Annotated in this window: 44 protein-coding genes and 7 pseudogenes (1 of these 51 running past the window's edge); 28 read left to right on the plus strand and 23 right to left on the minus strand. The window is 70.7% G+C overall.

The genetic code is table 11. The features are described 5' to 3' along the window. Positions 1-169: 169 nt before the first annotated feature. Positions 170-580 carry an organic hydroperoxide resistance protein gene (locus tag ACFXPL_RS11215; protein ID WP_384916095.1) on the minus strand — a complete coding sequence of 137 codons (411 nt, stop codon included), beginning with the start codon at positions 578-580 and terminating at the stop codon, positions 170-172. Between the two features lie 105 nt (positions 581-685). On the opposite strand from ACFXPL_RS11215, the gene ACFXPL_RS11220 reads away from it, so the two are divergent. Further along, the gene (locus ACFXPL_RS11220; protein ID WP_384916098.1) at positions 686-1,213 is read left to right on the plus strand and encodes a MarR family winged helix-turn-helix transcriptional regulator; all 528 of its coding nucleotides are present in this window, start codon (positions 686-688) and stop codon (positions 1,211-1,213) included. A gap of 24 nt (positions 1,214-1,237) precedes the next feature. Here the strand turns inward: ACFXPL_RS11220 and ACFXPL_RS11225 are convergent, their stop codons facing one another. Continuing rightward, positions 1,238-1,885 (minus strand): TetR/AcrR family transcriptional regulator, encoded by a 648-nt coding sequence (locus ACFXPL_RS11225; protein WP_384916102.1) that lies wholly within the window; start codon positions 1,883-1,885, stop codon positions 1,238-1,240. Between the two features lie 120 nt (positions 1,886-2,005). Between ACFXPL_RS11225 and ACFXPL_RS11230 the strand changes: the two genes are divergently transcribed. Both ACFXPL_RS11230 and ACFXPL_RS11235 read left to right on the plus strand, forming a co-directional pair. Then, the gene (locus ACFXPL_RS11230) at positions 2,006-2,563 is read left to right on the plus strand and encodes an NAD(P)H-dependent oxidoreductase (protein WP_384916105.1); all 558 of its coding nucleotides are present in this window, start codon (positions 2,006-2,008) and stop codon (positions 2,561-2,563) included. Positions 2,564-2,735: 172 nt separating this feature from the next. Beyond that, a complete protein-coding gene (locus ACFXPL_RS11235; protein WP_384916109.1) occupies positions 2,736-4,190 on the plus strand; it encodes a glyceraldehyde-3-phosphate dehydrogenase in 1,455 nt (484 codons plus the stop codon). A 109-nt stretch (positions 4,191-4,299) separates the two neighbouring features. Here the strand turns inward: ACFXPL_RS11235 and ACFXPL_RS11240 are convergent, their stop codons facing one another. Beyond that, entirely contained in the window at positions 4,300-4,968 is a 669-nt protein-coding gene (locus ACFXPL_RS11240) for a response regulator (RefSeq protein WP_384916112.1), read from the minus strand. Continuing rightward, positions 4,932-6,230: a sensor histidine kinase gene (locus tag ACFXPL_RS11245; protein ID WP_384916114.1), complete on the minus strand. Its 1,299-nt coding sequence runs from the start codon at positions 6,228-6,230 to the stop codon at positions 4,932-4,934. Before ACFXPL_RS11245 ends, ACFXPL_RS11240 begins: the two co-directional genes overlap by 37 nt. 353 nt (positions 6,231-6,583) lie before the next feature. Here ACFXPL_RS11245 and ACFXPL_RS11250 point away from each other — a divergent pair, with 353 nt between their 5' ends. The 12 genes from ACFXPL_RS11250 to ACFXPL_RS11305 all read left to right on the plus strand — a co-directional run bounded on the left by ACFXPL_RS11250 (position 6,584) and on the right by ACFXPL_RS11305 (position 23,007). Further along, positions 6,584-7,321, plus strand: a complete 738-nt coding sequence (locus tag ACFXPL_RS11250; RefSeq protein ID WP_384916117.1) for an ABC transporter ATP-binding protein — start codon at positions 6,584-6,586, stop codon at positions 7,319-7,321. Beyond that, on the plus strand, positions 7,315-9,771 hold the full coding sequence (locus ACFXPL_RS11255) for an ABC transporter permease (RefSeq protein ID WP_384916120.1): 2,457 nt from the start codon (positions 7,315-7,317) through the stop codon (positions 9,769-9,771). The genes ACFXPL_RS11250 and ACFXPL_RS11255 overlap by 7 nt, the downstream gene beginning before the upstream one ends. Positions 9,772-10,123: 352 nt before the next feature. Next, complete coding sequence (locus ACFXPL_RS11260; protein ID WP_384916375.1) at positions 10,124-12,067, plus strand: ABC transporter ATP-binding protein; 1,944 nt, start codon at positions 10,124-10,126, stop codon at positions 12,065-12,067. Positions 12,068-12,581: 514 nt separating this feature from the next. Then, positions 12,582-12,707, plus strand: a complete 126-nt coding sequence (locus ACFXPL_RS11265) for a hypothetical protein (protein WP_384916123.1) — start codon at positions 12,582-12,584, stop codon at positions 12,705-12,707. Between the two features lie 365 nt (positions 12,708-13,072). After that, complete coding sequence (locus ACFXPL_RS11270; protein WP_384916126.1) at positions 13,073-13,681, plus strand: TetR/AcrR family transcriptional regulator; 609 nt, start codon at positions 13,073-13,075, stop codon at positions 13,679-13,681. Beyond that, positions 13,678-14,664, plus strand: coding sequence for a DMT family transporter (locus ACFXPL_RS11275; protein ID WP_384916128.1), 987 nt, complete (start codon positions 13,678-13,680; stop codon positions 14,662-14,664). The genes ACFXPL_RS11270 and ACFXPL_RS11275 overlap by 4 nt, the downstream gene beginning before the upstream one ends. 279 nt (positions 14,665-14,943) lie before the next feature. Then, entirely contained in the window at positions 14,944-16,044 is a 1,101-nt protein-coding gene (locus tag ACFXPL_RS11280; RefSeq protein ID WP_384916131.1) for a LacI family DNA-binding transcriptional regulator, read from the plus strand. 123 nt (positions 16,045-16,167) lie between these two features. Then, the gene (locus ACFXPL_RS11285) at positions 16,168-17,778 is read left to right on the plus strand and encodes an FAD-dependent oxidoreductase (RefSeq protein ID WP_384916134.1); all 1,611 of its coding nucleotides are present in this window, start codon (positions 16,168-16,170) and stop codon (positions 17,776-17,778) included. A gap of 139 nt (positions 17,779-17,917) precedes the next feature. Beyond that, positions 17,918-20,047, plus strand: coding sequence for a hydantoinase/oxoprolinase family protein (locus tag ACFXPL_RS11290; protein ID WP_384916137.1), 2,130 nt, complete (start codon positions 17,918-17,920; stop codon positions 20,045-20,047). Next, complete coding sequence (locus ACFXPL_RS11295; RefSeq protein WP_384916140.1) at positions 20,044-20,637, plus strand: hypothetical protein; 594 nt, start codon at positions 20,044-20,046, stop codon at positions 20,635-20,637. The genes ACFXPL_RS11290 and ACFXPL_RS11295 overlap by 4 nt, the downstream gene beginning before the upstream one ends. 3 nt (positions 20,638-20,640) lie before the next feature. After that, positions 20,641-21,927, plus strand: a complete 1,287-nt coding sequence (locus ACFXPL_RS11300) for a TRAP transporter large permease subunit (RefSeq protein WP_384916143.1) — start codon at positions 20,641-20,643, stop codon at positions 21,925-21,927. 51 nt (positions 21,928-21,978) lie between these two features. Further along, positions 21,979-23,007, plus strand: a complete 1,029-nt coding sequence (locus ACFXPL_RS11305; protein ID WP_384916146.1) for a hypothetical protein — start codon at positions 21,979-21,981, stop codon at positions 23,005-23,007. Between the two features lie 107 nt (positions 23,008-23,114). Here ACFXPL_RS11305 and ACFXPL_RS11310 read toward each other — a convergent pair whose 3' ends face one another. Beyond that, positions 23,115-23,306, minus strand: coding sequence for a hypothetical protein (locus tag ACFXPL_RS11310; RefSeq protein WP_384916149.1), 192 nt, complete (start codon positions 23,304-23,306; stop codon positions 23,115-23,117). Between the two features lie 133 nt (positions 23,307-23,439). On the opposite strand from ACFXPL_RS11310, the gene ACFXPL_RS11315 reads away from it, so the two are divergent. Continuing rightward, the gene (locus ACFXPL_RS11315) at positions 23,440-25,377 is read left to right on the plus strand and encodes a serine/threonine-protein kinase (protein ID WP_384916151.1); all 1,938 of its coding nucleotides are present in this window, start codon (positions 23,440-23,442) and stop codon (positions 25,375-25,377) included. A gap of 297 nt (positions 25,378-25,674) precedes the next feature. Here ACFXPL_RS11315 and ACFXPL_RS11320 read toward each other — a convergent pair whose 3' ends face one another. Continuing rightward, positions 25,675-27,582 (minus strand): glycoside hydrolase family 5 protein, encoded by a 1,908-nt coding sequence (locus tag ACFXPL_RS11320; RefSeq protein WP_384916154.1) that lies wholly within the window; start codon positions 27,580-27,582, stop codon positions 25,675-25,677. 440 nt (positions 27,583-28,022) lie between these two features. Continuing rightward, positions 28,023-29,624 carry a glycine betaine/L-proline transporter ProP gene (gene proP / locus ACFXPL_RS11325; protein ID WP_384916157.1) on the minus strand — a complete coding sequence of 534 codons (1,602 nt, stop codon included), beginning with the start codon at positions 29,622-29,624 and terminating at the stop codon, positions 28,023-28,025. A 209-nt stretch (positions 29,625-29,833) separates the two neighbouring features. Between proP and ACFXPL_RS11330 the strand changes: the two genes are divergently transcribed. Next, positions 29,834-30,400, plus strand: coding sequence for a GNAT family N-acetyltransferase (locus ACFXPL_RS11330; RefSeq protein WP_384916160.1), 567 nt, complete (start codon positions 29,834-29,836; stop codon positions 30,398-30,400). Between the two features lie 484 nt (positions 30,401-30,884). On the opposite strand, the gene ACFXPL_RS11335 is transcribed toward ACFXPL_RS11330, so the two are convergent. Continuing rightward, the gene (locus tag ACFXPL_RS11335) at positions 30,885-31,475 is read right to left on the minus strand and encodes a TetR/AcrR family transcriptional regulator (protein WP_384916163.1); all 591 of its coding nucleotides are present in this window, start codon (positions 31,473-31,475) and stop codon (positions 30,885-30,887) included. A 112-nt stretch (positions 31,476-31,587) separates the two neighbouring features. Between ACFXPL_RS11335 and ACFXPL_RS11340 the strand changes: the two genes are divergently transcribed. Continuing rightward, on the plus strand, positions 31,588-32,598 hold the full coding sequence (locus ACFXPL_RS11340) for an NADP-dependent oxidoreductase (protein WP_384916167.1): 1,011 nt from the start codon (positions 31,588-31,590) through the stop codon (positions 32,596-32,598). A 232-nt stretch (positions 32,599-32,830) separates the two neighbouring features. Here ACFXPL_RS11340 and ACFXPL_RS11345 read toward each other — a convergent pair. From ACFXPL_RS11345 to ACFXPL_RS11360, 4 genes and pseudogenes are all read right to left on the minus strand, one after another. After that, positions 32,831-32,962, minus strand: a pseudogene (locus ACFXPL_RS11345) (carboxymuconolactone decarboxylase family protein); the annotation flags it as partial. Between the two features lie 217 nt (positions 32,963-33,179). Then, entirely contained in the window at positions 33,180-33,323 is a 144-nt protein-coding gene (locus tag ACFXPL_RS11350) for an alpha/beta hydrolase (protein ID WP_384916170.1), read from the minus strand. A gap of 123 nt (positions 33,324-33,446) precedes the next feature. Next, positions 33,447-33,696: pseudogene (locus ACFXPL_RS11355) on the minus strand (heavy metal translocating P-type ATPase); the annotation flags it as partial. A gap of 56 nt (positions 33,697-33,752) precedes the next feature. Next, a complete protein-coding gene (locus tag ACFXPL_RS11360) occupies positions 33,753-34,415 on the minus strand; it encodes a hypothetical protein (RefSeq protein ID WP_384916173.1) in 663 nt (220 codons plus the stop codon). A gap of 1,018 nt (positions 34,416-35,433) precedes the next feature. On the opposite strand from ACFXPL_RS11360, the gene ACFXPL_RS11365 reads away from it, so the two are divergent. Then, positions 35,434-36,339: an aminoglycoside phosphotransferase family protein gene (locus ACFXPL_RS11365; RefSeq protein WP_384916176.1), complete on the plus strand. Its 906-nt coding sequence runs from the start codon at positions 35,434-35,436 to the stop codon at positions 36,337-36,339. Positions 36,340-36,418: 79 nt separating this feature from the next. On the opposite strand, the pseudogene ACFXPL_RS11370 reads toward ACFXPL_RS11365, so the two are convergent. Continuing rightward, positions 36,419-36,781, minus strand: a pseudogene (locus tag ACFXPL_RS11370) (transposase); the annotation flags it as partial. A gap of 158 nt (positions 36,782-36,939) precedes the next feature. Here ACFXPL_RS11370 and ACFXPL_RS11375 point away from each other — a divergent pair. Then, on the plus strand, positions 36,940-37,518 hold the full coding sequence (locus tag ACFXPL_RS11375; protein ID WP_384916179.1) for a dihydrofolate reductase family protein: 579 nt from the start codon (positions 36,940-36,942) through the stop codon (positions 37,516-37,518). Between the two features lie 217 nt (positions 37,519-37,735). On the opposite strand, the gene ACFXPL_RS11380 is transcribed toward ACFXPL_RS11375, so the two are convergent. The 5 genes and pseudogenes from ACFXPL_RS11380 to ACFXPL_RS11400 form a co-directional block, all read right to left on the minus strand. Beyond that, positions 37,736-38,293 (minus strand): hypothetical protein, encoded by a 558-nt coding sequence (locus ACFXPL_RS11380; protein ID WP_384916182.1) that lies wholly within the window; start codon positions 38,291-38,293, stop codon positions 37,736-37,738. 294 nt (positions 38,294-38,587) lie between these two features. Continuing rightward, positions 38,588-39,001, minus strand: a pseudogene (locus ACFXPL_RS11385) (alpha/beta hydrolase-fold protein); the annotation flags it as partial. A 35-nt stretch (positions 39,002-39,036) separates the two neighbouring features. Next, positions 39,037-39,522 (minus strand): RICIN domain-containing protein, encoded by a 486-nt coding sequence (locus tag ACFXPL_RS11390; RefSeq protein ID WP_384916185.1) that lies wholly within the window; start codon positions 39,520-39,522, stop codon positions 39,037-39,039. Between the two features lie 115 nt (positions 39,523-39,637). Beyond that, the gene (locus ACFXPL_RS11395; RefSeq protein WP_384916188.1) at positions 39,638-41,038 is read right to left on the minus strand and encodes a serine/threonine-protein kinase; all 1,401 of its coding nucleotides are present in this window, start codon (positions 41,036-41,038) and stop codon (positions 39,638-39,640) included. 102 nt (positions 41,039-41,140) lie between these two features. Beyond that, on the minus strand, positions 41,141-41,944 hold the full coding sequence (locus ACFXPL_RS11400; RefSeq protein WP_384916378.1) for a serine/threonine protein kinase: 804 nt from the start codon (positions 41,942-41,944) through the stop codon (positions 41,141-41,143). A gap of 472 nt (positions 41,945-42,416) precedes the next feature. Here ACFXPL_RS11400 and ACFXPL_RS11405 point away from each other — a divergent pair, with 472 nt between their 5' ends. The 6 genes and pseudogenes from ACFXPL_RS11405 to ACFXPL_RS11430 form a co-directional block, all read left to right on the plus strand. Next, positions 42,417-42,905 (plus strand): VOC family protein, encoded by a 489-nt coding sequence (locus ACFXPL_RS11405; RefSeq protein ID WP_384916381.1) that lies wholly within the window; start codon positions 42,417-42,419, stop codon positions 42,903-42,905. Positions 42,906-43,019: 114 nt separating this feature from the next. Beyond that, a pseudogene (locus tag ACFXPL_RS11410) lies at positions 43,020-43,361 on the plus strand (LysR substrate-binding domain-containing protein); the annotation flags it as partial. A 158-nt stretch (positions 43,362-43,519) separates the two neighbouring features. Further along, complete coding sequence (locus ACFXPL_RS11415; protein ID WP_384916393.1) at positions 43,520-43,900, plus strand: hypothetical protein; 381 nt, start codon at positions 43,520-43,522, stop codon at positions 43,898-43,900. Next, positions 43,857-43,994: pseudogene (locus ACFXPL_RS11420) on the plus strand (DUF397 domain-containing protein); the annotation flags it as partial. The gene ACFXPL_RS11415 and the pseudogene ACFXPL_RS11420, both read left to right, overlap by 44 nt. Before the next feature lie 50 nt (positions 43,995-44,044). Then, entirely contained in the window at positions 44,045-44,845 is an 801-nt protein-coding gene (locus ACFXPL_RS11425; RefSeq protein WP_384916191.1) for an SAM-dependent methyltransferase, read from the plus strand. A gap of 77 nt (positions 44,846-44,922) precedes the next feature. Beyond that, positions 44,923-46,001 (plus strand): annotated as a pseudogene (locus tag ACFXPL_RS11430) (IS630 family transposase); the annotation flags it as partial. Positions 46,002-46,071: 70 nt separating this feature from the next. Here ACFXPL_RS11430 and ACFXPL_RS11435 read toward each other — a convergent pair. Further along, a complete protein-coding gene (locus tag ACFXPL_RS11435; protein WP_384916194.1) occupies positions 46,072-47,370 on the minus strand; it encodes an alginate lyase family protein in 1,299 nt (432 codons plus the stop codon). 774 nt (positions 47,371-48,144) lie between these two features. Here ACFXPL_RS11435 and ACFXPL_RS11440 point away from each other — a divergent pair. Together ACFXPL_RS11440 and ACFXPL_RS11445 are read left to right on the plus strand one after the other, a co-directional pair. Continuing rightward, positions 48,145-52,038, plus strand: coding sequence for a glycoside hydrolase family 2 TIM barrel-domain containing protein (locus tag ACFXPL_RS11440; RefSeq protein ID WP_384916197.1), 3,894 nt, complete (start codon positions 48,145-48,147; stop codon positions 52,036-52,038). A gap of 510 nt (positions 52,039-52,548) precedes the next feature. Further along, positions 52,549-55,674: a discoidin domain-containing protein gene (locus ACFXPL_RS11445; protein ID WP_384916201.1), complete on the plus strand. Its 3,126-nt coding sequence runs from the start codon at positions 52,549-52,551 to the stop codon at positions 55,672-55,674. Here the strand turns inward: ACFXPL_RS11445 and ACFXPL_RS11450 are convergent. The 4 genes from ACFXPL_RS11450 to ACFXPL_RS11465 form a co-directional block, all read right to left on the minus strand. Then, positions 55,605-55,973 carry a hypothetical protein gene (locus ACFXPL_RS11450; protein ID WP_384916204.1) on the minus strand — a complete coding sequence of 123 codons (369 nt, stop codon included), beginning with the start codon at positions 55,971-55,973 and terminating at the stop codon, positions 55,605-55,607. The genes ACFXPL_RS11445 and ACFXPL_RS11450 overlap by 70 nt on opposite strands. Before the next feature lie 316 nt (positions 55,974-56,289). Further along, the gene (locus tag ACFXPL_RS11455) at positions 56,290-56,757 is read right to left on the minus strand and encodes a nuclear transport factor 2 family protein (protein WP_384916207.1); all 468 of its coding nucleotides are present in this window, start codon (positions 56,755-56,757) and stop codon (positions 56,290-56,292) included. A gap of 256 nt (positions 56,758-57,013) precedes the next feature. Next, complete coding sequence (locus tag ACFXPL_RS11460; protein WP_384916210.1) at positions 57,014-57,391, minus strand: Dabb family protein; 378 nt, start codon at positions 57,389-57,391, stop codon at positions 57,014-57,016. Positions 57,392-57,656: 265 nt separating this feature from the next. Further along, a protein-coding gene (locus ACFXPL_RS11465; RefSeq protein WP_384916213.1) for a hypothetical protein crosses the window boundary here: on the minus strand, positions 57,657-57,671 show its 3' end. Its footprint extends 189 nt past the window's final position; the window shows 15 of its 204 coding nt (coding positions 190-204); its start codon lies beyond the right edge, outside the window — the gene reads right to left on this strand; the stop codon is at positions 57,657-57,659.

Here is a 57,671-nt window from a genome sequence, read left to right on the forward strand (position 1 = left end):
ATTAAAACCCACACTTTGCTGGTGGGCCGCTACTGTTTTTACAACCCCCCCGCCCCGGGCCCCACCCCCCGGGGGGCCCCCCGTCCGCTTTCGGGGCCCCCCACGGCGCCTGGCGCAACGGTTGTCCGACTGTCCGACTGTCCGACTGCTCGGTTGCCCGTCTGCTCGACTACTCGACGACGAGCTCGACCGGGATGTTGCCCCGGGTCGCCTTGGAGTAGGGGCAGACCTCGTGGGCCTGCTTGACCAGGAGTTCACCGGTCTCGCCCGCGAGCGAGTCGGGCAGCTCGACCCGCAGGGTGACGCTGAGGCCGAAGCTCGTCCCGTCCTTGCCGATGCCGACCTCGGCGGTCACCGACACGTCGCTGGTGTCGACCTTCGCCTTGCTGCCGACCAGTCCGAGCGCGCTGGCGAAGCAGGCCGCGTAGCCGGCGGCGAAGAGCTGCTCCGGGTTGGTGCCCTCGCCGTTGCCTCCCAGCGCGGGCGGCATGGCCAGCGGGAGGTCCAGGCGGCCGTCGGAGCTGACGGCACGGCCCTCCCGGCCGTTGGCGGTCGCCACAGCGGTGTACAGCGCGTCCATCGAAACCATCCCTCTCGTCGTCGGCGGCCTGGTGTGCCGCCGCCACCATTAGAGTACACAATTCAGTTGTGCACAACTGAATGGGGTGACCGGTACCCTGGGTCCATGACCGTGACGCCGACGCCGACCCCTTCCGTGTCCGACGGGGACTTCCTCCGTCTGGACCGGCAGATCTGCTTCTCCCTGAACGCCGCCTCGCGCGCCTTCGGCGGCCTCTACCGGGTGTTGCTCAAGGACCTCGGGCTCACCTATCCGCAGTACCTGGTCATGCTCGTGCTGTGGGAGCACGGCACGCTTCCGGTCAAGGAGCTGGGCGGGTATCTGCGGCTCGACTCCGGCACGCTCTCCCCCCTGCTCAAGCGGATGGAGAGCGCCGGGTTCGTCCGGCGTGAACGCGACGCCCGCGACGAGCGGTCGGTACGGGTCCACCTCACGGAGCGGGGGGCCGACCTGCGGGAGAGCGCGCTGAGCGTGCCGCGCAGGATCGTCGCGGCCACCGGTTTCGACCTCGACGAGATCGACGGCCTGCGGTCCCGGCTGGACCGGCTCACCCGCGCGCTGGACACGGCGGAGTTCGACGACGGCCCGGGGTGCGGTACGGAGCCGGGGGACCCGGGCGCGTCCCACGCCTGAGTCCCCCGGTGTCCTCCTGGGTGCTTACGCGCCCGGTGCCGCGAGCACCGCCCGGTCGGCCAGCTCCCGCCAGCCCTTCTCGATCCGGGCGCGGGAGAACCCTCGCCGGACGTGGAGATGGTGGAGCAGCGCCGTGTCGAGATAGCCGAGAAGCGCGTGGGCGAGAGCCTCGACGTCCCCGCTCGCGCCCGCTTGGCGCAGCAGCGTCGTCACATGCGTCAGCCTGACCGTGGAGGCGGGGATGAGATGCCGCCGCTCGACGCAGGGCTCGGCGGCGAGGTAGAGGTCCAGGTGGTCGAGCGTGTGGCAGATCGTGCTCGCGCCGAACGCGGCCAGCCGCTCGGACGCCGCCGTGCCCGGTCCCAGTGGGGGAGGTCCGCTCAGGAATGCCCGCTGGTACTCCTGCTCGGCGTGGTCGACCAGCGCCCGCATGAGTCCCTCACGGTCCCCGAAGCGGCGGAACAGTGTGCCCTTGCCCACTTTCGCGGCCGAGGCCACCGCCTCCATGGTGACGTTCCTCGCGCCCAGCTCACGCACGAGCGAGGTGGCGGCGTCGAGCAGCCGGGCCCGGTTGTGCGCGGCGTCCGAGCGTTCCCGGGCGGGCTGGCCGAGGACGGTCAGCTCCCGCAGCCCTGGTGATCGCCTCTCCTGTGGGGCGCTGTGCGCATTCATGAACCTACTGTAACGGGGAGACCGGGAAAGTGGACCCCGGTCCGCTTGGAGTGTTAAATGGCAGAGGCGAACCGGACCGAGGTCCGGTTCCATATGCCTCAGCACCCTCAGGAGCTCATCATGTCTGTACGTGTCCTTGCCCTCGTCGGCAGCCTGCGTGCCGGTTCGCACAACCGTCAGCTCGCCGAGGCGGCCGTCAAGCACGCCCCCGAGGGGGTCGAGGTCGTGCTCTTCGACGGTCTCGGGGATGTCCCCTTCTACAACGAGGACGTCGACGTCGAGGGCGGCGTCCCCGCTGCCGCCGCCGCCCTGCGTGAGGCCGCCGGTCGGGCGGACGCGTTCCTGCTGTTCTCGCCCGAGTACAACGGGACCATCCCCGCCGTGCTGAAGAACGCCATCGACTGGCTGTCCCGTCCCTACGGCGCCGGCGCGCTGAGCGGCAAGCCTGCCGCCGTCGTCGGCACCGCCTTCGGCCAGTTCGGTGGCGTCTGGGCCCAGGACGAGACCCGGAAGTCCCTCGGTATCGCGGGCAGCGCCGTCCTGGCCGACGCCAAGCTCTCCATCCCCGGCTCCGTGGTCCGCTTCGCCGAGCTGCACCCCCAGGACGACGCCGAGGTCGCCGAGCAGCTTCCCGCGATCCTCGCTCAGCTCGCCTCCGCCGCCCCCGTGGCCGCCTGAGCTGACACCTCTCCACCCGCACTGCCCCGCTCCGGAATCCGGTGCGGGGCAGCGTCGTATCCCCCGGAAGGCGCCGGTGCGGACGTCTGCGCGGGTCCGGCCGACACCGTTCAAATGATCGAAAGAAGGGTGGGTTAACATATGAGCGCCGCCTAGCTCGAAAGATGTGCCTGTGACTGTCAATGAGGACTCGTTCACCAACTGGAACAACCGCGAGAGGATCGCGGAGTCGATGATCCCGACCATCGGGAAGCTGCACCGCGACCGGGACGTCACCGTCCTGCTGCACAGCCGCTCCTTGGTCAACAAGTCGGTGGTCAGCATCCTCAAGACCCACCGGTTCGCCCGGCAGATCGCCGGTGAGGAACTGTCCGTCACCGACACACTGCCCTTCCTGGACGCGCTCACCACGCTCGATCTCGGCCCTTCCCAGATCGACATCGGCATGCTCGCCGCCACGTACAAGAGCGACGACCGCGGTCTCCCGGTCGAGGAGTTCACCGCCGAAGCCGTCGCCGGCGCCATGGGCGTCCACAAGATCGAGCGCCGCGAAGCGCGCGACGTCGTCCTCTACGGGTTCGGCCGCATCGGCCGTCTCCTCGCCCGCCTGCTCATCGAGAAGGCCGGCTCCGGCAACGGCCTGCGGCTGCGCGCGGTCGTCGTCCGCAAGGGCTCCGGCCAGGCCGCAGACGACCTCGTCAAGCGCGCCTCGCTGCTGCGCCGTGACTCCATCCACGGCCAGTTCCAGGGCACGATCAGCGTCGACGAGGCCAACGGCAGGATCATCGCCAACGGCAACGAGATCAAGGTGATCTACTCCGACGACCCGACGTCGGTGGACTACACGGCGTACGGAATCAAGGACGCCATCCTCATCGACAACACCGGCAAGTGGCGTGACCGCGAGGGCCTGTCGAAGCACCTGCGCCCCGGCATCGCCAAGGTCGTCCTGACCGCACCGGGCAAGGGCGACGTCCCCAACATCGTCCACGGCGTCAACCACGACACGATCAAGGCGGACGAGCGGATCCTGTCCTGCGCGTCCTGCACCACCAACGCGATCGTCCCGCCGCTGAAGGCGATGGCCGACGAGTACGGCGTCCTGCGCGGCCACGTGGAGACCGTCCACTCGTTCACCAACGACCAGAACCTGCTGGACAATTACCACGGCTCCGACCGCCGTGGCCGCTCGGCGGCGCTCAACATGGTCATCACCGAGACCGGCGCCGCCTCCGCCGTCGCCAAGGCGCTGCCCGACCTCAAGGCAACCATCACCGGCAGCTCGATCCGGGTCCCGGTGCCGGACGTCTCGATCGCGATCCTCAGCCTGCGCCTCGCCCGCGAGACCACCCGCGAGGAAGTGCTCGACCACCTCCGCGAGGTCTCGCTGACCTCGCCGCTCAAGCGCCAGATCGACTTCATCAGCGCCCCCGACGCGGTGTCGAGCGACTTCATAGGATCCCGCCACGCCTCGATCGTCGACGCCGGCGCCACCAAGGTCGACGGCGACAACGCGATCCTCTACCTCTGGTACGACAACGAGTTCGGCTACTCCTGCCAGGTCATCCGCGTCGTCCAGCACGTCTCCGGGGTCGAGTACCCGACCTACCCGGCCCCCGCGGCCTGATCGCGCCGGAGGGCCGGCCCCGTACCCGACGCTGTTCGCGGCGGAGCCGGCCCGACGGGACGTTCGGGAGGACAGCCGCGGTCCTCACCCCTTGGCGCTGCCTCCCCGGTCAGGCCCGCAGATAGGCCAGGACAGCCAGCACCCTGCGGTGGGTCTCGTCCGCCGGAGGCAGGTCCAGCTTGGTCAGGATCCCGCTGATGTGTTTGCCGATCGCGGCCTCGGAGACCACCAGTTCCCTGGCGATCGATCCGTTGGACCTGCCCTCCGCGATCAACGCCAGCACCTCCCGCTCACGCGGGGTGAGCCGTTCCAGCGGATCGCGGCGGCGGCGCAGGAGTTGGCGTACCACCTCAGGGTCGACCACTGTTCCGCCGTTCGCGACCTCGTGCAGCGCGTCGACGAACTCCTCGACCTGGCCGACGCGGTCCTTCAGCAGATAGCCGACCCCGGAACCGTCACCGGAGTCCAGGAGCTCCGAGGCGTACGCCCGTTGCACGTACTGGCTGAGGACCAGGACCGGCAGCGTGGGCCGTTTCTCCCGCAGCCGTACCGCCGTGTGCAGCCCCTCGTCCTGGAAACCGGGCGGCATGCGGACGTCCGTCACCACGATGTCGGGAGCGTGCTCCTCGACCGCGGCGACCAGCGCCTCCGCGTCCCCGACAGCCGCCACCACCTCGTGACCGCAGCGGCCGAGCAGGCTGATGAGCCCTTCCCGCAACAGCACGCTGTCCTCGGCCAGCACTACGCGCAGCGGTCGGCGGCCTCGGTCAACTCGCAAGGAAACTCCACGTGCAGCAGGGTCGGTCCACCCGGCGGACTGGACAGGGCAAGTCTGCCATCCAGAACCGACACCCGGTCCGCGAGACCGGTGAGCCCGCTGCCCGCCGCGGCGTCGGCGCCGCCCCGTCCGTCGTCGCGCACCTGGAGGACCAGGCGGCCTTCACGGTGATCCCCGCTCACCCGGGCGCGCCCGGCCCCGCTGTGCCTGGCGACGTTGGTGAGCGCTTCGCAGACCACGAAGTACGCCGCTGACTCGACCGACCGGGGCAGCCGGCCAGGCAGTTCGAGCTCGACGTCGACCGGGACCACCGAGCGGTCCGCGGCGTCGGCGACCGCGGCCGGCAGGCCGTAGTCCGCGAGGACCTTGGGGTGGATGCCATGGATGAGCTCGCGCAGCTCCGCGAGCGCCTTGCCGGCCTCCCCGTGAGCCGCGACGAGCTGATCGGCGAGTGGTCCTGGCGGCGCGTCCAGCCGAGCCAGGCCGAGGGCCATCGTCAGGGCCACCAGCCGCTGTTGGGCGCCGTCGTGCAGATCGCGCTCGATGCGGCGCCGCTCTGCCTCGAAGGCGTCCACCAACCGGAAACGGGAGTTCGCCAGTTCGACCACCCTGGCGCCCAACTCGCCCTCGCGAGAGGCGATCAGCAGCCGGGCCAGCGCGGCGCGCGCGCCCGCCACGACCCCGAGCACGTAACAGCACAGGCCCAGAAGGAGCAGGCCCAGCGCGGCGACGCCGAACGCGGTCGGCCAGGTGGTGACCGTCCACTGTTTGAGTACCTTGGCCTCCTGCCCCTCACCGACCGTGGCCATCAGCAACGGGGTGGCGATCACGGACACCGGCAGGAACAGGGCCACCGTGATCGCCAGGGCGTCGACCGGCCACAGCAGAGCGGCGAACAGCAGTGCGTATCCCAACTCCCGCCAGGTCGCCTGCTCGCGCAGCCGGGTCGTCAGCCAGGGCCACAACCCCGGCGCGGCCGGCTGCTGGTGTGGGGTCGACACCGGGTCGTGGTCGACCAGGCGCAGTCTCCACCGCTCCGCCCAGGCCACCGGGATCCCGCCGAGGATGACCACGACGAACAGCGGAAGCCCCACCACGGCAAGGGTGAGCGCGCCGCAGACCACTACCACCGCAACGGTCACCACCAGGACGACAACGCCGGTCACCGCCCCGGTGAGCAGGTACGCGACGGAGCGCCAGGGCCAGCCGGACAGCAGGAAGCCCGGCCGGGACATGGCCTGCCACACATTCCGAGGGTGCATGGGGATCACCGTAGGAGGGCGAAGCCGTCCGGTGCCATCCGCCCAGGGCACGGATCGCGGGTGAGCTGGACCGACACCGTGGGGTAGGCCTGGCCCTACCTCATGTGTCACCCCTGCCGCACTGCGCCCGCGGCGCGTTCGCGGTTTCGTGGAGGCAGCACGGAGACGAAGGAGGCGACGCCCGACGGCGTCCTGGCCTGCCGGGGTGTTCCGGACGTACTGAACACCCCGGCGTCCCCGTACCGCCCCGGCGCCCGGCCACTCCTGGAACGGCCCGCACCACCGCCGTCTCCCGGCACTTCCCTCTCGCCCAGGTGGCGCGGGAGGACCGACATCGACACGACGGGAATCGCATGACCACCGACGCGGTCCAACTGCGCTCAGTAACCCGGCGCTACGGCACGGGCGGGATGTCTGTCACCGCCCTCGACCAGGTGTCGCTCACCTTCCCGAAAGGGACGTTCACCGCCGTGATGGGCCCGTCCGGCTCCGGCAAGTCGACCTTGCTGCAGTGCGCCGCGGGCCTCGACCGGCCCACATCCGGACTGGTCACCGTCGGCAGGACCGAGCTGACCGGGCTGAGCGAGACCAGGTTGACCCTACTGCGCCGAGAACACATCGGCTTTGTGTTCCAATCGTTCAACCTGCTCCCCGCACTGACCGCCGAGCAGAACGTGGCCCTGCCCCTGCGGCTGGCCGGCCACCGTCCCTCCAGGGCCCGGGTCCACGACGTACTCCAACAGGTCGGATTGGGCGGGCGGACGCGCCACAGGCCGGCGGAGATGTCCGGCGGCCAGCAGCAGCGGGTCGCCCTCGCCCGCGCCCTGATCACCCGCCCCGACGTGCTCTTCGGCGACGAACCGACCGGCGCCCTCGACTCGGGGACCGGCCGCGAAGTCCTCACCCTGCTGCGTGGCATGGTCGACCGCGAGGGCCAGACGGTCATCATGGTCACCCACGACCCGGTCGCCGCCTCCTACGCCGACCGCGTGGTTTTCCTCGTCGACGGCCGCGTCAACGGTGAACTGACCGGTGCGGGCGCCGAGGACATCGCCGCACGCATGACCAGGCTGGAGGCCCGGCCGTGCTGAGCACCGCCCTGCACACCCTGCGCGTCCGCTGGGTCACATTCGCCGGCAGCTTCGTCGCGCTCGCGCTGGGTGTGGCGCTGATCGCCGTCATGGGGCTCGCCCTGGCGTCCTCGCTGGAGGCACCCGACCGCAAGCCCGAACGGTTCGCCGCGGCACCGGTCGTCGTCAAGGGCATGGACACCCTGCGCGTACCCACCCCGACCGGCGACCGCAGCCGGAAACTCGCGCAGCCGCGCGCCGTGCCGGACGATGTCATCGCGAAACTGAAGGACCTCGGCACCGTGGTCGAGGACCGTTCGTTCACCGTACGCGCCCGGGGCGGCCCGGGCGATCTGGTGGGCCACCCCTGGTCCGTCGCCGCTTTCGCGCCGTACCGGCTCGACGCGGGACGGGCGCCGAAGGCCGCAGACGAGATCGTCGTCAGCGGCGACTGGGCCCGGCCGGGCACTCGGGTACGGACCGACGCCGGTACCGTACGCGTCGTCGGCACCGTGGCCGGAGCCGGCTTCGAGAACGCCGTCTTCCACACTGACGCCCGCGCCGCCGAGTTGGCACCCCGCAGCGTCCAACTCGTTGTCGAGGCAGGCGCGTCGGCCGTGCGTGAGGCGGTGGGTGGCAGGGGCGGTGTCCGGGTCCTCACCGGCGACGCCCGCCGGTTCGCCGACGCCGATCCCGAGCGCGACAGCGACGCCCTCACCGCGATGAACGCCCTGTTCGGCACGGCCGGCGGTGTCACCGGATTCGTGTCGGTGTTCGTGGTGGCGTCGACCTTCGCCTTCGCGGTCGCCCAGCGCCGCCGCGAGTTCGGGCTGCTGCGTACGGCCGGAGCGACCCCGGGGCAGATACGCCGCATGGTCGTCTGCGAGGCGCTTCTGGTCGGTGTGCTCGCCTCGGCGACCGGCTGCGCGCTCGGCCACCACGGGGCGCCGAAGCTCGCCCGGTGGGCGGTCGACGAAGACCTCGCGCCGCGCTGGTTCACCCTCGGCGACCACACCTGGCCGTACCACATGGCCTTCTGGACGGGCCTGCTCGTGGCGGTGTGCGGAGCGCTGGCCGCGTCCTGGCGGGCCGGGCGGACCGGCCCCGCCGAGGCGCTGCGCGAGTCGTCCGTGGACACCCGGGCGATGACACCGGGCCGCCGGCTGCTCGGCGGGGCCCTGCTGCTGACCGCTGTCGTGACACTGGCCCTGGTCCTGATGGCGGACCCGGGCGACCTGCTGCACCGTAAAACCTATGTGAGCCGGCCGATGCTGCTGATCACCGCCGTGGCCCTGCTCGCGCCGGCGCTGGCGCGCCCGCTGATCCGGCTGATCGCCTGGCCGCCGTCCCGGCTTCCCGGCGCCACGGGGCTCCTGGTGCGGGAGAACGCCGCCGCCGGTGTCCGGCGCACCGCCGCCGTCGCGGCGCCCGTCCTGGTCACGGTCGCTCTGGCGGGCTCGCTGCTGGGCGCCACCGCCACGCTCAACGGGGCGAAGGCCACCGAGGTACGTGAGCGGATGACCGCCGACTTCGTGGTCACCCCGGCGGGCGACGTGGGCTTCGACGACGTGACGCTGGACAGGCTGCGCGCCGTGCCCGGCGCCGAGGTCTCCGCGACCAGGGCGAGCGCCGTGTACGTACGGGAGGAGGGCGTGGCGCTGGTCACGTCCGAGGCCCGCGCCGCCGACCCCCGCCTGCTCACCCGCACTCTCCAACTCCCGCTCGTCGCGGGGAAGGTGAGCGACCTGGACGACGGTTCGATCATCGTCAACGAGGAGTGGGAGCGGCACTCGGTGGGGCAGCGTGTGGAGGTGTGGCTCGGTGACGGAGCGAGGAAGTCCCTGACGATCGCCGCGGTCATGGCGGTCGGCACCGGCGGCAACGGCGTCTACATCACCCCGCGCAACGCGCCGAACGCGCCCGTCGACCGGGCCGACGTGCGCGTCGCGGACGGCGCCGACGCGTCCGCTGTGGGCGCCGGAGTGCGGGACGCGGCCCGCGCGTCCGGCGGGGAAGTGCTCACTCCGCGGCAGTGGGTACGGGCGACGTACCCCGAGACCAACCGCACCACGCGGATGGGCCTCCTGCTGGTCCTCGGCATCGCCCTGCTGTACACCGGCATCTCGCTCGCCAACACCATGGTCATGGCGACCTCCGACCGGGTCCGCGACCTGGCCGTGCTGCGGCTGGCCGGAGCCGCCAAGGGGCAGGTGCTGCGTCTGGTGGCCGCCGAGGCGCTGATGGTGGTCGTGGTCGGCGCGATGCTGGGAGCGTCGGTCGCCGCCCTCAACCTGATGGGCATGTGGAGCGCGCTGGCCCTGCTCGCGGTGTGGACGCCGATCGAGATCCCGTGGACGGCACTCGGCGCGACCGTGGGCATCTGCGTGGTGCTCGCCGTGGTCTCGGCGGTCGTCCCGGCCGGACTCGCCCTGCGCCGAGGGGCGGTGGAGCCGACCGGCGTACGGGAATGACCGGCTCACCCGGATAGGCCCGCGGTCGGACGGGGAGTTGTGGAGCACACGGACAGCCGCTTCAGGCGAGGGGACCGCGCATGGGAACGGGAACGGTGCCGGTCGTCCTGGCCGTGGGGCCCGTGCCTTCGCGGCCCGGCACGGCCTGGTGCTCTTCGGCGTCCACCTGTTCGGCTTCTGGAACAGCGGCACCTCCCTGACGGCCCCGATGGACCTGGACATCGACCGCTCCGGCACGAACCGCGGGCTCCGCCCGGACCACGGCTGACAGCGGCTCTCCGTACCCGGGCGGAGTTCCGGCGACCACGATTGACCTCAACGTCACTTGAGGTTCTACGGTCCTCCCATGAGTATGGAGACCACAGCCTGGACGCAGTTGCAGAACGTCATGAACGCCCGCCCCGGGAACCAGCCGTTCGCCCGTGCCACCCTCCGCGGGATCGCCGATTTCGCCAGGCCCCACCGCCGGGGCATCATCCAGTTCGTCCTGCTCGGTGTGGCCACCGCGCTGCTCGCGGTGGCCACACCCGTCCTCGCCGGCCGCGTCGTCGACGCGATCGTGTCCGGCGGCGACGAGCGGATCGTGGTCCGGCTCGCCCTGCTCATCGCGCTCATCGCCCTCGCCGAGGCCGGCCTGGGCCTCCTCGGCCGCCGGCTCTCCGCCACCCTCGGCGAGGGGCTGATCCTGGATCTGCGGACCGCGGTCTTCGACCACGTCCAGCGCATGCCCGTCGCCTTCTTCACCCGTACCCGCACCGGGGCCCTCGTCAGCCGGCTCAACAACGACGTGATCGGCGCACAGCGCGCCTTCAGCAACACACTCTCCGGTGTCGTCAGCAATGTGGTGACACTGCTGCTGACCCTCGCCGTGATGCTCACCCTCTCCTGGCGGATCACGCTCCTCGCGCTCGTCCTGCTGCCCGTGTTCGTGGTGCCCGCGCGCCGGATGGGCACCCGTATGGCGCGGCTTCAGCGGGAGGCGGCCGACCTCAACGCCGCGATGGGCAACCGGATGACCGAGCGGTTCTCGGCACCGGGCGCCACCCTGATCAAGCTGTTCGGGCGGCCCGACGACGAGTCCGCCGAGTTCGCGGCGCGCGCCCGCAGAGTACGGGACATCGGGGTCCGTACGGCCATGGCGCAGTCCACGTTCATCACCGCCCTGACCCTCGTCTCCGCCCTGGCCCTGGCACTCGTCTACGGGCTCGGCGGCTCCTACGCCCTGCGCGGCAGCCTCGAACCCGGCGCCGTGGTCGCGCTCTCCCTCCTCCTCGTCCGCCTCTACGCGCCGCTGACCGCGCTCGCCGGCGCCCGCGTCGAGGTGATGAGCGCCCTCGTCAGCTTCGAGCGGGTCTTCGAGGTCCTCGCCCTCCGCCCCCTCGTCGCGGAGCGACCCGACGCCCGGCCGGTCCCCGACGGGCCCGTCTCCGTCGAGTTCGACGCCGTACGCTTCGGCTACCCCTCCGCCGACAAGGTCTCCCTCGCCTCACTGGAAGAGGTCGCCTCGCTCGACACCCGCGGCGGCGCCGAGGTGCTGCACGGCATCTCCTTCCGCGCCGAGCCCGGCCGGACGGTCGCCCTCGTGGGCTCGTCGGGCGCGGGCAAGTCGACCATCGCGCAACTCCTCCCGCGCCTGTACGACACGGACGCGGGCACCGTCCGCATCGGCGGTGTCGACGTACGCGACCTGTCCGCCGAATCCCTGCGCGCCACGCTCGGCATGGTCACCCAGGACGGCCATCTCTTCCATGAGTCCGTCCGCGCCAACCTGCTCCTCGCCCGGCCCGGAGCCACCGACGACGAGCTGTGGGACGTCCTGCGCAGGGCCCGCCTCGACAGTCTCGTCCGCTCGTTGCCCGACGGGCTCGCCACCGTCGTCGGTGAGCGCGGCTACCGGCTCTCCGGCGGCGAACGCCAGCGCATGACCATCGCCCGGCTGCTGCTCGCCCGGCAGCGTGTCGTGATCCTCGACGAGGCGACCGCGCACCTCGACAACACCTCCGAGGCGGCGGTGCAGGCAGCGCTCGCCGAGGCCCTGGAAGGCCGTACCGCCGTCGTGATCGCGCACCGGCTCTCCACCGTACGGGCCGCCGATCTGATCCTCGTGGTCGAGGACGGCCGGATCGTCGAACGGGGCACGCACGAAGAACTCCTCGCCGCGGAGGGGCGGTACGCGGAGCTGTACCGCACGCAGTTCGAGAACGGGACGCCGGGCGACGCGCGCGACCGGGCGGTCCCCGCGCCGCCGGGTGAGGACGGTTCGTCCCTCTCGCCGTCGGTGGCCCCGGCGACGTAACCGTCCGGCCGACAGCGGTCCCCACGGCCACCTCACCCACCCGCAGTTGTCCTGCACGCGTCCACGGCCACCTCCCACGGACGGCGAGGACGCCCTGGACGTCCGGATCGCCGCGCGCGTCGACCGGTGACCGGACTGAGCGGGAACAGGTCTGCCGTCACGATTCGGGGGCACCCGCATATCAACCGCCGGAGGAGTCGGTCATGTCGGGACAGTCGCGTACTGATGGTCATCGCCTTCCTGACCCGTGCCGCCGACATCGTGTCGAGCGGAGCCGTCACGTCGGTGAACGCCATGCTGCCCGGTCCGGCACCGCCGGCCCCGCGCGTGGCGGGCGTCGGCGACGTGCGGCGCCCCGACCGGCAGCGGCCGGACCCCACTCCACGCGGCACTGTGACCCGAAGCGCGTCCTCCGTACGCCGACGACGGGCCCGATCCGGGCCCGTTCCGGCGCGGCAAGGACACACACGACGAACGCGGTTCCGTCTCGGACGGCCGTGTTGAAGGAGACATCATGATGACCTCGCTCACGACGACCTTGGCCACCGACGCCTCCGAGGCCCCCGCGTGGCTGCACGTGCTGGTGATGGCGGCGGCTGTGCTGATCCTCGTCTACAGCCTCAGCCGCCGCAGCAACTGACCCGCGCCCGACGCCACGCTCAGCGCTTGAGCCCTGATCCGAGGAGACGGGCGCGAGGGTCCGGAAGTTGAGACGGCCGGCTGGGAACGGGACGTCGCCGGGCCGGTCTCCGTCGCCGGTGACAGTCCGATCGGCCCGACGGAGACCTCGGAGGAGCCGGCCGCCATCATGAACAGGAGGATGAGGATCAGCGGGATCCCGGCGTTCCCGGTGGCCTCCGGGATGAGGAGCAGGAACAGATGGGCGCAGCCGGTCCGGCCCAGTCCGACGGCCACCCCGTGCCGGCCGATGCGTGCGAGCGGGGTCCGCTCGGCCCTGTCACTGATTAGGTAGACTGACCTACCTATTGAGTGATGGAGGGGCCGATGGCTGACACCGGCACCGCGGGGGAGCGCCCCCGCAGGCGGCGCGGGGCCGCGCGGGCACGACTGCTCGCCGCCGCCTCGCGCCGCTTCTACGCGGACGGCGTGACGGCGACGGGGATCGACGCGATCACCGCCGAGGCGGGCGTCGCGAAGATGAGCCTGTACAACAACTTCTCCTCCAAGGCCGACCTGGTGATGGCCTATCTCGACGCGCGCCACGAGGAGTGGCTGGAGCTGTACCGGCGGCGGCTGGACGGCGTGCGGGACGGCCGGGGCGGGGTGCTGGCGGTCTTCGACGCGTACGCCGATCACGCGGCCTTCGCGTACGAGCGGGGCTTTCGCGGCTGCGGTCTGTTGAACGCGGCGGCCGAGCTGCCCGCCGGGGACGAGGGGCGGTCCGTGGTACGCCGGCACAAGGAGCAGGTCGAGTCCCTGCTCGCCGGACACGTCGGGGAGATCCTGCCCGAGCGGCCCGAGGAGGCGCGCGCGATCGCGGAGCACCTGGCGTTTCTGCTGGAGGGGGCGATGGCGCGGGCCGGCCTGGAGGGTGGGGACACCCGCGTGCGGCATGCCCGGGCGATGGCGTCCGACCTGCTGGATCGACTGTGACGCGGGCCGGCCGAGAGGCATCCGCCGGGGTGGGCGCCGGGTCGCTGTGCATTCTCCTCGCCTCGGTGCTGTGGGGCACCACGGGTACGGCCGCGACTCTCGCCCCCGGAGTGGGCCCCCTGGCGATCGGGGCCCTCGCCATGGGGATGGGCGGACTGCTCCAGGCCCTCGTCGCCGCCCGCCGCATGTCCCGGCAGGCGTCCGCGCTGCGGGCGCAGCGAGGTGCGCTGCTGCTCGGCGCCCTGGCGGTGGCGGTCTACCCCTTGGCGTTCTACAGCAGCATGCGTCTGGCGGGGGTGGCCGCCGGGACCGTGGTGTCGATCGGATCGGCCCCGCTCGCCTCGGCGGTCATCGAGCGCGCGGTGGACGGACGCCGCCTCACCCGCCGCTGGATGACCGGCGTCGCCCTGGGTCTGTCCGGAACCGTACTGCTCTGCCTGGCCGAAGCCGCCGAGGCGGCCGGCGCGCACGACGGCTCCGGGCTCAGGCCGCTGGGCTCCACGGTCCTCGGTGTGGGGCTGGGCCTGGTGGCCGGAGTCACCTATGCCCTGTACTCCTGGGCGGCCCACCGCCTGATCAGCCGAGGCATCACCTCCGGCGCGGCGATGGGAGCCGTCTTCGGGACCGGCGGGCTGCTGCTCCTGCCCGTGCTGGCGCTCACCGGTGCTCCGCTGGTGGAGTCCTGGTCGAACGCGGCCGTCGGCGCGTACATGGCCCTGGTGCCCATGTTCCTCGGCTACGTCCTCTTCGGCTGGGGTCTGGCCCATGTCCCGGCGAGCACCGCGACCACCCTCACGCTCCTGGAACCCGCCGTCGCGGCCGTCCTGGCCGTCCTGGTCGTCGGTGAGCGCCTGCCCTTCCTGGGGTGGTTCGGCATCGTCCTGGTCGTCGGCTGCCTCGCCGTCCTCACCGTACGGTCCCGCGCCGCTGCCACGCCGGGCCCGACGCAGGCCGCCGAGCCCGAGCGGGTCACCACGGGCTGACCAGCGGGGTCCGTACGTGACTCTCCCGTGGACCCGTAAATCCGAACCGGACAACGGGAATGTGGCGACCTGGCGAGGTGCGCTCACGCCCGCGCCGGACGTGCGTACGCACGGGACCTGACGGAAGTTCACGCGTGGGCTCGGTCGGCCCGGGTGTGCGAGGCCCGGCGAAAACTCCCCTGTTCGACCTCTTGACGTGAGCCCCACCGCGGCCCAAAGTGCAGTTAATGCGCATTACTAATGCGCATTAACGGACGGTCGAGCCGAGGAGGAGTGCCGGTGGAGCAACCACGCAAGCGGGCCAAGCCAGGGAGGGCCGCCACACCACCGGGCCGCACCTCACGGCCGCGCCAGGCCGAGGTGGCCCGGCTGGCCGGGGTCTCGCAGGCCACGGTCTCGCTCGTGCTCGGCGGCAAGAAGCAGGGCGCCGCGATCTCGCCGGAGACCCGGCAGAAGGTGCTCGACGCGGCCCGCAGTCTCGGCTACGTACCGGACCCGGCGGCCCGCAGGCTCGCCGCCGCGCGCAACGACCTGCTCGGTGTCTTCAGCTTCACCGCGACCTTCCCCACCGACGTGCAGCACTCGTACTACCCCTTCCTGGTCGGCGTGGAGCGGGAGGCAGCGGCCCGCGGCTACGACCTCGTGCTCTTCACCGGCTCCAGCTCCGGTGGCGCGGGGGCCGCAGGACCGGACGCCCTGAGCAGGGTCAGGCTCGCCGACGGCTGCCTCTTCCTGGGGCGGCACGCGCCCACCGAGGAACTGCGGCGCCTGGTCGGGGACGGGTTTCCCGTCGTCCACCTGGGCCGCAGGGACGAACTGGAGGGCCTGGCCTGGGTCGGTGCCGACTACGTGAGCGCCAGCCACGAGGTCGTCGCCCGGCTCGCCGCGCTCGGTCACCGCCGCATCGTGCTGGTCCGCGAGGACGACGACGCGCCCGCCTCCACCGACCGCGAGCACGGCTTCCTCAAGGGGCTGGAGGAAGCCGGACTGCCCGCAGGACCCGACGCGGTCTTCCGTACCGCCGACCCCGAACGCACGCTCACCCCGGAACGGCTGCGGGAGTGGCTCGACGACGGGGTGACCGCCCTGGTCGCCGAGGAGACCGACACGGGCGGCCCGTGGCGGGCCCTGCGCACCGCCGTCGACGAGGCCGGCCTCGACTGCCCCGGCGAGGTGAGCCTCGCCCTGCTCGGCAGCCCGCCCGCCGATCTCGCGGCAGGCCCCGTCCCCACCGGGTTCGACATCCCCCGCCCCCAACTCGGTGCCGCCGCCGTCCGGTTGCTCGCCGCCTTGGTCGCGGGGGAGGAGGCGGACGAACCCCTCGTGGCCTGCCCCTTCCGGCCCGGCGCCACGGCCGGACCCCCGCCCCGCGGCGCCTGACCCTCCACAAACCCCCGCACCCCGGACGTCCGCGCCGCCCACACCACGCGCAGGCCCGCAGCACCCGTACCAGAACGCACCACAACGCACCACAACGCACCACAGAGCATCACAAGGAGAACCGTGACCAGCCAACCTGACATCCTCGTCGTCGGCGGCGGACTCGGCGGTGTCGCCGCCGCCCTGGCCGCCTGCCGCGCCGGCCGTACGGTCGTCCTCACCGAGGAGACCGACTGGATCGGGGGCCAGCTCACCTCGCAGGCCGTCCCGCCGGACGAGCACCCCTGGGTCGAGCAGTTCGGCGTCACCGCCTCCTACCGCGCGCTGCGCGAGGCCATTCGAGGCTACTACCGCGACTGGTACCCGCTGCGCGCCGAGGCGGCCGCACTGCCGGGACTCAACCCCGGCGCCGGCCGGGTCAGCAAGCTGTGCGCCGAACCCCGCGTCGCGCTGGCCGCGTTGGAGGGCCTGCTCGCCCCGTACCGTTCCGCCGGCCGGCTGACCCTGCTCACCGAACACCGCCCGGTGGCCGCCGAGACCGAGGGCGACACCGTACGGTCCGTCACCCTGGAGGACCTGCGCGGCGGTGGCCGCCGTACCTTCACCGCCCCCTACGTCCTCGACGCCACCGAGACGGGCGAACTGCTGGAGCTGGCCGGGGTCGAGCACGCGCTCGGCGCCGAGTCCCGCGCCGAGTTCGGCGAACCGCACGCCCCCGAGCAGGCCGACCCGCTCAACCAGCAGGGCATCACCTTCTGCTTCGCGCTCTCCCACCACGAGGGCGAGGACCACACGACAGAGAGGCCCGCCGACTACGACTTCTGGCGAAGCTACACCCCGGAGTTCTGGCCCGGCCCGCTCCTCGGTTTCCTGGCGCCCGACCCGCGCAGCCTGGAGGCGGTGCCGCGCACCTTCGTGCCGAACCCGGACGTCGACCCGCTCGCCGTCAGCGCCGACCAGTCCGCCGACGCCGGGGACAAGGAACTCTTCGGCTTCCGCCGCATCCTCGCGCGCAAGCTGCACCAGGACGGCTCCTTCGACTCCGACATCACGCTCGTCAACTGGCCGCTCAACGACTACTGGCTCAAGCCGCTGATCGGCGCCGGCGAACAGACCGCGGCCGAAGCGGTCCGCGAGGCCAAGCAGTTGTCGCTGTCCGTCCTGTACTGGCTCCAGACCGAGGCCCCGCGCCCCGACGGCGGCGCCGGCTTCCCCGGGCTGCGGCTGCGCCCCGACGTCATGGGCACCGAGGACGGCCTCGCCAAGGCCCCGTACGTGCGCGAGTCCCGCCGTATCAAGGCCGTCACGACCGTCACCGAACAGGACGTGGCGATCGACATCGTCGGCCCCACCGGCGGCACCCGCCACCGGGACTCGGTCGGCGTCGGCAGCTACCGCATCGACCTGCACCCCTCGACCGGCGGCGACAACTACATCGACATCGGCTCCGTGCCCTTCGAGATCCCGCTCGGCGCACTCGTCCCGCGCCGTACGCGCAACCTGCTGCCCGCCGGGAAGAACATCGGCACCACCCACATCACCAACGGCTGCTACCGGCTGCACCCCGTCGAATGGAACATCGGCGAGGTCGCCGGCGCGCTCGCAGCCCATTGCCTCGACGAAGGCGTCGAACCGCGCGAGGTGCAGGCCGAGGACAAGCGCTTCGAGACCTTCGCCGCCCTGCTCGACCGCGCCGGAGTCGAACGCCACTGGCCGCAGGTACGCGGCTACTGAATCCACCGGAGACCGGGAAGCAGGACGGCGCGCCCGGTCGCCGGGCGGCGGGACGGCCGGACGGGAGCAGCTCCACCTGCCCCGCCCGGCCCACCGCCCGCGTACGCGCCGATCCAGAGCACAAGGAGGTGCCCGGACCATGAACACCCACCGCATCCGCGTCGGCATCGACGTGGGCGGAACCTTCACCGACGCCGTGGCAGTGGACGCCACGACCCTCGACCTGCTCGGGCAGGTGAAGGTTCCCACCAGCCACCATCACGAGGACGGGGTCGCCCACGGCATCGTGGAAGCGCTCGACCGCCTGCTGGAACAGACCGGACATGCCCCTGAGGACGTCGCCTTCCTGGCCCACGGCACGACACAGGCTACCAACGCCCTGCTGGAGGGCGATGTCACCCCGGTCGGGATGCTCGGCATCGGCACCGGTGCCGGGTCCGCCTTCACCCGCCGCCTCGCCTCCCTCGCCAAGCTGGAACTGACGCCCGGCAAGCGGTTCCCACTGGTCTACGCCCATGTCTCCGACCCCGGGGACCGGGCCGCCGTCGAACGCGCCGTCGACGAGGTGGTGCGCGGCGGCGCCCAGGTCCTGGTCGCCACGGAGCCGTTCAGCGTCGACCGTCCCGAAGGGGAGGACGCCGTACGGGAGGTGGCGGCCGCACGCGGCCTGCCGGTGACCGCCGCGCACGACATCACCTCGCTCTACGGCATCCACAAGCGCAGCAGGACCGCCGCCGTCAACGCGGCCATCCTGCCGAAGATGTTCGCCACCGCCGACCTCGTGGACGCCTCCATCACCAAAGCCGGCGTCACCGCCCCGCTCATGGTGATGCGCTGCGACGGCGGCGTCATGTCGCTCGACGAGATGCGCCGCCGCCCGCTGCTGACCGTGCTCTCAGGACCCGCCGCCGGCGTCGCCGGGGCACTCATGCGGGAACGCGTCAGCGAAGGCGTCTTCCTGGAGACCGGTGGCACCTCCACCGACATCAGCGTGGTGCGCCGCGGCAAGGTCGCGGTGCGCCACGTGCCCCTCCTCGGGAAATCCTCCTACCTCTCCGCGCTCGACGTGCGCACCGTGGGCGTCGGCGGCGGCTCGATGATCCGGATGAGCGGCGGGAAGGTCACCACCGTCGGCCCGCGCAGCGCGCACATCGCCGGACTGCCCTACGCGTGCTTCGCCTCCGCCGACGACCTCGCGGGCGCCCGGCTCACCACCGTACGCCCGCTGCCCGAGGACGCCGACGACCACGTCGTGCTCGACGCCGCGGGCGGCCGCTACGCCCTCACCCTGACCTGCGCCGCCAACGCCCTGGGCCGGGTCCCCGAAGGTGACTTCGCGCACGCCGACCGCGCCGTCGCCCGTGCCGCCGTCGCCCCGCTGGCCGCGGCCCTCGGCACCGACGTCGACACGGCCGCGGGCCGGATCCTCGACGCCGGCGTCGCACAGATCAGGAGTGTCGTCGACAGCATGATCGACGAATACCGCCTCGACAAGGACACCGTCCTGCTCGTCGGCGGAGGCGGCGGCGCAGCCTCCGTCACCCCGCACCTCGCCGCCACGACCGGCCACGAGGGGCGCATCGCCGCCCACAGCGAGGTCATCAGCCCCATCGGGGTCGCCCTCGCCCTCGTACGCGAACAGATCGAACGGATCATCCCCGGCGCCGGCCAGGAGGACATCCTCGCGGTGCGCTCCGAGGCCGAACGGGCCGTTGTCGCCCAGGGCGCCGCCCCCTCCGCCGTCGAGGTGGAGGTCACCGTCGACCCGCAGACCAACACCGTACGCGCCGTCGCCACCGGCGCCACCGAACTGCGCACCCAGGACCGCGCCCACCGGGCCGACGACGCCGAACGCCTGCGACTGGCCGCCGAGAGCCTCAAGGTCCCCGAGAACCAGGTCGACGTCCTCGCGGGCACCCCCGCCTACACCGTCTACGGCACCGAACTGCGCCGCAGACTGCGCGGAGTACGCCACCCGGTGCGCGTCGTCGACGCCGACGGCGTGGTCCGGCTGCACGCCCTCGACGCCCGCGTGCACACCACCGTCGTCGGCTCCGCGCAGCAGACCCTCGCCACCCTCGTCGACGCCGCCACCGCCTACGGCGACGGTGGCGTCCGCGCCCCCGCGCTACGGCTGCTCATCGGCTCCCGCATCGCCGACCTCTCCGGCGTGCTCGACCCGCAGCCCCTGCTCGCGCTGGCCCGTACCGAGTTGGAGGGCCGCCCCGGCGACGAGCCCGTCGTCGCGATCGTGGAGGAGCGGATATGAGCCGCCCCACCGCCACCCGGACGGTCTCCGCTCTCGCCGCCGTCGACGACGTCGAGTACGGCGCGCGCTTCCTCGGCTCCCTCTCGCTGCACGAGGGCCGCGACCCCGGACTGCTGCGCCACTGGGCCGCGACCGCCGCCGAGTTCGGCGCCGCACTGGCCCCCGCCGGGACGCCCGCCCCGTCCCGGATCGTGGAGCGCGAAGGCGGCCTGGAGCGCGGGCTCCTCGCCCGCTACACCTCCAGGCCCCCCACCGTCGAGCTGTACACGGACTCCGTCGCCGCGGCGGAGCGCCTGGTGACCGCCCACGGCTGGCGGGAGTGGTTCCCGGCCGGCTCGGTCCGGGCCGCCGCCCTCGCCCACGAGGCGGTCCACGAACGGCTTCACCACGGCCCCGAGCGCACCGCGCTCAAAGAGGCCCTCGGCCACACCGCGCTGCGCCTCGGCCGCCTGCGGGTCCTCGCCCACGTCGCGGGCGCCGAGGAACTCGCCGCGCACGCCTACGCGCAATCCGTCTGCGGCCTGGGCCGCAGCCCGCTCCTGCTGTCCGCCGCCCTGGCCGCGTCAGCCGCACCGGCAAGAGAGAAGTAAGTCATGGGCATCGTCATCCTGATCATCATGGCGGCCGGTGTCGCCGCGATGCTCACCAAGAAGCTCCCCACCGCCTTCGCGCTCGTCCTGCTCGGCGTGGTCATCGCCTTCGTCTCGGGCGCCCCGGTCACCGGCGAGAACAGCGTCCTCGACACGGTCCTCCAAGAGGGCGCTCCCATGCTCGCCGCGACGATGATCGCGATCCTGCTGGGATCCTGGCTGGGGAAGCTGCTCGACGAGACCGGCATCGCCGGCACCCTCGTCCGCAAGATAGTCGAGTTCGGCGGCGACCGGCCCACGGTCGTCGCGCTCGGCGTGCTGATGGTCTCGACCCTCATCGGCACCGTGACCGGCTCCGCGCCCGCGGCGATGCTCGCCGGCATCATCGGCATCCCCGCCATGATCGCCGTCGGCATCCCCAAGGTGACCGCCGCGGGGACGATCCTCATGGGCATCGCCGCGGGGATACCCTTCGAGCTGCCGGTCTGGCAGTTCTTCTCCAGCGCCCTCGACATGCCGGTCCCCGAGGTGCGCGACTTCATGATCAAGCTCTTCCCGTTCGCGCTGCTCGCCGCCGTCGTGTTCGTCCTCGTCGAGTCCCGCAGGCGCGGGGTCGAACACGCCTGGGCCTTCCGCACCGAGGAGCCGCGGACCGCGGCCGGCAAGCGGCGCGCCCGCCTCGGCGACGCCCCGTGGTACGCGCTGCTCACCCCGGTCGTCCCGCTCGTACTGGCCCTCGGCTTCGAGATCGCGATCATCCCCTCGCTGCTCGCCGGGGTCCTCTACGCACTCGTGACGACCACCCGCCCACGCGACATGAACCGCCGGCTGCTGCGCACCCTGTACAACGGCTTCGAGGTGGCCGCCGCCCCCATCACGCTGTTCGTGGCCATCGGCATCCTGCTCGCCGCGGTCAAGCTCCCCGGCTCCGTGAACGCGCTCGAACCCCTCGTCAAAGCGGTCAGCCCGCAGAACCCGGTGCTGTTCGTCGTGGTCTTCACGGTGCTGGTGCCGCTGTGCCTGTACCGCGGGCCGCTCAACGTGTACGGCCTCGGCGCCGGCATCGCGGGCGTCCTCATCGCCGCCGGCATCTACCCGGCCGTCGCCGTGCTCGGCCTCACCGCCTCCTACAACCAGGTGTTCGGCGTCGCCGACCCCACCAGCACCCAGACCGTGTGGAGCGCGCAGTACGCGGGCGTCAACCCCCAGCAGGTGATGATCCGCACCCTGCCCTACGTCTGGTTCGTCGCCCTCAGCGGTTTCTGCGTCACCGCGGCCACCGCACTCTGACCAGCTCATCTCCGACACACACCCCTGCCGCATATCGGGACGGAGTACTCCATGCACGAGAACGAGACACACCAGCCCAGCCGCCGCATCCTCCTCAAGTCGGCCGCCGCGACCGCGGCGGCGCTCGCCGCCGGCTCCACGGCCGCCACGGCCTCCCCGGCGCTCGCCGCCCAGCCGGCCGCCGCCCCCGGCGGGTTCCCCGACTACCGCTACGTCAAAACCCTCCTGACGCCCGGACAGCTCAAGTACAACCCCACCGGCGAGATCATCTTCCCGTGCATCCGGGGCACCGCGGGACGACTGTCCGCGCCGCTCGGCCGCTACTACCTCTACTACGCGCCGCACGACGCGCCCGGCGGGATCTGCCTCGCGTACGGGGACCACATAGAAGGGCCCTTCACCGAGTACCCGCGCAACCCGATCGTCGCGAACGTCTGGCAGCCGCACTACTCCGTGAGCCATGTGTCCTCCCCGCACGTGATGTGGAACGAGACCGCCAAGGAGATGTGGCTCTACTTCCACGGCGAGAACACCACGACACGACTGGCCCGGTCCAAGGACGGCATCAACTTCACGTACGACAAGACGGTTCTCACCACGTCCATGCTGCCGGCGGGCACCACGGAGACCTCGTACGCCCGGGTCTTCCCGCACGAACTGCCCGCGAAGAACGCCCACTACGTGATGCTTTTCATGCTGAACAACAGGACCAACCACCGGGACATCCACTGGGGCTGGTCGGCCGACGGCCGCACCTGGACCTTCGACCAGAAGGCCCTCGTCAGCCACACCGACGTGTCGGCCGTCAACATCGGCGGCCCGCACCTGCTGACCCGCGACGGCAGCGCCTTCGTCGTCTACAACAAGGACAAGGCCAGCGGCGGCGACCTCATGATCACCGAGGTCGGGAAGGACTTCACGCTCCGCCGCCACCTCGGCCGCTTCTACGACTCCGCGAACGGCGCGCCCGACAACGGCCGCAGTGCCGCCCCCAGCTTCGGCACCGAAGGGGGAGTGCCCTACATGGTGTACGAGGCCGGTGAACGTCTCAAGGGCAGCATCGCGGTCGCCAGGGGCTGACCGCCGCGCGAGCCCTCCCGCACCGCGGCATTGCCGACGCCGGTGGGCCTTCCTCCTGGGTGAGCCGAAGGCCCACTCCCCGTCGGACGGGGGTGGCAAGGCGCTGGTCAGCCGTGGGTGCGGAGGGCGGGATGGCCGGTGCGGCGGGTGGGGCCTCCGGTGTACATCGCGTACGTGGCGCGCACGGCGTTGACCGGGGCCCCGGTGCGGATCCGGTGGACGAGGCCGGGGTCGGCGAGGAAGGGGTCGGCGAGGAAGGGACGGCCCGGCGCGACGCCGGCGCGTACACGTGGCAGCACGAGGGCCGGATGGTGCCACCGGCCGGGAGCGTACGGAGTGCTGCGAAACGGCGCGCCGCCAAGCCGCCGTTGAGTACACTCCGTGACTGTCCCGCCACCACGCGTGTGGTGGAAGCGATGGGGAAGTGGAGCGGTGCTGGTGACACCTCGGGCCGGATACAAGGTCGACAACCGCTACGTCCTGGAGGCGCTCATCGGCAGAGGGGGCATGGGCGTCGTCTGGCGGGCGTGGGACGAGATGCTGGAGCGTCTCGTCGCGGTCAAGTGCGCACGCCCGGATGACAACGGGGCCGCGAAACGGCTCAGGAGAGAAGCGCGGTTCGCTGCCCGGCTGCATCATGCGAACATCGTGCCCGTCTTCGACTACGTCGAGGAAGAGGCGGCCTGTTGGATCGTGATGGAGTTCGTGCCCGCGCGCAGCCTCGCGCAGACCGTGACCGAAGACGGACCGCTCACGCCCGAGGAAGCCGGGTCGGTCGGGTGCCAGATCGCGGCCGCGCTCGCGAAATCCCACGCCGAGGGCGTGGTGCACGGCGACGTGACGCCCGAGAACATCCTCGTCACCGACGAAGGCATCGCCCGGCTGATGGACTTCGGGATCGCGCGGGCGCTGTGGAGCGACGTCACGCAGACACCGACTGTGTCGGGGACGTTCCGCGGCAAGCCCAAGTACCTTGCGCCCGAGCTGGCGAGGGGGTGGCCGGCCGACGAGAAGGCCGACGTGTTCTCCCTGGGCGCAAGCCTGTTCGCGGCGGTCGAGGGGCGGTCGCCCTACGGGGAGGCCGCGAACCCCATCGCCTACCTGGCCCGAGCGATCGACGAACACATCGAGACCGCCGAGCGGGCCGGATCGCTCACCGCTCCGCTGGCCGCGTTACTGGAGGTGAACCCGCGACGCCGCCCCGACGCAGCCGAGGCGCACCGGCTGCTGACGCGGGCCGCACCGCCACCCCCTGATGTCCGGGCGAGGCTGCACGACGGCCGCACACTGCGGCTGGCTCCCCTCCCGCCGCGGGCCCTTTCCCTGTTGCGGTCCCTCGCGCTCCGGCTGCCGAGGCCGGTGCGCCGTCGCCGCCGTCCGCTGGCGGTGACACTGGGAACGGTGGCCCTGGTCACGGCGGTCACCACCGGTCTGCTCGTCGTCCGTGGCGGGGAGAGCGGCGGCGGAACGGGCTCGGCCGACGAGAAGGCCTCGGCGACCTCGGCCCCGGGAAACGCCGGCACCATCGGTGACCCTCGTGGCGCGGACCCCTGCAAGCTGCTCGACTCCGCCTCGCTGAGCCGCTTCGGCGACACGCGACTGGCCCCGGACTACGGGGAGTTCAACAGGTGCGACGTCCTGGTACGGAACGGCGGAGGTGACGATGTCGCCGATGCCCAGGTCTATCTCGACGCGGAACAGGCCGAGTTCGACAGCGCCTCACCCACCCGCAGGGTCGGCAACGTCACGGTCGCCGCGTTCCAGCGGGACGGGGATGCCTGCGTACGCGCCATCGCGACGGCCGACCGCAAACAGATTCAGGTCATCGGGAAACGGCTCGATTCCCCGGCACCCGACCCGTGCGAACTGGCCGACGCCACCACCGATCATGTGGTGAGCGTGCTGGACCATGCCGCGGTGCCCCGGCGTTCGACACCAATGGCCGCGACCTCGCTGGCCCGGATCGACGCCTGTGCGCTGCTCGACGCCGCCGCTCTCCGACGTGTCCCTGGCGTCGACGCGCGCAATCAGCGGCGTGGCTTCGGCTCCTGGAGCTGCGGATGGTCCAGCGACGACGGTGACAGCGAGGTCATGGTGGAGTACAGCCGGGACAACTCACTGGAGGACGAGGGCCGGCCGACGAACATCGCCGGGACGAGGGGCTACCTGTCGCCACAGGAGTCCAGCGACGACAGTTGTGTTGTACGGACCCCGCACCGGACGTACACGAACTCCGCCGGCCACCGCACCATTGAACTGCTCCATCTGACCGTGTACGCCCCTCGACCGGTGGATCAACTGTGCGACAGCGCCCAGGCCCTCGCGGCCACCGTCACGCGGAACATCGTGGAGCGACTGCCGGGGAAGTGACAGGGCCGAGCGGCGCGGCCGCACCGGCCTCGAACCGCCCGCCTCGACGATCCGCCCGATGCGCGAGCGCTGAACGGCGCGGGCCCGGGACACCGACCGGGAGCCGCGTCCGCCGAGGGGTGCCGGGCCGGCACACGACAGGCGGCGCCCGCGTGTCCGTGGTCGGGGCGCGCACGACGCGTCGGCCGGTGTGCGGCGCGGTGACGATGTGGGCCGGGACGAGGACGCGCTCGCGGCCGTTGCCGCCCCGGACCCACTACGCGGTGAAGTGGATCCGGGGCGGCTGCCCGCCCCTGCTCAGGTCAGCCTGCGGCAGAGCAGCGCGGCGGGACCCGCCGCACTGCCCAGGCGAGTGGTGAAGGCGATCCCGGCCGCGTACTCGCCGTCGGCGCACTGGCCTTTGTAGTCACGGACGGCGAAGTCGCCCCCTGCGGTATTGGCGGGCCGGTTGTCGGACCGGTCGAACCAAATCGTCCGCCCGGTGGTCCCCAGGGGCGAGAGCGCCGGGGCGCAGAGGGCCGCCGCCGTACGACCGCCGCGGTGCGCGTAGCCGATCAGGAACTCGTCGGCGGGACACTGCAGTTTGGTGTAGCCCGAGGCCCAGTCCCCGCCCTGCGGAACGTGACGTTCGTCGGTGACGACCGTGTGGGAACCCTGCGCGTCACGCAGGTCGCCCGCGGTGACATCGGTGCACAGCCCCCGGCCTGAGGTGTGGCCGAGGCCGATCAGGCGCAGCCCGTCGGGGCAGACGGCCTTGGAGGCTCCTGGCGCCCAGTCACCGGCGGCCCGGGTCCGCAGCGACTGGACGTGGTCGCCGTGGTCGGTGGTGAGCAGCCGATACGCGGGGGCCGCGGCGACGGGTCCGGTGACCGACGGCGAGGACATGAGGCGGTTCCAGCCGGTGTTGCGCCAGTCGGCTTGGTCGAGCAGACCGTACCGGCGTCCGTCCGGGGCGTAGCGGAGCAGGGACCAGTCGTCGTGGCCCTCCCAGCCGACCAGGGGCCAGTAGGCGAAGTTCGCGTCGTGGTCGGCGAAGTAGTCGGTGATGTTGCCGAACCAGGTGCGGGCCGCCGCTCCCGACTCGTTGGCGCCGGCGCCGAACTCGCTGATCCACACGGGAGCGGTGAAATGCCTGCCGCTCTCCTCGGCGACGAAGAAGGCCTCGTCGTGGAGCGTCCGGTACAACTCCTCGCGGGTGAGGTCCTGGTAGCGGGCGTCATGGGTCTCGCCGATACCGGTGGCTCCGCTGTGGTGGGAACCCGTGTAGCCGTAGAAGTGGGCGGAGTAGACCAGCTTGTCGGAGGCCACCAGGGTGTGGGACAGCGTGCGCACGGGGGTGAGCTGGGGGCGACCGTGCGGCAGTCCGTCGACGGGCAGGCCGGTCCAGTTGATCCCCTCGATGACGATCAGGAGGTCGGGGTTGGCCTCGGTGAGGATGCGGTCCGCGGCGAGTTGGGAGGCTGCGTACCAGTCGTGGTTGTCGCCCAGACCCCAGTTGGGATCGTCCAGTATGTCCCGGCGCACCTCGTTGTAGAGGTCGGCCCCCACGACCCGGGGGTCGGCGGCGTAACGGTGGGCCATGAACACCCAGTCGTCCGTCCAGCGCTGGGTCGACTGGTTGCTGTTCCAGCGTTCGTTGCCGTCGATGCCGCAGCACCACCGGGAGGTGTTGGTGTGGTTGTTGAGGACGACTGCGAAGTCCGCTCCGGTCAGCGCGGCAACGACGCTGTCGAAGACCTGCAGCGGTGTCCTGCCGCGGAGCTGCGGGTTGGCCGCTACGGCGGCGTCCGGCACCGGAACCGTGCTGTGGATCATCTCGTTGGAGAATGACAGCCTGATGCTGTTGATGCCGAGTTCGTGGAAGTCGGCCATCAGGTCGGGCAGTGTGACGCGGTCCAGGCCGAGGGGGATGCCGTGGGAGTTCTGCCCGGCGTGGTGGTTGGCGGGGTCACCGGTGCTGCCGCTGCCGGTCCACGACCCCTGCGCGCCGTCCCAGTTGGCCGATTTGAGCCGGAAGCGGGAGCCATGGGCGTCGACGATGTAGCGTCCGCGGGTCGACAGGGGCGGTTGCCAGGCGGCGTCCGCAGCGGCGGAGCGTGCGGTGGGAGTCGAGGGTTGTGGGGCGGCGGTGGCTGTGCCCGGAAGCGCGGGCAGCAGGAGTGCCACCGTAACTGTCAGGTACTTGACAAATCTGGAAGTCGGCATTCGGCCCTCTGTGGGTGAGCGTTGGCGCGCGAGGCCGTGCCCCGCGCAGCGGCTGGAAGTGGCCTTCGGCGGATGTTACCCACCGGTCGGTGAACGAACAGCTTCCATTTTCGGCCTCACTGGGGTCGGCTCTCGGCCGGTGAGGCGCAGGGGTGTGCGCGGCAACGTGGCGCGCGAGCCCGCGTGCGGGGGAGGGGTATCGGAGACGAGCGCGGCTCACGGGCCGTTCGATGCCGATCGGTCTCGGGGGCGGGCGCCGTGGACCGTGCCGATCTCCGCTCACCCTTCGATGACGCGTGCTCAGGGTTCAGCGGTACGGGACAACAGACACCGGGGCGGGCCCGGAGCTGCGGGCCCGCCCCGGTGGACGCTCACCGCGATCGAGTCCGCCCTGGCCTCCGCACGACGGCGCGGTTCGGCCGGGGCCGCCGGACGGATCGTCAGGGCCCGTCGTGGTCACTGTGGATGTGGTGGTGGGCCCACGGGTGCCGTAGCCGGATCCATACGTCCCTGGCCCGTCGGCCGGCCTCGGTCCGGCTGCGGGCGACCAGTTCCTGGGCTTGTTCCTCGTTCTCCACCATCGGGCCGGAGCCCTTCAGCGGCTTGCCCGCCGTCTCGTGCAGGAAGAAGGTGGCGATCAGCCCGACGACACCGGCCGCCATCAGGTAGTAGGCCGGGACCATGGTGCTGCCCGTCGCCTCGACCAGGCTGGAGACGATCAGCGGAGTGGTGCCGCCGAAGAGGGAGACGGAGATGTTGAAGGAGATCGACAGGGCCCCGTAACGCAGCCGGGTGGGAAAGAGCGCGGGCAGCGTCGAGGCGGACGTTCCGGCGAAACACACCAGCAGCAGGCCGAGGGTCAGACAGCCCAGGGCGGGTAGCAGGATGCCACCGGCCCTGATGAGCAGGATCGCGGGCGCGGCGAGCGCGATCAGTGCGATGCTGCCCGCCATGAACACGGGCCGGCGGCCCCAGCGGTCGGAGCTCCGGCCCACGGTGGTGATGGTGAGCGCCACCACGATCATGGTGCCCAGGACCAGCAGTTGGGCGGTGAGGGCGTCCTGGCCGAGGGTCTCGGTCATGAACGTGGGCAGGTAGGAGGTCACCATGTAGTTGGTGACGTTGTAGAGCAGCACCAGTCCCATGCAGATCAGGACGGCTTCCCAGTGCCGGGTGAAGATCTCCTTGAGCCGTCCCTTGCCGGACTGCCGGGCGTCCTCGGTGGGGTCCTCGGCGCCGGACCGCTGCTTCGCCTGCTCGGCCGCCTGCTGGAAGGCGGGGGTCTCCTCCAGCCGTAGCCGCATGTAGAGGCCGATCAGACCGAGCGGTCCGGCGACCAGGAAAGGCAGCCGCCAGCCCCACTGCACCATGCCGTCGTCCCCGAGGATCGCTGTCAGGAGGGTGACGATGCCGGAGCCGAGCGAGTAACCGACGAAAGTGCCGAAGTCGAGCCAGCTGCCGAGGAACCCGCGCCGTTTGTCGGGGGCGTATTCGGCGATGTAGGTGGTGGCCCCCGCGTACTCGCCGCCGGTGGAGAAGCCCTGGACCAGGCGGCAGAGGAGCAGGAGGAGGGGCGCGGCGAGGCCGAGGGTGGCATAGCCGGGCAGCAGTCCCACGGCGAAGGTGCTGATCGCCATCATGATCATGGTGGCGGCGAGCACCCGCTTACGGCCGATGCGGTCGCCGAGCGGCCCGAACACCAGCCCGCCCAGCGGGCGCACGAGGAAGGCCGCGGCGAAGGTGGCGAAGGTGGAGACCACCTGGGTGGCGGGGGAGCTCGACGGGAAGAAGACTTTGCCCAGCGTGCCCGCCAGATAGGCGTACACACCGAAGTCGAACCACTCCATGGTGTTGCCGAGTGCCGCCGCGGACACCGCCCTGCGGACCTCGGGAGGGTCGGTGACCGTCACGTCGTCGGCACTGAGGGGCTGTTTGCCCCGGCGCAGCAGGATTCGGAGCAGCCGGTCGGTGGCGGCGCTACCGGCCCCGCCCGGCCGCCCGCCCCGTGGGGGCGGCGGCGTCTTGCGGTGTCCAGTCCTCATGCCATCCCGTCCGCAGGGAACGTTCGTGGTGACGCATTATTCCCCCGCCGGTCCCTGCCCGCGGGGGACGACGGCGGGGACCGCGTGTCTCATGCGGTCCTGTTCCCTCGGGTGGCACCGGGGCGGATGGACGACGCGGGGGCTGACCTGCGCGACGTATCCGCCTTTCGGGTTCTGGTTCCCGCAGCCGACAGTGAGGAGTAGGCCCCATGAGCGACATATGGACCGGTGAGAAGGTACGGCTGCGAGGTGTCGAGCGCGACGACTGGGAGGGCTTTCGTGACCTGGCCCGGAACATCCTCGATGTCCGCAACGCCGGCCTGGTCGAGCCTCCCCGCTCCGCCGAGAGTTTCCGTTCCTGGACCGCTGAGCGGGCCGGGCGTCCGCCGGGGGGCGCGGCGTTCCGCCTGGTGGTCGAGGTGCTGGCCGACCGCTCGTTCGCGGGGTCCGTACCGGTCGGAGAGACCGACGTCCGCGCGGGGCGATTCAAGACGGGTGTCGAGATCATCAGCGATCGCCGCCGCATGGGATACGCGGCCGAGGCAACCGAGCTCCTCCTCACCTACATGTTCGCCGAACAGCGCTACAACAAGTGTGAGGTGGAGGTCTACGCCTTCAACGACGCCTCCCTCGCCCTCTACCGAAGACTGGGCTTCGCCGAGGAGGGACGGCTTCGCCAGCATGAATTCTTCGCCGGCGGCCACCAGGATGTTGTGCTGCTCGGCATCACCGCCGCCGAACACTGGGCCACACACCAGCGCCCATCCCTGCGGTGACCTTCGGGCCACCGTTCCCCGCGTACGGCGCACATCCACCACGCGGGGAACGGACTGTTGGGCGCGGGCTCCCGACGCCGCCCGCGCGACTGCTCAGGGAGCAGCGCGCGGACCCGGGATCCGGATCCTGTCCGTGCCCGAGGAGATCCGCCCGCCGCACTACCACGTGGCCTGGCCCCCCGCCTCTACGGCGACCTGGGGCAACGCTGGTTCCGCGTCCCCGGCGCGCGCATGTGAACGCCGATGGAGCCGGATCCGCAGGACGAGCCCTTGCGGTTCGAGTCCTTCGAGGGCTACCTGCCACGGCGGAACGTAGGCCTGCGCGGGGAACTGCCGGAAGGCGGTACGGATCCGGGGCGGCGGGTCGGCACCGCGCCCCCGGCGCGCAGTTCGCCGAGTCGGCCCGGCTTGCTGGGCGTGCCCGGGACTCACCCCCGTCGGAGAGTCACGTGGTCGAGTTCGCCGGTCCGCACGCGTGACGATTTCAGCTACGGGACAGGGACGGCGTTTCCCCGGTATCGATACCCGCTGGATTCGTCAGGATCGCGCTCGCGACAACCTCGAAGAGGCGATCGGCGCGTGGCGCGAGCGAGGGCTGATCGCCGAGCCACGCGAGCGCCGCGATCAGCGCGAACAGATCGGTGCCATCGATATCGCTCCGTGCTGTGCCCGCGGCCTGGGCACGGGTGAGGAGCCGCGCACCGGCCGCGCGCAGGGTGACGCACGAAGCGTGGAGCGCGGATCCGGTGTCCTCGATGGCGGCTGCCATCAGCACGGTCACGCCCCGGTACTCGGTCGTCCACGCGACGCAACCGCGTAGCCACGAAACGAGAGCGTTCTCGGGCGAGCTCGACGTTTCGAGTTCGGCTGCCTGTGCTGTCAGCTCGTCGAAGCTCGTGCGGAGCAGGGCATCGAGCAGTGCCTCGCGTGTCGGGAAGTGACGCAGCAGCGTCGCGAGCCCGACGTCGGCCCTTCGCGCGATGTCGCGCAGGGACACGTCGACGCCTTGCTCGGTGATGGCGGTGCCCGCAACGGCGAGCAGGTGGTCGCGGTTCTTCCTGGCATCGGCCCGCATCTGTCCCTCTTGACTATTCGGATCAGTGGTCCATATATTCGGATCAGTGGTCCGGTTAATGTGGACCACTGATCCGAATAAGCCTATCCCGCAGCGCGGGCTGGAGAAAACGATGCCGACACACACGATGAGGGCGGTCCGGCTCCATGAGCACGGCGGCCCTGAGGTTCTGCGTTACGACGAGGTGCCGGTTCCCGAACCGGGACCGGGTGAGGTGCTCGTTCGGGTGTACGCGGTCGGCGTCAATCCGCCGGACTGGTATCTGCGCGGCGGGCTGACCACCATGCCCGGGGAGACGGAATCGACGGTCGGCCTGCCGGTGACCCCGGGGACGGACGTGTCGGGCGTCGTCGAGGCCGTCGCCGCGGATGCGGAGGACTTCTCCGTCGGTGATGAAGTCTTCGGCCTTCTGCGTTTCCCCAGCTTCGACGGCAGGGCGTACGCCGAGTACGTGGCCGCGCCGGCGTCGGACCTCGCGCGCAAGCCGGCCGGCATCGATCATGTGCACGCCGCAGGGGCGCCCATGGCCGGGCTGACGGCGTGGCAGTTCCTGATCGAGGTCGGACACGATCACCCCTCGCCCTTCCAGGGGACACGGCACCGCCCGACGGCACTCGACGCCGACACGACGGTGCTCGTCAACGGCGCCGCGGGCGGCGTGGGGCACTTCGCGCTGCAACTGGCGAAGTGGAAGGGCGCACGTGTCATCGCGGTGGCATCGGGCGCACATGAATCGTTCCTCCGCGAGCTCGGCGCCGACCAGTTCATCGACTACACCAGGAGCCGTCCCGAGGAACTCGTACACGATGTCGACCTCGTTCTCGACACCGTCGGTGGCCCCGACAGCAGGCGCTTCCTGCGCACCCTCAAGCACGGCGGCGCCCAGTTCCCCGTGCTCCCCGGGGACTTCGACGAAGAGGAGACCGCGAAGCTGGGCGTCACGGTCTCGAGCGCTCAGGTCCGCTCGAACGGCGCGCAGCTCGCTCAACTGGGGCGCCTGCTCGACGCGGGCACGGTCCGCGTCGCGATCGACAGCACGTTTGCGCTCGCTGAGGCCCGGGCGGCGCACGAACGCGCCGCCCGAGGGCACATCCAGGGCAAGATCGTGCTCACGGTCGCTTAGGAACGAACCGTTTCACCGGCGCGTCCGGCGCCCGTCCGCGGGGCACCGGTAGCCATCGAGACGCCCGTACGGAGAGCCTTGGAACGCGTCGGGCGACCAGTCGGCCGCGATGCTCGCTGCGGCGAACCGGGCAGACCCGTGCGGTCGGCTCGGTTCGCCGCAGGAGATCGCCGAGGCGGTCGCATTCCTGATGCTTGGCGGAGCCGCGTAAATCGCCGGTCGGCACATCACCGGCACCGCCCTGGTTGTCGAGGACCACGCCGAGCCGGCCGGTCGCGTTGATCATGACGATCAGGGAGACCAGCGCGATGACCTGATCGTCGTCGTAGTGCTTGCGTACGCGGGCCCAGGTCTCGTCGGACACCCTCGTAGGCGTCGGTCGGGGAGCGCGGGAGTTGGGCAGGCCGGACATGCGACGACCACAGGCCCCGGGCGGCAGACTGTTCGCGTGACCTTGCGCCTGCTGCCCGGCGCCGGGCTCGGCCTCCCGGCGAACGCGGGTGTGCGGAGTGCACCGGACAGTTTCTCCGCCGGGCAGAACGCGTCGTGCGCGGTGCGCTGACCAGTGACGAGGTGGTCGGTCACGGAGTTGTTGCCGCACGTGTTCGTACCGACCTGTTCGTACCGACCTGATGGGCGACGTGTCCGCCCTGGCCGACGGTGACCATCCTGGCCCGTTCCCCCAACGCCTGCCGCATCCGCTGAGCGCCCGGCAGAGGCGTCATCCTGCTCCGGCGTCAGGTCGCAGGTCAGCGGCGGGCTCTCACCGATACCCCGTGGATCGAACCCGATCACGTCATAGCTGTCCAGGATCCCCTCTCTGTATCGCCCAACGCGATCGCCCGCAACGCCGGCGGCAGCGCGGCCACGATATAGGCGAAGGCCCAGAACGGGTTCGCCCGGATCGCGCCCGGCGTGCGCCGCACCAGCCGGATCGCGTCGGCGGCACTGCGCGAGTCGTCCCGTACCAGCGTCAGGTCTCCCGCCTCGATCGCGGCGTCCGTACCCGTACCCGTCCCCCAGATCGGCCTGGGTGAGGGCGGCGCCGTTGACACCGTCGCCCACCAAGCCCACGGCCAGGCCCTCCGCCCGGAGCTTCCCGACTGCCTCGGCCACCTCCGCAACGGCGCCGGGCCAGCGCCGTTGCGGGGCGGTCAGACCATGGGAATCAGGACGGCGGGAAGATCACCGGCCTGGACGGCTTCCTGGTCGATGGACAGGCCGCAGTAATTGCCGACGGCTGTGAACACCGCTACGGGCAGCCGGGGACCGCGCTCCTCGTAGTACGCCACCACGGCGGCTTCACCCACCTCCACGAGGGACGGGGACACCGCGTCGGCCGTGTGGAGCGCCGCGTCCAGGGCGGAGTCCTGCCCGGTGTCCTGCCCGAACTCGGCCTGCCAGGCGCGCCCGTCACCCGGCGCATGGATGATCCTCTGCGGCGGGCTCCACGAGTTCATCGTCACGCAGACGATCTCCTCGTCCGGTGCGGGCCGCATCGACTCCACCGTTCGGTAGCCGGTGGCCCAGGTCGCCGTGCCCCAGTCCTCCAGTACGTATACCCAGTCGCCGCACGTCCCGTACATCGCGCGATTCACGTGAGGCGACCGCTCGCCCCTTCGCCTCGCCGGCACGACGAGGCCCTTGCAGGGGGTACGGCCGGCGAGCTCGTCGAGGTCGGCGCCCAGCGCGATGAGGAACTCGTCCCTGTCGACGCCGCGGGCGCAGGTGAGCGATATCCCTCCGAGCATGCCGGACAGGGCGGCTGAACCACCTGTGGTGCTGTGTGCGCCTATCCAGGCGAATCCGTCACTCATACGGGTTCCTCCGGATCCGGGTTACGTCGTGACGACAAGAGGCCCACGAGGACTCAGTTTCTCGTGGGGCCTTCACGTCTGCTGTGTCGGGGCAGGCGTCCTGCGCCCACGGCCCCTTCGGCAACAGGGGCACCGGCCGCGCCACGGCGGGCGACGTCCACGAGGGCCACTCCACACCGTCAGCCTGCGTCCGCCGGCCTCCGGCCGCGCGCCGGCGTACCGGGAGGCGGAACGGGCCCCGAAGTCCTCGCGACACCGAGTGGGACGGACCGGCCCGCCGGCCGGCCGCGAGACCGGGGCCGGGGGGTTGCACCGGGTGGTGGCTGAACCGGGTGATGGCTGAACCGTTGGCCGCAGGGTGCGTCCAGCAGGGGACCGGAGGCACTGCCGAAGGTGTGAACCCCTCATATCGCCGATCAGCCGTTCGTCCAGGTCACACCCCCTGGGCAAGCCCTCCTCCGTCGCCGACACCTCCCTTCCGCGCGGTTACCGCGGGAAGAGGCGCGTGTCATCGGCCGGGGCCGGCGGTCGGTGCTGCTGGTGCAGCTCGGTGATCACGGTGGTCCAGTCCTCACCCGCCCGCGTTCGCCGCAGTGCGGCGACCTTCGCGCGGCCGGGCAGCTCGCCGAAGCGTTGGCCGCTCGACGAGCGCCCCGGCTGGTCGTGTCGACGGACCGGAGCGGCCTTGCGACCAGCCCTCCCCCCGGTGCGTTCCGGCACCTCGTACCAGAGCAGGGGCTCACTGGGGTCGGTGGTCGACCCACACGGGCTCGATCGGCGGGCCGACGTCGGCGAGCACGGCCCGGAGACCTGGCGGCAATCCGCGTACCGACGCGCACGCGGGTCTCCCGCTCCGGGATGGGCCGGGATGTCGAACGCCGAAGCGCGCCGGGTTCGCGGAATCCTGGAGGGCCCGGCGGGGCGAACCCACACGCGGACGCGAGCCGTCCGTCCCTGTGCAGGTTCTCGCGGCGAAAAATGGGTTGAAGCTGAAGATCGCGACGCGGATGCTTGCACGGTGAAGATGCACGCCAATCAGTTGACGGTGCCGCCCGAGACGGTGCGTACGTTGGTAGATCAGCAGTTTCCCGAGTGGCGGAGCCTGCCGGTCAGGAGCGTCACTGCCCAGGGCACGGCCAACGCCATCTTCCGCATCGGAGATCGGTTCGCAGCGCGATTCCCCCTTGAGTCCGCAGACGTCGAGTCGACGCTGCGCCGGCTGGAGTCGGAAGCGGAAGCGGCTCGCGAGTTGGCATGCCGCACACGGTTTCCCACACCCGAGCCCGTCGTGCTGGGTGAACCCGGGGCAGGCTACCCGCTTCCGTGGTCGGTTCAGACGTGGTTGCCCGGGGACGTGGCCACCGACGAGGACCCGGGCGAATCGGTTGAGTTCGCCCGAGACGTGGCGGCTCTCATCGCTGACCTACGGCAGATCGACACGCGTGGCCGCACGTTCGCTGGTACAGGCCGAGGAGGCGACCTGCGATCCCATGACGCATGGATGGAGACCTGTTTCAGGAACAGCGAGCAACTCCTGGATGTTCGTCGACTGCGCCACCTCTGGGCAACTTCGCGTAGCCTGCCGCGCGGTGCGGCTGAGGATGTGATGACCCATGGTGATCTCATCCCTGGCAACGTGCTCGTATCCGCCGGTCGGTTGGCGGGGATTCTTGATGTTGGCGGCTTCGGGCCGGCCGACCCTTCTCTGGATCTCGTGAGCGCGTGGCATGTGCTCGAAGCCGGGCCGCGGCAGGTTCTCCGCGATCACCTGAGGTGCGACGGCCTTGAATGGGAGCGGGGCAGGGCGTGGGCTTTCGTCCAAGCGATGGGGCTGGTCTGGTACTACGCCGAAAGCAACCCGCCCATGAGTCGGATGGGCCGACGATCCCTGGAACGCATCCTGGCCGACACGTCGCTCGCGTGACCTGCCCGCGCAGCCGGTCGTGGAACTCCTGGATCAGCGCGTTCTCGCGCCTGCGGCGGAAGAAGGCATGGACCTGGTCCCACGGCGGGAAGCCGGCCGGCAGCGCCCGCCACTTGACGCCGTTGTCCACCGAGTAGCGGATCGCGTCCAGCATCTGCCGGTGACCGTACCCCTCCGGCCGGCCGCCGCGGCCTTGCAGCCGGCCCGGCACCGGGAGCGGCGGCCGGGCCTGAGCCCACCCGGCCTCCGTCATGTCCGACGGATACCGCCGCTCACGCTCCGCGTGGTCGCCGGCGTTGCCGTACTGGTGGGCGAGGCATCGGCACGACGAGCCGCTTGAGTTGAACTCCGCCCGGGAGGACGCGTACAGCTGCGGCAACAGGGCCTCACAGGACTCGGATGGATCCGCACCTACCGAGCTACCAGGAGGCCCTGCTTCCATGCCCGGCCCCGGCCGCGATCACCCGATAGAGACTCCCGTTCGACGAACACGCCTCAGGACAACAGCTTCATACACGTCCGCCGTCAAACAGCGATGAGTCTCGTCATGACGTCCCGTCTACCTCCACGTACCGCTCAACCACACCCGAGGAGAGCATCATGACCGCCACCTACACCTTTGACGTCTTTTCCACCCTCGACGGCTACGGCCGCACCAGCAGTCGCGACTGGGGCGGCTACTGGGGCAAGCAAGGCCCCGAACTGCTCGACCGCCGCCTCTCCCTGTACGAGGCCGAGCAGCGGATGGTCTTCGGGGCAAACACCTATCGGACGTTCGCGCAGGTACTGACCCCGGCCTTCGAAGAGTCAGGGCGTGACCCATGGGTCACCCGGATGATGAACCTGCCTGCGACGGTGGTGTCGACCACCCTGGATGGACCTCTCGACCGGCCGGACACGACCGTCGTGAGCGGTGATGCCGTCGACGTCGTCGCCCGGCTCAAGGAGGAGTCCGAGGTGCCGTTGCGCTCGCACGGCAGCATGTCGCTGAACCGGGCGCTGATGGCCGCCGGCCTGGTCGACCGCGTCCAGGTGACACTCTTCCCTGTGATCACCGGTCAGACCGGTGATCACCCGATCTTCCGAGGTGCGGCCGACTTCGACCTCGAACTGCTCGACAGCCGGACACTCGACGGCAGCATCCAAGAACTTGTCTACCGGCCCACCCTGCACGGCTGAAGTCATCCGCGCACCTCACCTGCATGCCTGAAGCCGTCCGCGTACCTCACCAGGCCGGGACGAGTATTCGACTCCCACCCAACGAGATCGATAGAGCAACAGGCTCTGAAACTGCCGGCCGCCGAACCTCCTCTCCGTGGAACAGTGGCCGACCGTCGCGCCGGTGCTCGCGGGGCACACCGCCGTGGGGTCATCCCCGCGCGGGCGGGGAAAACGCTCAGGAGTTCGAGGACCCGGCGGAGTCCGTTTCAGTGTCCGGCTGCTGATTGTCCCGGTCGCCCAGCAGCAGGGCGATTCCGCACAGGCAGCCGAACAGCCAGCTCAGCAACGCCCCCGTTCCCCAATGGAGACCCGATGTCACGACGACGGCGACGGCCGACGCCGTGATTCCGGCGACGCCGGCACGCCGCAGGCCGCTGCCGGTATCCCATTCACGGCGCAGTACGCCGGAGCGCCGCCACATCCTCCACAGGAAGACAACGACGAATATCGCTTCCACCACGACGAACCAGGCGGGCACCGAGGGCAGCCTGTCCGGCCCCGTCTCGCCTCGCCACACGTCCAGAAGCCCGTTGACCAGTACGACCGGACCGACCAGGGCGAACACCCCTGCCACCACGCGAGAGAAACCGACGCCCACGACTGACGCGCCGCCACCGCCGAACGGCGTAGCCGCGTGGGACAGCGCGTGCAAACGATAGGCCGCTCCCCTGAAATCCGTTGCGACAGTCCAGCCAACGGCTGTTGCGAACACCCCCCAGGCCACCGAGAACACGCGCCACCCCTTTCACCGGGCATCCGCTCCCGCGGGTGCCAACACTGGATATGCGACGCACGGTATACGGGCAACACACGCCTTCGACATGCAGGTTTCCGGCAAGGTACGGCTTCACCAGATGCCGGATGCCCTCCTCGCCCGCCCAGAACACACGCCTCGCCCGCCCGAAACACACGCCCGACCAACGCCTTGGGCCCTCGACGAGCCGGCTCAGCGGCCAGGTGTCACCGTGCCGCACAGGTGCAGTCAGCGGCCGACCGGTCTTTGCGGCGCGCAGAACAGGTGGATTCACGGGACCAGTTGGGTGATGTGGGAGGTCTCCCAGTTCCGGGGGCCGGTGTTGGAGCCGACCGGGTTGGAGTACCAGCCCGTGTGACCGCCGTCGGGCATCACGACGATGACCGGCTTGCCCGTGGTCCAGTCACGGATACCCAGGCGGTCGAGGTGACGAAGTCCGGGGCCGTGCCGCCGCCGTGGAGCACGTAGAGGACCGGGTAGGCGCGGCCGCTGGTGGCGTGGCCGTCGGGAAGCTGGACCTCGGCGGCGGGGCGCCAGCCGATCGCGCCGGTCTGGAACCGGTAGTACTTCATGCGGGGGATCGTTCTCGTTGTGCTCCACGGTGTGCAGCCCGAAGCCGTCGCCTACGGCGCCACGCGCGCCGTCGGATCGAGCCGTGCGCCTGGCTGCTCCCCCGTGTCGGAACAGCCTTGCGGGATAAGGGCGTTGTGGGGTGACCGGGGTCAGATCCAGCTCTGGTAGGGGGCGTCGTTGCACGGCCATGTGCGGAAGCCCAGGGAGCTGTCGTCGATGCACCGCAGGGTCGCCTGGTTCTGGAAGCGGACGGTGCCGTCGCCCCAGACCTTGATCCACCAGCTCTGTTCCGGGCTGGAGCTGCACGTGCCGACGGTGCGGAAGCCGTTGTCGGTGTCCTCGACGCAGCGGCCCGTGTTGACGTTGCGCAGCTGACGTGTTCCGTCGCCCCAGACCTTCACGTCCCACAGTTGCGGGGTGCTTCCGTTGCAGCTCCACGTGCGGAACCCGCCGTCGCTGTCGTCCATGCAGCGGCCTGTGGCCTGATTGCGGAAACTCTGGGTGGCGTCGGCGGCCCCCGCGGGAGACGCGGAGCCCTTCCCGGTAGCCAGGGCCGTGCCGGTCGGCACGGCAAGGGAGGCGAGGGAGGTGAGGGCCAGGACCCCGCCGATCAGAAGTGAACGCGTGCCGCGCATGAGCTGTTTCCTCTTTCTTCCGGGTGGGCTGTCGGTCCGCAAGCTAGCGGTCGGGCCGGCCGGCCGGACATCCGGAACGATCCGGAGTGACACCTCGGGGCGCGAACGCCGACCCTCATGGGACGGGATCGGTCCGCGGGCAGTCCGGAACGCGGGGGTGGTCCGTCGTACGCACGGCGGGCAGCCAGGCCGAGGAGCCGGAGGAGCCGGCCGGCAGACGGACCCGGTACCACTGGGTGGAGCTGGCGGCCGACTCGTCGATGATGGGCACCCCCTGGGGGAGGCGGCAGTCGACGGCGAGGACGTCGCCGTGCCACACCCGGGTCGGTACGACGTTGTCGATGGTGTACGGCTGAAGGGGGTCGATCGCCAGGCCGAGACTGCACTGCGGATGCCGGTCCGTGCGGTCCTGGCAGTAATCCTCGGCGTTGAACACCTTGAGCCGGCCCAGCGGTTCGTCGCCGGCACCGGATGTGGCCTCGCCTGCGGCGTGCGACCAGACCGTCGCGGCCACCGCGCACACCGCGGCGGTCACCTGGAGGGCGTGGGTTCCCCGAGGGCGGCGTACCGGGCGGGGCTGCGGCGGCCGTGCGGTGATGCGGGCCAGAAGGCTCTCGGCGCTGTGTGCGGCGCGGTCGGCGTGGGTCGGGGCCAGGCAGTCGATGGCCAGGGCACGCCAGAACGGCGGCACCACACCGTCGATCCGCAGCCGTGCGCGCCCGTCCGCGTACTCCTGTACCGCCGCGCCGCGCGCCACCGGGGTCGCGCCGGGGAACGGCGAGGCGGCGGACGCGAACACCTCGTGGACCATGATGCCCAGGGCCCAGATGTCGGCACTGGGCCGGACCTCCACTCCGTGCTCGCCGAGCGGGGCCTGCCAGCGCTCGGGCGGGAGGTAGTCCAGGGTGCCCATCGGCGGCGCGTACCCGTGGGTTCCTTCGGTGCCGGTCAGTTCGGTGGCGAGCCCGAAGTCCGAGAGCTTCAGCGCACCGTCGGCCATCAGCAGGATGTTCTCCGGCTTGAGGTCGCCGTGCACCCAGCCGCTGCCGTGCAGATGGGCCAGGCCCTCACAGATCTCGGCGAACAGCCGGGGGACGTCCGCCTCCGCGACTCCGGCGTCGAACAGATCCCGCAGACTGCGCGCGGCCCGCTCCATCACCAGCACGATCGCGCCGTCCATGAAGTCCCGGTCCGGATCGCTGACCACGAAGGAGTCCAGCAGACGGATCAGCCGCGGGTGGCCGGCCCGGCGGTCCAGTTCGACCTCTCGCCGGGCGGTCTCGGCGACCTTGCGTGCCTGGCGCGGTGCGAGCCCCGAGGTCGGCAGGAACTTGAGCGCGACCTCCGCCGGTTCCACGGCCGAGCCGTCGCCCGAGCGGTCGGCCGGGCGCCCCGCGTACACCGTCGCCCAGCCGCCGGACGCGATCGGCTCGGTGACCTCCCAGTCGCCGACCCGGTAGCCGCGCGGGAGCAGCTCCGTACAGTCACTTCCCGATGTATCGCCCCTGCCACGCACCGTATCCCCCTCCAGTGCCCCTTCCGCACCGGTGCGGACCGCCGCGCTCCATGGGCCCGGCGCATTGCGTGCGTCTCGCGCACCCCGTGAGCCCGCGTCTCGTCAACGGGCCGTCTCCCGGTTCCGGACGCGTGTCGCATTCCGGGGCAGCAGCGCCAGATGCTCCTCCCGTACGAGGCCGAAGCGCAGCGCGATCGCGACGAGGGACTCCCGCTTACCGTTGCGGCGCGCTCCTGCGGATCCGTGCTCGGCCGGAGCGCTGATCCGCATCTTCTCCTCGGCGAGGTAGTCGATGTGCGAGCTGACCGCACGGGCCGTCAACCGGCCGCCGCACGCGGCGTGCCCCCTGAGCCGCTCGACGATCTGCGGGGTGGTCGGCACGGCGACCGGCGACTGGTCGCGCAGCCGCGGCTCGCAGAGCGCGATCAGGACCAGGAAGTAGAGGGCCGTCTCGTCCAGCGAGTACGCCCCGATGGTGCGGTTGCCCCACGGGCCCGCCATGTCGTCGGGGTCCAGGTAGACGTGGTCGGGGGCGAACACCTGGAAGGCGACGGTGGTGTCGCGGCGGGTGGGCAGCACGACCCGGGAGAACTCGAAGGGGATGGGTGCGCCGGCCCGCCGGGGCGGGACCCGTAGATACTCTCCCGCTCCCTCCGGGTTCTCCACCAGGTAGCTCTGAGTCGCGCTGTGGTTGCTGAGCTGCCAGTGGTCGTCGGTCACCCGGATCTCACCGGCCAGTCGGGAGATGGCCTCGTCGTCGAGGCGCAGTTCGACCGGGGTCGTCGCCGAGCCCCGCCCGAAGCGGGCCACTTCCCCCGGACCGAGCCGCAACGTCACCGGGTCACCGCACGGCATCCCTCCGACGTCACCGCCGCTCCTCGGCAGATAGACCACGATCCCGCTCAGTGCCCCCACCCCGCTCAGTGCCTGTGACTCTCAAATCCGGCGAATATTACCCATCCCGTATAGAGGCCCCCGCTTGCATTTGGGTCATTTTCGGGCCGTCTTCAGGTGTTCCGACTCGGTGCGGAGCCGCTCAGGGAACGGCCGTCAGGGCTCCCACCAGGCGCCCGGCTTCAGATTCTTGTGCGCCGAGGAAGGTCAGGGAGGGACGCCGCAGGCGCGGAGCCCGGTGCCCGACAGGGAGAATTCGGACCGGAGTACGGCTTTCCCGCTTTGGCGAACTGGCTCAATTTGGTGTTCGTACGGTGCGCGCGGTGTAAGCGGCTCAGGGCCGGTCCCGGTTCATGAGGATCGATGGGCGTGTCCAGTCGGCCGGGGCGGGCCCGCGGCCGCGGCTGGAGTGCCCGGCGGCCGGCGTAACTGCCGCTCCCTTCCAGTCGTGTTCATTCGTCCCCATAAGCACCTGTATGTCATTATGGAAGGAAACATTCGATTTGCCTGGAGGTTTCGCGTGCACCGTGACGGTTTTCCTGCCCCGGAATCCGGGCTTCTCCTCACTCACTTTCTGACGGTGACCGACGTGTCCCGATCTCGCGCCTTCTACACCGACGTTCTCGGCGGTGAGGTGGTGCTTGAGGAGAATCCCTGCACCATCAAGCTCGCGAACGGATGGATCATCATGAACCCGGGCGGCGGTCCGACCCCGGACAAGCCGGACGTCACTCTGCGCCCGCCCTCCGACCCGGGCACGGTCAGCGCCTTTCTGAACCTCCGCGTAGCCGACATCGAGGCATGTCATCGGGAGTGGAGTGCGAAGGGCGCCGAATTCCTCACGCCACCGATCGATCGCAGGGCCGAGGTGCGGTGCTACTTGCGCGACCCGGACGGCTATCTCATCGAAGTCGGGCAGGCCACCGGCATGCTGCACGGCGCCTACGCCGACCCGCCCGCCGGTACGAGTTAGATCCCTGGCCGGGCGATCGACCTGCTTGACGTCGGCCGGCGGACGGCCTCCAAGCCGTGATCTTGGAGGTCGTCCCCCGGCATGAGCCGAGTGTGTGCCGGTCGCGATGGAAGCGTCCTGCGCCGGTTCGGCCGCGAACGTCCCGATGTGCGGCTGGAGTTGCGGGGATGGCGTCCAGCCGCGCCGCCGCCCTCCTGTCCGGCGAACTGGATGTGGCCGTCACCTCGGACCGCCACGGGGCGCCGGGGCCGAGCACCGGGTGTCCGTCACGGTCGGGCACGACCACCTGATCGCCGTCATCAGCAGCACGCCCCCTACGCAGGTCCGGCGCCGGTGACCGTGGACCAGCTGCGGCGGCAGCCGCTGATCGTGGCCGCCGGGCAGGGCGGGCCCGCGGTCATCGCCGGGCTGCGCGCCCTGCTGGGTGACGACGCGGTGGGCGGCGCGTCCGTCGCGTGTGTGAGCCGCGTCACGGTCTAACTATCAACAAGACGAGCCCACTTGGTAGTAATCACGATGCAGGCTACAAAGACCGAGAGCGCTTTCTGCGACGCGTCAACGCGCCATGGCACACTGCTCCCAACGCAGGTCATCGGGAGAGGAACCGGAGTTGAGTGAACCGCGATCCGCGCCGACGGCGCTTCGGATGGTCCTCGGCGGACGGCTCCGGAAACTCCCTGTCCAAGCCGGTCCGGCGGCGCAGCAGGCCGGGGTGCACCCGCGGCAGGCAAACCACCACGGTGCCCCGGACGGAACGCGCCGAGGTCACGCTCAAGCACGGGACCGTCGCAGCGATGCCGGACCTGTACCAGGTCACGGAGCCCGAGAAGCCGAACTTCCTCGACCTGAGCGAGAAGGCCAACCTTCCCGGCTGGTGGCAGAGGTACCGCGACGTCCTGCCCGAGGCATTCGGCCTCTACGTGAGCCTGGATGCATCCGCTGCCCGCATTCCTGCCAGAAGGACTCGTCGCGTTGCGCCAGCTCACCGCCCCTGACGGGCCGGCCCTCATCTGCACACCTCAGGAAATCCGCGCCTTCGTCCAGGGAGCGAAGGCGGGCCAGGCCGACTTCCTCCTGGACGGCGCCTGACACACCCACCGCCCCTGCCCAGCCCGCCACGGCCGTCAACGGAGACCCCCATGACCTCGGACAACATCAAGCTCGACACCAGCAAGCCTCATTCGGCCCGCATGTATGACTACTACCTGGGCGGCAAGGACAACTACGAAGTCGACCGCGATGCCGCGGAACAGGTCATAACGCGGTTCCCCGAGATCAAACAGGGGGCCCGGACCAACCGCGCCTTCATGCACCGTGCGGCCCGATGGCTCACCGACCAGGGGATCCGCCAGTTCCTCGACATCGGCACCGGCATCCCCAGCGAACCCAATCTCCACCAGATCGTCCAGCGAACAGCCCCCGAAGCCCGCATCGTCTACGTCGACAGTGACCCCATCGTGCTACGCCACGGCGAAGCCCTTCTCCGCAGTACCCCGCAGGGCAGCACGGACTTCATCCTCGCGGACGTCCGGGATCCCGAAAAGATCATCGAACAAGCCAGGACCACACTGGACTTCAACAAGCCCATCGCCCTGTCGCTCGTCGCGCTCCTGCACTTCGTCTCCGACGAGTACAACCCCACCGGCATCGTTACGAAACTCGTCAGCAACCTGCCCTCCGGAAGCTTCCTCGTCCTCTCCCACGTGACGGGAGACTTCGACCAGGACACCTGGGACAGCATCGTCAGCATCTACCGCAACGGCGGAACACCCGCCCAGGTTCGGTCACGCCCCGAAGTCGCACAGTTCTTCGAGGGGCTGGTCCTCACCGACCCCGGTATCGTCCCGGCGACCGACTGGCACCCGGACAACACCCAGCCAGCGGCTCCGAGCGGCCAGGCCCCCGTACCGCTCTACGCCGGGGTAGGCCGAAAGGCCTGATCGGCTCACCCGCGCGGCTCGTCGGTGTCCAGGCCAAGACGGTCGGCAAGTGGCGTCGGGCTTTCGCCGCAGAGCGGATGGCTGGGCTTGAGGATGCCGGTTGGATTGGCCGGCCGAAGGCCGACCTGATCCTCGACGATGCTGGGCGCAGGCAACTGCGGCAGTGGGCGCGGCAGGCCAGGACCGCCCAGTTCCTCGCGTTGCGAGCCAAGATCGTGCTGCGTTGCGCGGAGGGCGGGACGAATCAGCAGGCCGCGGCCGACCTCGGCACCGTCAGGTCGACCGTGGACCGCCGGCGGGCCCGGTTCATCGCAAAACGCCTCGATGGTCTGCAGGACGAGCCGCGCTCGGGCCGGCCGTCTTCGATCCTCCTCGACCAGGTCGAGGAGGTCGTCGTGGCCACCCTGGAGTCGCTCCCGGACCGGGACACGCACTGGTCACGGGCCTCGATGGCCCAGCGCACCGGCCTGTCGAAGTCGACCATCGGGCGGATCTGGGAGCGGTTCGACCTCAAGCCCCACCTGCAGGACTCCTTCAAGCTGTCCACCGATCCGCAGTTCGTCGCCAAGGTCGTCGACGTTGTCGGCCTGTACCACCACCCGCCCGAGAAGGCGGTCGTGCTCTGCGTGGACGAGAAGTCCCAGATCCAGGCGCTGGACCGGTCCCAGCCGGTGCCGCCGATGATGCCGGGCATGCCCGAACGCCGCACCCACGACTGTCTGAGCACGGCATCACCAGCCTGTTCGCCGCCTTCAACATCGCCGACGGCACCGTCATATCGGCACTGCACCGCCGCCACCGGGCGATCGGGTTCAAGAAGTTCCTGATCCGGATCGACAAGGCGGTGCCTGCCGGGCTCGACGTGCACCTCGTCTGTGACAACTACGCCACCCACAACACCGCCGAGATCAGGACGTGGCTCGGCAAACACCCTCGCCTCCACGTCCACTTCACCCCCACCGGCTCCTCCTGGATGAACCAGGTCGAGCGGTGGTTCGGCCTGCTGACCGACAAGCTCATCCGCCGCGGCGTCCACACCTCCGTGAAGGCCCTGGAGGACGACATCACTGGGTGGATCGACATCTGGAACGAGAACCCGCGGCCCTTCACCTGGACCAGAACAGCGGACGAGATCCTCAACTCCCTCGCCGACTACCTCACCGAAATCGGAACCACCGGCCAGCAAACAGAGCAGAACCGACCCTCAGGATTTCTGGCGCATCACACTAGGGGAAGAGAGGCCCGTCGAGCTGTTCGGTCGCCGGGCGCAGCGCCCACAGGTCGCCGCCCGGTGGCGGTTGCAGGCGCGGGATCGCCGCGCGGGCGGCGCGGTCGCCCGCGTCCGCCGCCGCGTGGACGATGTCCGTCGCCGCGTAACGGTGGAATTCCTGCTCTGGATAGGGCCAGTTGGTCGCGCCGGTGGCTGTCGGCAGCAGCGTGCGGACGGCCTTGCGCAGGTTCTGGCCCTGTGGCCCCTCGTACGCCCAGAGGTTCACGCCGAGCTGTCGGCCGGTGGCGGCCAGGCGCGCGTATGCGACCAGGTTGAAGGTCGAATAGTGCCAGCTGCGGGTGCGGGCGAGTTCCTGGGGCTGGCTGCCGTCCGCGGCGATCTGTACGTCGATCCGCTTCGTGCCGGCGTCGAGGACGGTCTGGCGCGCGAGGGCCCGGTCGCCGGTCGCCAGGGCCAGGGCGGCGATCTGCATGTCCATGAAGGTGCCATGGTTGTTCTTGGCCGCGGACTCTTCCTTGCCGAAGGGGGAGTTGACCAGCCAGTCCAGGAAGTCCTGGTTCCAGGCGCGCATCCCGGCCCGGTCGCTCCTGGTCCACCCCGGGGCTCCGGTGTCGAGGAGGGCGAGCGCGTCCAGCACGCTGGTGTACTGCTGGGAGAAGTCGATGATGCCGATGGAGCGGCCGTCGTACTTGCACGGGATGAACTGCCCGTGGTTCAGGTTCGGGTTCATCCGGGTGGCCGGGTCCACGAACCAGGTGCGCAGGATTTCGGCGGCGTGTTCCGCGTACCGCCGGCGGCCGGTGTAGTACCAGGCGAGGCTGAGCGTGGTGGCGGAGGTGACCATCCGGCTGAGGTCGGGCCGGTCGGTGCCGGTCTCCAGGTCCGGGTTGCGTTCGCCGTCGCGTTCGACGTAGGGGCAGCCCCAGGGGTTGTCCGTGGTCTTCGGCTGCGATGGCCACCAGTACGGGGCCTGGCTCAGGTAGTCGTGCGGGTCGCCACTGGGGGCGGGGCGCGGCTTGTCGGTGACGGTCCACGGGCCCCGTCCGAGCCAGGAATCCGCCTGCGCGGTGAGGGTGGCGACGGATTTACGGAGCGCGGGGTCGCCCCGGTCGAGTGCGATACGGGTCTGCCGCATCCGCTTGCCGTCGATCACGACGGTCGCCGGGACCGCGCGCGTGCTGTGGCCCGGGGCGGTGGCGGTGGCGGTCGGGGCGAGCGCCGTGGAGAGGGTGACGAGGACGAGGACCACGGAGAGGAACAGGGCTGCCGGACGCGACTGAGGAGTGCCGTTCATCGAACGCTCCTGTCATGTATATGAACACGATTCACGAACGAGTTCGTGCGAGCGTAGAGGTGGAGCGTGCCCCCGGCAACAGGTGGGCACGACAAGGAAGTTGCGGTGCTCGGGGTGGCCAACGCCCGGAGTGCGGTTGTAGGGGCAGGGTGCCCGGAGCGACCATGTTGGCGGTGGTCTCGTACCCGGCGATCAGCGGCAAAGTGCCCGTCCGGGCCACCTCGGACCGGATCGTCTCGTTGGCGGTCACTCTCCTGGCCGGCCCGGACAGCAGGTCGTCACCAGGGTTGTCCGCGAGGACCCGCGACGGACTGGCAGGGGCCACTTCGTGACGGCCGTGACCGGCTCAGTGGTGCTCACCGGCCGGCGAGGCAACTGCACCACCCTCCATGTCCGGTTACGGCTTCCACCCGGGTCTCATCTTCAGGACGACGGCCACCATCGACCGCATTTCGGCGGGCCGGCCTGGTGTTGACATCGTGGCGGCGTGAACGCCGGGGATTACGTGCCGTTCGGCCTCGAAGGATCGCCGAGTGATCATCGGGCCTCCGTCAGTGATGTCGTTTCCTGCGCGAGCCGCCATCAGGAACGCACAAAGTCCGACAGGATCATTGATTCGTTTGTGATCGAGTCCTAGGGTGAGGCTGGCTCGGTGGCATCGCCGTCACTTGCTCCGCTGTTATCCGACGTGTCGTCAATTCTCTTTCTGACGAACCGTATTGAGCCTTGATCAGGGTCGTTCGTTTCCAGTTCGCTCCGAGGAAGGTCACGGACATGCCGCACCCGCACGTGTCTCCCACGGCCGTCAGCCGCCGTCGTCTCCTTGAGGGCGGAGCCGCCGTCCTCGGCGCGCTCGTCCTGTCCGCGTCGCCCGCGTCGGCCTACCCGGTGGGCCCGCGCGAGGCGGCCGCCGGAACCCCGGAGTGGAACGGCCGCATCAACGTCTTCCGGCTGGGAGCGGAGCCGGCGCACACCACCCTGATGCCGTACGCGACCCTCGGCCAAGCGCTGGCCGCCGACCGTACCCGCTCGCCGTACCGGCTCACTCTGGACGGCACGTGGAAGTTCGCCTACGCCGACCGCCCCGACGACCGGGACGTCGACTTCCACCGCACGGACCTCGACGACGCCTCCTGGAACAGCATCCCGGTCCCCTCCGCGTGGCAGCTGCACGGCTACGACTTCCCGATCTACGTCAACATCACCTACCCGTGGTGGGGCCCCAACGGTCAGGGCGAGGAGGCGCGACCGCCGGTCGCACCCACCCGCTACAACCCCGTCGGCCAGTACCGTCGCACCTTCACGGTCCCGCGCGACTGGGCGGGGCGGCGGACGTTCCTGCACTTCGAGGGAGTCAAGTCCGCCCACTACGTCTGGATCAACGGCGAGTTGGTCGGATACCACGAGGACTCCTACGATCCCGCCGAATACGACATCACCAAGCACCTCAAGCCGGGTACCAACCAGATAGCGGTCGAGGTCTACCGCTACTCCGACGGCGACTGGCTGGAAGATCAGGACATGATCCGGCTGAGCGGCATCTTCCGCTCGGTCTACCTCTACTCCACGCCGGCCGTGCACCTGCGCGACTTCAAGCTGGACACTCCACTGAGCGACGACTACAAGGCGGCCGAACTGTCGGTCACCGCCAGTGTGCGTGACTACGGCGGCAAGGGCGCAGGCCGGTACTCTGTCGAGACCCAGCTGTACGACGCCGGCGGGCATCCGGTGTGGGGCCGGCCGCTCCAGCAGACCGTCGCGCTCGACGCGGGCGACGAGACGACCGTACAGGCGACGAAGGCGGTGCCCGCGCCGCGCCTCTGGTCGGCCGAGCATCCGAACCTCTACACCGCCGTGCTGCGTCTGCGCGACCCGGCGGGCAAGGTGGTCGAGACCCTCTCCCACCGGGTCGGCCTGCGCGAGTTCGCGCTCAAGGACGGGCTGATGCGCATCAACGGCAAGCCGGTCTCCTTCCGGGGCACCAACCGGCACGAGATGCACCCGACCCACGGCTCGGCGCTCACCCGCGCCGACATGGTCGAGGACATCGGCGTCATCAAGCGGCTGAACATCAACACCGTCCGTACCTCGCACTACCCCAACAACCCGATGTGGCTGGAACTCGCCGACGAGTACGGTATGTACCTCGTCGACGAGACCAATCTGGAGACCCACGGCATCCGCGGCGAGTACCCCGGCAACCACGCCGAGTGGACCGAGGCGTGCGTGGCCCGCGCCCAGAACATGGTCCACCGCGACAAGAACCACGCGTCGGTGGTCATCTGGTCCCTCGGTAACGAGGCGGGCGGCGGCAGCACTTTCAACGCCATGTACGACTGGATCCGTTCCTACGACACCACCCGCGTCATCCAGTACGAGGGCGACGACCGCCCGGGCATCAGCGACATACGCTCCGAGATGTACGACAGCCCCTCCCGTGTCGAGGCGCGGGCGAAAGACACGGGCGACCCCCGGCCGTACGTGATGATCGAGTACTCCCACGCGATGGGGAACTCCAGCGGCAACTTCAAGAAGTACTGGGATCTCGTCCGCCGCTACGACGTGCTCCAGGGCGGCTGGATCTGGGACTTCGTCGACCAGGCCCTGAGCTGGCCCACCCCGACGCGCAAGCTGCTCACCGAGTCCGGGCCCGCCGCCCTGAGCGGCGAGGTCATCGCTCCCAGCGGCACCTTCGCCCGCGACAGGGGAGTCTCGGGCGGCACCGTCTTCGCCCGCGACGCGAGCCTCGACCTCACCGGCTCACTCACGCTGGAGGCCTGGGTCACCCCGAACGTCACCGGCTATCACCAGCCGATCCTCGCCAAGGGCGACACCCACTACGCCCTGAAGCAATCCGACAGGACCCTGGAGTTCTTCATCTACGACGGCGGCCAGTGGGTCACCGCGAGCTGGGCACTGCCGGACGGCTGGACCGGCCGTGAGCACCACGTAGCGGGCGTCTTCGACGCCGAGGCCGGCACGCTGACCCTCCACGTCGACGGCTCGGTCCGGGCCACCCGCACCACTCCCCGGCGCCCCGCCGTCAACACCGCGCCGCTGGCCCTGGCCACCGACGTCGACAACCCGACCCGCGAGTTCAGCGGAACCATCCGCCGGGCCCGCGTGTACGCCCGGGCGCTGAGCGCCGCCGAACTGGCTTCGGACAGCCGCGGTCCCCGCGACGAGGGCGTACGGTTCTGGTTCGACGCCGCCACCGTCGGCCTCACCGAGAAGCGGCCCCGCGACAAGACGTTCCTCGCCTACGGCGGCGACTGGGGCGACAACCCCAACGACGGGGCCTTCTCCGGGGACGGCATCGTCACCGCCGACCGCGGCAGCACCGGCAAGGCTGTCGAGGTCAAGCAGATCTACCAGGCGATCAACGCCGCGCCCGCCGTCGGCGACACCGTCACCTCGGGCAGGATCACCCTCGTCAACGAGTACCTCTTCACCAACCTCCGTGAGTTCGACGGCCGTTGGTCCCTGGTCGCCGACGGCGAGATCGTCCAACGCGGCAGGCTGAGCCGCGACCAGCTGGACATCGCTCCGCTCACCGGCAAGGACATCACGGTCCCCGTCAAGGTCCCGGAGAAGCCGGCACCCGGCACCGAGTACTTCCTGAGCCTCTCCTTCACCACCAAGGAGCCGACCAAGTGGGCCGGGGCCGGTTTCGAGACGGCCAAGCAGCAACTGCCCGTCGCCGCGAGCAGCCCGGCCGTGACGCCCGCAGCGCTGGAGACCGTGCCGGCTCTGCGGCACGACGACGGTGAGAAGACCGTCACCGTCAAGGGAAGAGACTTCTCCGTCACCGTCGACAAGAGCAGCGGCACCATCACCTCGTACGAGGCCCGAGGCGTCCGGCTGGTCACCTCGGGACCCGTGCCGAACTTCTGGCGGGCACCGACCGACAACGACCTCGGCAACGGCCAGCACACCCGCAACCAGACCTGGCGTGACGCCGGCTCCCTGCGCGAGGTCACGGAGGTCGGCGTCCGCGCGCTGCGTGACAAGGCCGTCGAGATCAAGGTCAGCGGCACGCTGCCGACGACCGTGGAGTCGACGTACACCACCACGTACACGGTCTTCGGCAACGGCGAGATCAAGGTCGACAACACACTGCATCCAGGTGCGTCGAGCCTGCCCTACATCCCCGAGGTCGGCACCCTGCTGTTCCTGCCGAGGGGCCTGGACCGCCTGCACTACTACGGCCGCGGTCCCGAGGAGAACATGTGGGATCGCAACAACGGCACCGATGTGGGCCTGTACTCCGGCACCGTGGCCGGGCAGTGGACCTCCTACCTGCGCCCGCAGGAGAACGGCAACAAGACCGACATCCGCTGGGCCGCGCTCACCGGCCGTGACGGTGCCGGCCTGCTCGTCTCCGGCGAACCGCTCCTGGAGGTCAACGCCTCGCACTTCACCCCGGAGGACCTGTCGGGCGGAGTGCGCCACGACTACCAGCTCACCCCGCGCGACAAGGTCGTCCTGCGCCTGAACCACCGTCAGATGGGCGTGGGAGGCGACAACAGCTGGGGCGCCCATACTCACAACGAGTACAAGCTCTTCGCCGACCGCGACTACTCCTACACCTACCGGTTGCGTCCCCTCACCGACGTCAGCGAGGCGACGGCGGCGACGCGGCGCCCGACGGCGGGGGAGTTCTCGTAGGAGCCGAGACAACTCCGCCAGGCGATCTACTCCGCAGACAGCCGCCGTCGACCAGCGTGAGCACCCCGGGAACCGGTCACACCAGCCCTTTGACCCGCGACGTCAAGTTGGCGGAGGGCCGGTGTGCCGGGCTCCAGCGGTGCCCCCGCTTCCCGGCACCAAGCCCTCGGTCCCCGCGCCGGGCGACGCACACGGGGCGCGGCCGCTCCGTTCGCACCAGGCCCGGTCGGGCGAAGGCGAGGTGGCCCCGGGGCCGGCCCACGTCGACAGCTCGGCCGGCCGGAATATCCGCTGCACGATCACACCAGGTCCGTAAGAGCCGAACCCCGCACAGGCGCACCGCCGGCCGGGCGTGGCCACGAACACGATCACGGCAAGCACGTTCCGGTCACCGTGCCGACGCCGTCCTGTGAATTGCCGACGTCACACCCGTTGACGCGCGTACCGTGACCGCCGAAGAATGTGCGACAAGCTTTTGACAACGTTGTCCATCCTCCGAGGTTTCGCTCCGTGTCGCATCCCCTGCCCCTCGACCGCCGCCGCTTCCTGAGCCTCGCCGGTCTCACGGGTGCGCTTGCCGCCCTGCCTCCGCTCAGCGGAACCGCGAGCTCCCAGGCGGCGGAAGGCCGCACGGACACGCCCCCCGACGCCGTCGCGGCCACCTACCTGCGTGTGCTCCTGGACCACACCCGGTGGTCCGAGACGCAGTGGGACGAGACCCAGGGCCACTACAGGGCCAAGGACTTCGGGTTCGCCGTGGTCCTCGGCAACGCGGTCCTGCTCACCCACGGCACCTACGACGCGGCGCGCGCGGGAACGGACCCGGAGACCCTCAAGCGGCGCACACTCGCCACGATCCGCCACTTCGCCGCGTCCAGCCGGCTCACGGGCGGCGACGAGTGGGGCCGCACGCTGTTCTTCGACACCACGTTCCAGTCGTACTTCGTCCTCGCCGCCCGGCTCCTGTGGCAGGACCTCGACACCACGACCCGGACGAACATCGACACCATCGTCCGCGAACAGGCCGCCTATTCCGTGTCGTTGGGCAGCGGCGACGACCCCGCCTCGGGCAACTGGACGCCGAACGGCCTGCTCGGAGGACACATCGGCGACACCAAGCTGGAGGAGATGGGCCTGTACGCGCAGACCCTCGCACCGGCACTCGCCTGGGCCCACGACGACCACCGCGCCGCCGACTGGGCCACGTGGTACGGCACCTGGTCGCGCAACGAGGCGGGGCTGCCGCCCGCCGACTTCGCCAACCCGGCCCGCGTCGACGGCGTCGCCGTCTCCGAGAACACCGCCCGCAATCTGTACGACACCTTCATCGTCGAGAACCACGGCTCCTTCGGCCCGCACTACCAGGCGGAACTGTGGCGCACCTCCGGCCGTAACTCCGCACACTTCCTCGCGGCAGGACGCCCCCTGCCGCAGGTCCTCGTGCGGCAGCCGAACGCCCAGCCGCTGTGGCGCACGCTGCTGGGCATCATGAGCGACGCGGGCGAGCCGCTGATGCCGATGGTCAACGACCGCGAGCACCTCTACGGCAGAGACGTCATCCCGCTCGCCTTCCTCTCCCAGGTGATGCGCGACCGGGCCGCGGCGCGCGCGGAGCAGGAGTTGGCGTCGCGGCTGGAGGCCTACCAGCAGTACCCGCCCGCGCACCGGATGGTGAAGTTCTCGGGGGAGCCGAAGTACGAGCCCGAGGCACGCGCCGAGATCGCCATCAGCTACCTGCTGCACGTGTGGGCGGCGGCCTCAGGCCGGCCCGTGACGGCACTGTCGCGCGAGGAACTGTTCGCACGGGCCTCCGGCGTCACGGACTTCGGGAGCGGCCCCGGGCTGGTGTCGCACCAGTCGCGCGCCGCGTGGGCCGGTGCGGTGACCAAACCGGGGTTCGTGAAGTTCGCCTGGCAGCCGGGACACGACGACTGGCTGTTCCGGCTCAGCGGCGCGACCCCGATGTTCCTGCCCGCCACCGGTGCGAAGGTCCAGGGCCGTACCGTGCGCGTGTACGAGTCTCTGCGCGACGGCTTCGACGCCAGCGCGACCCTGCTGCGTCTGGACGGCGGCTGGGCCGGCTTCGCGACGCTGCCGACGGGCGCCGTCGTCTACGCGAGCAGCGGCACCGCCGACGCGGAGGGCCGCCTCGACGTGCACAACCTCACGATGCCCGGCATGCCGGGCATCGACGGCGCGCGCACCTATCACTTCGAGGAGGGCGAGGCGACCGTCCGCGCCCGCGACATCTCCACCGACACACCCGCGGGGCGGGTCGACGAACTCGGGTTCACGGCCACGACGGTGCGCCACGTCCGCATGCTCGGAGTGCGGCCGGACCCGTCCTACGGGTACTCCCTGTACACCTTCGAGGTACGCGACAGCCCCCAGGGCGAGGACCTCGCGCGCGGCGGGTCCGCCACCGCCTCGTCGGCCGACGCGGGGAAGGGCGCGCCCCTCGCGGTGGACGGCGACGCGACCACACGCTGGGCGGTGTCGAGGGCCGACAGACCGCGCGCCGACAGCTGGCTGGCCGTCGACCTCGGCGTCGAGCGCCGGATCGGCCACGTCACCCTGCGCTGGGAGTCGGCGGCCGGCCGCGCCTACCGCGTCCAGGGTTCCATGGACGGCCGGGACTGGAAGGACCTCGTGACCGGGCCGAGGCCGGCGGTGAGCAGCCGCGGCGGCTGGCTCGACGTCGAGGGGCGCGCGGGGCTCGTGGTGCGCGACGGCCGGAACCCGATCGGCGTCTACGACGACAGGATCGTCCTCGGTGACGGCCCGGCGGCACCTCTCCTCGTCGAGGGCTTCCCCGGCACGTCGGCCGGGAAGCTGCGCACGACAGCCCGGCGCCCCGCACCCTCGGCGGAGGCCACCGAGGTTCGCACGACGCTGACGGACGGGCACCTGACCCTGTTCAACCTCTCCGGCGAGTCCGTCACGACGAGGATCGCGATCCCGCGCACCGGCGCGGACACGGTGGTCTTCGAGGGCACGCAGAAGCTGACCGCCGACGGCACCACTTTCGAGGCCGTGCTGCCCGCCGCCTCGGCGATCGTGCTGGCCCCGCGCTTCACGCTCACCCCCCTCACGGGCAGGCGACTGCCACCGGGCCTGCGGGTCCAGGTCGTCGACGGTGCGACCGTACGCCTGTCCGGGGCCTCTTGCGCCCTGCGCGTCGAGGCCCAGGGACGCGGAAGGGCCGCTGTCGTCACAGCGGACCGGACGATCACCGTCGTCCTGGACGGCGCGACCGCCCACCCGCACGACGACCTGGCCCTCGGCAGGACCGTCTTCCCCACGAGCCCTCTGCCGGAGGGCATGTCCGACCCCTCGGCGGCGGTGGACGGCGACGCCCACACGGAGTGGAAGCCGGGCACACGCGGTCGCATGGTGGTGGACCTCGGCGCGCCGCTTCCGGTCCGCCTGGTGGAGACCGAGTGGACGGCCGGCACGGCGCCGGGCGCGAAGGCCGGCCTCAGCACGGACGGCATCACCTACCGGAACGCCGGGCCCCTCACCGGGCGGGGCGGCCTACGCCGGCTGACCGTCTCCGGGACGGCCCGCTACGTCAGTATCGAGGTCGACGGGGCACCTGCGGCGGTGTCACGCCTGCGGCGCCTGACGGTGCGCTGACGCTCGGCGCCCGCCGGGCCGTGCGGGGACAGTCGTTGGCCGTATCCTGCTCGCCCGGGCGGCGAGAAGCTGCGGGGTGTCGTACTCGGGTGTGCCAGGGGGGCGGCCTCCGGCAGCGCCAGCAGGGAGTTCCGTCTTGCCATCGGCGCCACTTCCGAGGTCCACCGGGCGCCGTTGTTGGTGCCGTCCATGTTGTACGAGGCGAACGGCGAACTGCCGTCCCCGGTCACGGCCCGCGCCGGCGCAGCGGTCAACGGAACGACCAGCAGGGCCGCCACCGCGCTCGGGACGGCGGTCACGACGCTGATCCACCGCCGTAACCGCGGTCGCGTCACCGCGGTCCGCGAAGTCCGCGGACGTCTGTCTCCACTCAACGGTCAACCTCTTCGTGCCGGTCGGCTCCAGCGCCGGGCGGCGCGGGAGACTGCCCGGGCCGCCGGCTCACCTTGGCGGCACCGTGCTGTCGAGCGGGTGGTGCGCTGATGTCGAACGAGCGGTCGCCAGGCTCCGTCGGATCAGGACTCGCACCGAACCGTTTACGGTCCCGAGCAGTTGTGAACGGCACCAATGTCGACCGGGCCGAGATCTTTCCTGAGCCCGGGCCGGCGCGCGGGGTCAGGAAGACTCGTGCGCCGACAGCATGCTGTCGAGGTCTCCCGCGGGCAGAACCTTGGTCGAGTTGTGTTCGCGGACGATCCGCCAGCCGTCCGGCGTTCGACGCCAGACCAGCGAGGTCGTGGTACGAATGTCCGTGGTGATGTCGGGCATGGTGATCTGTGCCACGAATGTCAGGGTGGACGCGGCCAGATCGTGACCAGCGATGACGTGCGGGCCGTCGTCGACGGCATGACGCGCGGCAACCATCTTGTGAAAGTTGGGCTCCCAGATCGAGCCGTACCCGGCGGCTGTCGTCGCCACACGCTGCTCGCGGTCGAAGTCGTCGTAGAGCCGGACGTCCGGAGAGCTGAAGTCATAGAACTCGCCGAAAGTCCGCCGGAAGTCGAATGGCGCGTCCCCTTCGTCGCGCTCCCATCCGAACACCCAGCGGCTGTGCAGGTCAGCGATCAACTGTTCATCGTTCATGACTCGACGCTAAGGCCGGGGACGAGGTCCAGGGAGGGTCCGTTACACCCACCCATCCATGGGACAGCCGCGACATCCGACAACACCTGCGGCTTTCGGATACCTGGGGGCCGAAAGGCGGGTCCCCGAGCGGGAGTTCAGCAGCTCGGGCCAGAACGACACTTGCTCTCACGGCCGTGGAATGCTCCGCCGCCCGCCCGCCATCACTCCAGGGGTCGGCGGAGCCGTCCGTGCGTTGCTCGTCGTTTTTGCGGTACTACGGCAGCTTGCTCACCAGCGCGGCCAGCTCGGGGTCGCTTTCGTACCGTCGCCGGTGCAGGTCGGCGATCTTCGTGCCCATCTCGGGGTCGTCATCGTCGGTGATGTTGTACGAGTCGTACTTCTCGACCAGGGGCATACCGATCCGGTCGGTGTGCGCGTGCGCCGGATGCGTCAGATACTCCCAGTAGCTGTCGAGGTCCTCGATGACGAACACGGCGCCACAGTCGAAATCCCCTCCGAAGTCGCGGCCGACGACGAACGACTTCACCGCCGGGATCAACCGGCCCTGGTTGCGCATGCTCTCCAGCGCCTCCTCGATCTGTTCCTGTGTCACGCCCGCCTTGGCCTTCAGACGGATACCGTGGTAAATCATCGTGCTTCCCTTCGTAGGTCGTGAAACGGATGCCGCCGGCACGGTGCGGAGCAGGAGCGCCGCACCGGACCACGTGAAAGGGGCGAGCGTCTCGGCGTGCGGCCGCATGGCCGATGGCAGCAGGAACCGGCTTCGCGAAGTCGCCGTCACCGGGCTGCTGACCACACGTCCGCACTGGCCCCCCCGGACTGTCGGCGGGTCTCCCAGCGGTCGGGCCGGATACCGCCGGTGCTGTTGACCAAGAGGTCCAGCGGCCTGCGCTCGACTATGGCGCGGCCAC

Source organism: Streptomyces sp. NPDC059092 (assembly GCF_042756365.1).
Taxonomy (GTDB): Bacteria; Actinomycetota; Actinomycetes; order Streptomycetales; family Streptomycetaceae; genus Streptomyces.

What these genes read in the sequence shown, in the direction of transcription:
- ACFXPL_RS11225 (WP_384916102.1), bottom strand. Translation starts at nt 1,885, where the DNA reads ATGAATGCGCACAGCGCCCCACAGGAGAGGCGATCACCAGGGCTGCGG.
- ACFXPL_RS11455 (WP_384916207.1), bottom strand. Translation starts at nt 56,757, where the DNA reads ATGAACGATGAACAGTTGATCGCTGACCTGCACAGCCGCTGGGTGTTC.
- ACFXPL_RS11405 (WP_384916381.1), top strand. Translation starts at nt 42,417, where the DNA reads ATGGAAGGAAACATTCGATTTGCCTGGAGGTTTCGCGTGCACCGTGAC.
- ACFXPL_RS11250 (WP_384916117.1), top strand. Translation starts at nt 6,584, where the DNA reads ATGACCACCGACGCGGTCCAACTGCGCTCAGTAACCCGGCGCTACGGC.
- ACFXPL_RS11270 (WP_384916126.1), top strand. Translation starts at nt 13,073, where the DNA reads ATGGCTGACACCGGCACCGCGGGGGAGCGCCCCCGCAGGCGGCGCGGG.
- proP (WP_384916157.1), bottom strand. Translation starts at nt 29,624, where the DNA reads ATGAGGACTGGACACCGCAAGACGCCGCCGCCCCCACGGGGCGGGCGG.
- ACFXPL_RS11230 (WP_384916105.1), top strand. Translation starts at nt 2,006, where the DNA reads ATGTCTGTACGTGTCCTTGCCCTCGTCGGCAGCCTGCGTGCCGGTTCG.
- ACFXPL_RS11260 (WP_384916375.1), top strand. Translation starts at nt 10,124, where the DNA reads ATGGAGACCACAGCCTGGACGCAGTTGCAGAACGTCATGAACGCCCGC.
- ACFXPL_RS11305 (WP_384916146.1), top strand. Translation starts at nt 21,979, where the DNA reads ATGCACGAGAACGAGACACACCAGCCCAGCCGCCGCATCCTCCTCAAG.
- ACFXPL_RS11335 (WP_384916163.1), bottom strand. Translation starts at nt 31,475, where the DNA reads ATGCGGGCCGATGCCAGGAAGAACCGCGACCACCTGCTCGCCGTTGCG.
- ACFXPL_RS11320 (WP_384916154.1), bottom strand. Translation starts at nt 27,582, where the DNA reads ATGCCGACTTCCAGATTTGTCAAGTACCTGACAGTTACGGTGGCACTC.
- ACFXPL_RS11300 (WP_384916143.1), top strand. Translation starts at nt 20,641, where the DNA reads ATGGGCATCGTCATCCTGATCATCATGGCGGCCGGTGTCGCCGCGATG.
- ACFXPL_RS11220 (WP_384916098.1), top strand. Translation starts at nt 686, where the DNA reads ATGACCGTGACGCCGACGCCGACCCCTTCCGTGTCCGACGGGGACTTC.
- ACFXPL_RS11350 (WP_384916170.1), bottom strand. Translation starts at nt 33,323, where the DNA reads ATGACGCCTCTGCCGGGCGCTCAGCGGATGCGGCAGGCGTTGGGGGAA.
- ACFXPL_RS11290 (WP_384916137.1), top strand. Translation starts at nt 17,918, where the DNA reads ATGAACACCCACCGCATCCGCGTCGGCATCGACGTGGGCGGAACCTTC.
- ACFXPL_RS11440 (WP_384916197.1), top strand. Translation starts at nt 48,145, where the DNA reads ATGCCGCACCCGCACGTGTCTCCCACGGCCGTCAGCCGCCGTCGTCTC.
- ACFXPL_RS11295 (WP_384916140.1), top strand. Translation starts at nt 20,044, where the DNA reads ATGAGCCGCCCCACCGCCACCCGGACGGTCTCCGCTCTCGCCGCCGTC.
- ACFXPL_RS11435 (WP_384916194.1), bottom strand. Translation starts at nt 47,370, where the DNA reads ATGAACGGCACTCCTCAGTCGCGTCCGGCAGCCCTGTTCCTCTCCGTG.
- ACFXPL_RS11330 (WP_384916160.1), top strand. Translation starts at nt 29,834, where the DNA reads ATGAGCGACATATGGACCGGTGAGAAGGTACGGCTGCGAGGTGTCGAG.
- ACFXPL_RS11215 (WP_384916095.1), bottom strand. Translation starts at nt 580, where the DNA reads ATGGACGCGCTGTACACCGCTGTGGCGACCGCCAACGGCCGGGAGGGC.
- ACFXPL_RS11390 (WP_384916185.1), bottom strand. Translation starts at nt 39,522, where the DNA reads ATGCGCGGCACGCGTTCACTTCTGATCGGCGGGGTCCTGGCCCTCACC.
- ACFXPL_RS11265 (WP_384916123.1), top strand. Translation starts at nt 12,582, where the DNA reads ATGATGACCTCGCTCACGACGACCTTGGCCACCGACGCCTCCGAGGCC.
- ACFXPL_RS11460 (WP_384916210.1), bottom strand. Translation starts at nt 57,391, where the DNA reads ATGATTTACCACGGTATCCGTCTGAAGGCCAAGGCGGGCGTGACACAG.
- ACFXPL_RS11425 (WP_384916191.1), top strand. Translation starts at nt 44,045, where the DNA reads ATGACCTCGGACAACATCAAGCTCGACACCAGCAAGCCTCATTCGGCC.
- ACFXPL_RS11245 (WP_384916114.1), bottom strand. Translation starts at nt 6,230, where the DNA reads ATGCACCCTCGGAATGTGTGGCAGGCCATGTCCCGGCCGGGCTTCCTG.
- ACFXPL_RS11375 (WP_384916179.1), top strand. Translation starts at nt 36,940, where the DNA reads ATGACCGCCACCTACACCTTTGACGTCTTTTCCACCCTCGACGGCTAC.
- ACFXPL_RS11340 (WP_384916167.1), top strand. Translation starts at nt 31,588, where the DNA reads ATGCCGACACACACGATGAGGGCGGTCCGGCTCCATGAGCACGGCGGC.
- ACFXPL_RS11360 (WP_384916173.1), bottom strand. Translation starts at nt 34,415, where the DNA reads ATGAGTGACGGATTCGCCTGGATAGGCGCACACAGCACCACAGGTGGT.